The following is a 55786-nucleotide window of genomic DNA, read 5'->3' as shown; positions in this document are numbered from 1 at the left end:
ATCTGGATCCCCCCTTCGTGGTAAGCAGATGTTCGCTGATGTGATGGACCACTTTGGCGATCGGGTGAAGTCGATAGCGGGCTATTGGCGCTATGGCGACGACCTGGGAGCATTCAATGATGCTGTCGCTAATGGTAAGAGCCTGGGATCTGCCGCTCGTGGTACTTGGACTGGCCAAAGGGCAGCCGAGTACGGGTTCAATCGTGTGATGATACTGCAGGCCGACGAAGGGATCGACGGCTTCAACGTTGTGTCGGTGCTCTTTAGATAGGGATTGGGTATGGATGATCGCTTGGCCTTCCTGCGAGAGGCTAAAGAGCAAGGCGTTGCACCACTTACCGCAGTCCGGAAAATTAAGCATGACGGACTTTTTGAGATGGGGAAGGAGTTCAGCGTGGCAGTGGACTTAAAGTCCACGTTCGGATTGGCGACGCATCAACTCCATGATGTTGTCGGCTGGCTTAAAGGAGTCGTTTCTGATGAAATATTGGAGGATTCCTTAAGGGTTCGCGACTAGGAAATATTGGCTTGTAAGGTCTACTTGTTGTGTTGGGTCGTTGCGGACTCCGCAGGCCTGGCCGTTGAGAGGTCAACTGAGTTTCACAGCTTTGCCCACCGCTTTTTGGCGTTGACGGCTGGTCGGCTCCCGGGTGCCCATCGGGCAGGTCGCTGTCAAATGCAAAGGTCGCGGACGCTGTCTGGGCGCCTAGCTCTTGGTGTCGGCGGTATGATAGGTGGCAAATACGCAGCGGCAATTCTTCGCGCTGCTCGCAAGAAACGGATGCGCGATGGAACATGGATGGATAACCCGAACTATGCTCCCCTGGGGAAATGATGGAAACGCTACACCTGGCAGCTGCCAGCGAAGATGGCCGCAGGGAGTCCCTTGTCCTTGAAGTTGACGATTCGGGGGAGCCAAAACATCAGGCTAGTGCGAGATAATCGGGTTGCCAGTTTCCATGCTGGCGATGATCTATTTGAGTGCCTCAAGGATGTGCGCCGCATCCTTGAAGAAGAGGGCCTCCTGGTTTGCTGCCAGGGATCTCGTCCGACCGTATTTCCTTCCGGGATGGGCAGGCAGATGTCAAATGGACGCCTCGCATATCCGTTGCGGAGGAAGCCGCCTTTGACTGATGCTGATCTGGTGGACATTTTTGCGCCAGCTCAGTTCGCTGAAGTTGGGACAGTAGAAAGCCAGCGTCAAGCAGTGCTCGATTTCTTTAGATCTCCCAAAGAATAAACTCCGGCGCGCTACGTGCGGGTGACCGTCTCCAGCAGCCCGACGGCCGTACTGCGGTCGTGCTAGCAGTACGCCCGTACCGGGACGCGCACAACATCACGTACGACCTCACCATCCCCGACCTCCACACGTACTATGTACTCGCGGGCGCAACAGCTATCTTGGTCCATAACTCTAATGGTGTTTGCGACATTGGTGCTGCGGCCAGGGCTGCAGCGAAGAGTGCGAGAGCTCCAGCTCTCCGACATCGAATTCTTGACAGTCCGGAGCTCCAGTGGATTGCCAGAAGCCGCGTGCCTCTCCTGTCAGAGTGCTCTTGTCAGACGCGGCGCCACTGACCTTGCTGGGGGACGGGTGAGGTATGAACTTATCGTTCAGTGATACGACCCGAGCGTTGCTCGAAAAGGCAGGTTGGAACCCTGGGCGGAGAGCTGATGTCTCTGTCCTGGTCGGCGACATGAGGTCAATGGGATTCGACGTTTCGGATGCTGCCGTGGATTTCTTGGGGGAGAGTTCTCGCAACTGCGGATTCTGCATGCGCCGAGTATCGTCATGGGCGAACGAGAAGTAATTTTGTTGGACTGAGTTTGACCCTGATCGGGTTTGTACCGAACGTGACGCCAGGATCGCCTGGCGCTGCTCTGGGTTGGTTGGAGAGCTGCTCTGTCCTGTTGGTACGGATGGGTTCCATTTCACGGTCTATATTTCCGTCGACGGGAGGTTCTACGCTGGCATGGATGCGGCGGTGTATAGCTATTCAAGGAATGCTGACGAGCTGTTCTCTCTGATGGTCGGTGGAGTCAGGCCGCGACACCTGGCGGACTGGAACGTGTCACGCGAGTAACGAGCCAGAATTACCTGCTGTCGTCTATCAGATCAATGGTGCCGCTACGCTTGTAGTCGTGGGTCATGCGGCCACAAAACGTCCGAGCCGGATCCGAACGGTGTCACCACGGCTTACACCATTGACGCCAACGGCCGCTCCTGACCCGGGTGCTCAAGGGATTCACAGGTGATCCAACAACCCCTCGTCGGCGGCGGACTTGGTGGAGTCTTCCAGAGCGTACGACCCGGCCGGACGTCTGGCCACGCTCACCGACTCCATGGGCGGGACGACCGTTACCAAACGGGACTCGGCTGGGAACAATCCGTTTGTCGAGCAGCCGAACGCCTATCACGCGGCTGGGGAACCGGTCCTCCAACTGACCAACAACTGACCAACAACTGACCAACAACGGAGCCACCACTGCGGTGTCCACAGTGGATACCGCCGATCGGACCACGTCGACGACAGTCGATCCGTCCGGTGTCAATCGCACCACGACCACGACCTTCAGTCCGGACGACCAGCCGCTGACCACCGTGGCCAGTGACGGGACCGGGGCGACAAACATCACGGCGTTGATGTACGACCCGCTGGGCAGAGTGACCAGCCGAAGCTTCAGCGACGCCGCGGGGCATCAGTCAAAAGTCAGCTGGACGCTGGACAAACGTGGCCTGCCGACCTCCATGACCGACGCTGACAACAACGCCACCGCGTACTCGTACGACGAAGCTGGCCAGTTGGCGGTCACCACCGCTCCGGCCGTCAATGTCGAGACTGGTGGCGGCTCGCTCGTTCTCGCCCATCCGGTGATGATGACGGGCTACGACGCTTTGGCGCGGCGCGACCCCGTGTGACTTGGCGGCAGATCTGGATATAGGACACGAATCCCGCCCAGAAGGCACCCTTCGACTCCCATGGTCAGGAAGTGTTCTCAAACGGCAAGAACTACTCCTGACGTCGATGGCACAATGTCGCGGGGATGGAAGATGTTCAGCCGTCGAGGGGTGCGTATTGGGACCTATGATGGTGACCTGAACTATCTCAAGGAGTGACGTGTTCGCGATTGAACTGGAATCGCAGGAGGCTTCCGGTGATAGGACCGGAAGCCTTGGGGAGGCGGTGGGGCGAATCGTGATTGGCGAATTCGTGGAGACCTTCAGGGCTCCCCTGGGCTTCTGGAGCGAGTCTGACTATCGTCGGAGTTGGCGTCAGGCTTTTGATGCACTCAAGGATGACCCGAACTCTCGGTCGTGCTTGCTGGTCTCCATGACGGATCCTGAGAGCACTAATTTTCTGACATGCTGGCCGATGTATCGTGACGGCGATAATGTCTATATCCAGAATGCCATAATTTTCCTAGATGAGCTTGAATCTGGCTTCGATACCGGAGAGCCGTGGGCTTCTATCGGGCCTCGTTGTGCCATTGACGAAGACGGAAATAGGATTTTCTGAATGGGTGGCATCTATGGATTCTGTGAGAGACTTCTTCGAATGAATCTGTAGTTCTCTCCATGGGCTTGCATCGCACGGGATTCGAAAGTCTGCCCTCGTCCACTCCTTAGAAATGGCGGGCCTGAGAGCGATTCCGAGTCCGCCCCCGGCGTCTGTCATCGACATGCGGGCTCTTCAGCACTGCCTGCCTCCCGTAACGCGGGAGTTGTCCACCTGTAAGAATATGTGACGGTACACAACGGGAGGTGTGGAGTGATTGAGGTTCCGGGTGGGATGTTGGAGTGCGAGCCGGCCGGGTCAGGGCCGACGGCGGCGCTTTTTCATCAGTACAACGCTGTTTTGGCGGAGGGTGCCGTGGCGGCGGCGCTGGCCGGCCGCAGGCGGGTGTACGCGATCAATCCGCGGGGGATCGGGGCGTCTGGGCCGGTACGGGATAGTCGCGACCTGACGATGGCGGCGTTCGTCGATGACCTCGTCGAGGCGCGGAAGGCGTTGGATGTTGAGAAATGGCTGCTCTGCGGGGCGTCCACCGGTGGGATGGTCGCGCTGTTGACGGTGTTGGCTGATCCGGACGGGGTCAGCGGGCTGATTCTCATTGGTACGGCCGGAAGTCACCGGTTCGTGCAGGGCAGCATGTACGACCCGAACAACACTGAGGCCGCACAGATGCGCCAGGAAATGCAGAAACTCATGGTCGGCGGTGACAAGGAAGGCTACCGGGAGGCGATTTTCCGGTCCAGCGTGGCCGACCCGGAGCGTACGCCGATTCCTGCCGAGTTCAGCGCACGTCCGGACGCGTTTTCGATGCCACGGATGATGGCTTTCGGGCAGGCCGTCAGCTCGTACGACATCGAGGACCGGCTTGGTGAGATCCGGTGCCCCACGCTGGTGTTGGTGGGGCGGCAGGATCCGCAGTGCCCGCTGCCGAACAGTGAGCGGCTCGCGGCCGGGATTCCGGGGGCGGAGTTGCACGTTTTCGAGAACTGTGGGCATTTCCCGCAGTGGGAACAGCCGGCGGAGTTCCAGGGAGTCGTTGACGACTGGCTGTCACGCCACTGAGACTCTGAGGCCCTTCCATGCCTCGGTGATCGCGGCGGCGAGGCGCGGGCCGTCCGGGAGTGTGCCGGCGACTCGTTCGGTCACCGAGGCGAAGGTGGCGAAGTCGAGGGTGCCGTCCATCTGGTCGTCGAGCGGTGCGGCATGCCGTTTGATGATGGAGGATATTCGGCGGTGTCCGCTGAATTCAGGAGGCCGTAATGGAAGATGAAGGCTGGATCGCCGAGTTGCGCGGGCTCGCCGCCCAGAATCTGGACATTGTTGAGATTGTGGATTCGATGCGAATGAGGCACGTCGGGGTTGGGTGGCTCTGGGCGCGGCGGTCGGTGCGGTGTCGGGTGGTCGTAAGTCGTTCAGGGATGCCCGCGCCGGGCCGTCGGCTCCGTCTGAGGAGTCTGCACCTTCTGGCGGTGATGAAGAGTCGCCTTCGTGTACTTTGCACAGTTTCGTTGGTAGCACTTTGGTGTTGATGGCGGACGGGTCCAGCAAGCCCATCGGCAAGATGCACGTCGGCGACAAGATCGCGAACTCTGTTCCAGGTGGCGACAGGAAGACGCAGGCGCACGCAGTCGGCACGGTCATTGTCACCAAGACCGACTACGACTTCGTCAACCTCACCATCGGCTCTCTCGATCACGCGGGTCACCCGGCATCTGTCGGCTCGGTCACGACTACGACTCATCACCCGTTCTACGACCTCACGCAGGCCGCGTTCGTCGAAGCCGGCGCCCTCCACGTTGGTGACCGCCTCCAGCGACCCGACGGTCGTACCGCGGTGGTGCTATCAGTACGGCCGTACCGCGACACGCATACAACGACGTACGACCTCACCATCCCCGACCTCCACACGTACTATGTATCGGCCGGCTTGCTCCCTGTGCTTGTCCATAATGTCGACGAAGACAATCTTTGTAAGCTAACGCTTGGGCCTCCCCTGACCGGGCAAGTAGCAGAAGGTGTCGCGGCGGAACGTGGCGACAAGGTCCTGCCGCATGAACAACAAATGATTAACGAGTTTGGCGACCGAAACGGCTGTACCGCGTGCCGCTCTGACAATTCAGGGTACAAGGATGGACATTGGACGGGCGATCACAACCCTGCCAACAAGCTTAACCCGAATGGACCATGGACTCTTTACCCGCACTGTAGCGTATGCTCGCGCAAACAAGGTGGCATTGTTAACGCAATTCTTCGAGGATGGTATGCTGAGTTTCCAGTCTCTAAGTTCAGTGGCGGAGGATAGAGTTTATGGCGGTGGGCTTGCGCGGTTCGCTCATGGACTGCTGGTCGTCGCTTCTTCGGACAGTGTAGATTCTCATGATTCGTGGGATCCAGGGCAGGAGTCAGTCCACGCCGGCACTGACTCGCTGTACGTATCGGTCGTCCCTGCGGCCACTGGATATGTGACCGTTATTTGTATCAGTGGGCCGTACGTCCCTGAAGGTGCGAATTTGCTTTTCTCGGGAACGATGCGGCTCTCGACGGAAAACATCGCAATCTATGATCCTAATGGCGAGATTCGACTTGAGCTTCCAGTCAATGGGAACGTCCACAAGGTCGACCTCTACGGGGATGACCCTGACGAGCCTGCTGAAATAATCATCGTATTGAATCCGGTCTCGCCTGCACCATAGTTTGGTTGGTGACAAGCAATCCGGCGATAAGGTGGCGCTGTAGAAGCCCTCGTATGGACTCCATGTGGGCCGGTTGAAGGCGGTCAATTCCGAACTTTTGGAGGTTGCTCCATTCGGACGTTGGCTGGAGGACGAGGTGTAGCCTCGCCTTTCTGACCTGCAGCCCTCGCTGCGGATCGCTGTAGCAAATTCGAAGCCCATCACCTGTGTCCTGGGCGGGGCTCTGCGGTGGTTCACGGCAGTAGTTGACGGCAACGTGAGTGGATGGTGGCGCCGCAAGGTTCGAAAATCTGCCTTGTCCGCTCTTTAGAAATGGCGGGGCCGAGAGCGATTCCGGGTCCGGCTGCGGCTCTGGCTGGAGTCGGCAAGGCGTTCATGTCCCGCGGTGGCCGCGGCGGTTCCGCCGAGGCGGCACCCCCTTGCCACAGTTTCGTCGGCACGACCCTCGTATTGATGGCCGATGGCTCCCATAAGCCGATCAGCAAGGTGGCAGTCGGCGACAAGATCGCGGACGCCGTGCCTGGTGGTGACGGGAAGACGCAAGCGCACGCGGTCGGGACGGTCATCGTCACCAAGACCGACTACGACTTCGTCAACCTCACGATCGGGTCTCTTGACCGCTCGGGTCACCGGGCGTCTGTCGGCACGGTCACGACGACGGCCCATCACCCGTTCTACGACATCACCCAGTCTGCCTTCGTCGAAGCCGGCGCCCTCCACGCTGGTGACCGCCTCCAGCAGCCCGACGGCCGTACGGCGGTCGTGCTAGCAGCACGCCTGTACCGCGACACGCACACCACCACCTACGACCTCACCATCCCCGACCTTCATACGTACTATGTCCTTGCCGGACCTGCGGCGGTCCTCGTCCATAACTGTGGAGTAACGGACAGTCGTGGCCCCGGTGATGCCTGGGAGGAACTTCAGGATGCCGACGGCATTGATCATGCAACAGAGCGGCATACAGTTGACGGGCCTCGGTACAATCCCAAAAGGACTCGGTATGGAACGAAGGCACAGATATCGGTGCGATGGCCGATCAAACGAGAGGCTTGACTGGTCGAATCCAAGATGAACGCGGAGGTGGAACTGTTGAGTTCATCATCAACGCCGGAACCGATGTAGGACGTCATCCAAACGGCGATTCCACACAGGTTTACACTGTCATTCGGAACAGATGGAATGGAGATCTCATTACGACGCATCCAGGCCTGCCGGAGCGTGGCTAATGGCAATGCTTGTTAGCCTTCGTGACGAACGCGAGAACCTGATTGAGATGGTTGCTTCGGATCCCGCACTTGGTTGGGTGGTGCCATATCTTCCTCCTGGCGAATTTCCAATGATCGGGCATATTGACCCTTATGGAAATACGATATTCAACAGATCGCAAATGCGAGCACTGCGGGCCGAGATTGATGTATGTCGGACAGATGAACGCGTTAAACCTGGGGCAGTGGAGTTCCTCTTGGAGATCTCAAGACTTTGCGAGCTGGGTGACAAGCGACCGCATAAGTTCCTCTGGTTTCTCGGTGACTGACCGAAGTCTAGAATAACGGCCGTCTGCGCTCGGTGTCGGTTTCAGATGACTTGCAGTAAGAAATGTGGGAAAGCGCGCGCCTTGGTGGGCTCTGGTGCCGCCCCGCCTTTCGCGGACACCCGACTTTGGTGCGGGCGAGTGCCGAAATTTGCACCCGGTGAGCCGGGTCATTTCTCTCCGCAGCTGACGCGATAGCCTTTTTGATTTGGGCCGCCTTGAGGGATCTACCGACCTCAGGATGCCGGTAGCCAAAAGACAACTGGTCAGGTGGATTTTGGCAGCCAAGGTCTGCCTTCGGCGAGTTGGATGATGGCATCGATGTAGTGCTAGCTGTGTGTCGTTGCGGTCGCAAGGTAGCTGCGGATGGTGCAGAATTGCTGGCGCCCTCAATGATCCGTAGTACTCACTCGTGGCCACCAGTTACGACCTCCTTGGTGATCCGCTGCAGGTCAATCAGCTGGATACCGACGGCCGCACGGTGCTCGCGTCGACTTCGGCTGCCTACGATCCGGCCGGGCGGCTGCAGTCGTCGACGGACGCTCGAAATCACACGTCGACATTCACCCGCGACGCGAGTGGCGTGGTGACCCAAGAAGTCCAGCTGGTCACCGACTCTTCGTCAACCACCACGTCATTTGGTTATGACGCTGACCTGCTCTGGGATCTTCGCCGCTTAACTGCTGGGCAAGTTGAGCTCGTCGCGGAGCAAGCGAAGTCTACGGCGGGTCAGTATTGATCACGCCACTGAGACTCCGACGCCCTTCCATGCCTCGGTGATCGCGGCAGTGAGGCGTGGGCCGTCGGGGAGGGTGCCGGCGATTCGTACGGTCACGGCGGCGAAGGTGGCGAAGTCGAGGGTGCCGTCCATCTGGTCGTCGAGCAGTGCGGCATACCAGACCTTGCCGGCGGTTTCCCAGGCATTGCCGCCAAGTGCGACCGCGGCGTCGTGGAATGCCTTGTTGGGGATACCCGAGTTGATGTGTACGCCACCGTTGTCGTTCTGGGTCTGGACATACTGCGCCATGGTCGCCGGCTGCGGGTCTTTGCCGAGCTGTGGGTCGTCGTACGCGGTGCCGGGTGCGGCCATCGAGCGCAGTGCGACGCCGTGAAAGTCCGGGCCGAGGATGTCGTTGCCGATCAACCAGTCGGCCTGTGTCGCGTCCTGACCGAGGGCGTATTGCTTCACCATGGAGCCGAAAACATCGGAGATCGACTCGTTCAGCGCACCCGGTTGATCGTGGTATTCCAGGCCCTTCGCTTCCTCGGCGGAAACGCCGTGGGTGAGCTCGTGGCCGATCACGTCCAGGGATTTGGTGAAGCCGACGAAAATGCTGCCGTCGCCGTCGCCGAACACCATCTGGGTGCCATCCCAGAACGCGTTGTCGTATTTTTGGCTGTAATGCACGGTAGCCAGCAGTGGGCCGCCGGCGCCGTCGATAGCGTTTCGGCTGTGTACGTCCAGGTAGTACTTGAAAACCGACCCGAGTTTGTCGTACGCGTCGTTGACGGCCTCATCGGTGGCCGGCGGGTCGCCCTCGGAGCGGATTTTGGTGCCGGGCAGGTCTTCGGTGCCGGCGGCGTCGCTGATCTGGCGTTGCAGGTGGGGCTGCTCGGGAAGCGCGCCACGCAGCTGCGGTCGGCGGTTCTCCTCGCGCATCCGCAGGTCGATGGCGGCCGTCGCGGTGGCGATGTCGCGCATGGTGGAGTCGCCGTGCTGGCGTAGCCGCTCGACGATGTGCGGGGGGAGGATGCAGTTAACTGTACGCATAGATAACGGTGACACACTGTGACGGTCGTTTGCAATCAACCGAACGGCTTGGTGCCCTCTGGGGCACCCGTTGGCGCCCGTCGATGCCACTTCTCGCACTGGATGCCCGCTTTCCTAGCATTGTCGAAGGCCCAATCTTAAAGAGCGCCACGACACCCAAGGTCGCCGACCGTGTGGGCGGAAGTGGCAGGATTGGCGGGTGCCCCTTTATCGAGACGACGCGGTGGTCCTGCGCCTGCACAAGCTGGGCGAGGCCGACCGCATCGTCACGCTGCTGACCAAGCGCAACGGTCGCGTAAGAGCCGTCGCCAAGGGCATCCGCAAGACCACCAGCCGGTTCGGCGCCCGGCTGGAGCCGTTCAACCACGTCGACGTGCAGCTGGCGACCGGCCGGTCGTTGCACGTGGTCAGTCAGGTCGAGACCATCTCGCCGTACGGGCGGGACATGGCGTCGGACTACCCGCGCTACACGGCGGCCAGTGCGATCGTGGAGGCCGCCGAGCGCCTCACCGAGGACCACGAGCCGTCGCTGCGGCAATACCTGCTGGCCGTCGGCGCGCTCCGGACGATGTCCACCGGCGAGCACTCGTCGTCGCTCGTTTTGGACGCATACTTGCTGCGTGCGATGGCGGTGGCCGGCTGGGCGCCGGCGCTGCACGAGTGCGCGGTCTGCGGACTGCCGGGTGAGCATCGCGCCTTCTCGGTGCCGGCCGGCGGCGCGGTCTGCGGTACGTGCAAGCCGGCCGGCTCGGCCAGCCCGGCGCCGGCGAGCATGATGCTGATGCGCGCGTTGCTGTCCGGGGACTGGGAAAGCGCGGACGGCAGTGACCCGGCGCCGCGGCGGGAGGCCTCCGGGCTGACCGCGGCACATTTGCAATGGCACCTGGAGCGGGGACTGAGATCGTTGAAACTGGTCGAGCGGTGAAGACGGCGCGAGTTTTGCAAGCACCACAACCACATCCCACTGGCGTACGCCCGCCCACTATTCCGGCGGATTTGGTGCCCAAGCACATCGCCCTGGTGATGGATGGCAACGGCCGGTGGGCCAAGGCCCGCGGGTTGCCTCGGATCGAGGGTCACAAGCAGGGCGAGTTCTCGCTGTTCGACATCGTCGACGGCTGCTTGGAACTGGGCGTCGGCTGCCTGTCGGTGTACGCGTTTTCCACCGAGAACTGGAAACGTTCGCCGGACGAGGTGCGTTTCCTGATGGGCTTCAACCGCAACGTGCTGCGTCGCCGCCGCGATGAGCTCAATGCCCGGGGCGTACGCATGCGCTGGTCCGGTCGCCGGCCGCGGCTGTGGCGAAGCGTGATCGGCGAGCTGGAGACCGCCGAGGAGATGACTCGGCACAACACCAAAATGACGCTGAACATGTGCGTGAATTACGGCGGTCGCGCGGAAATCGTGGATGCCGCGGCGGCGCTGGCCCGGGACGTCAGGGACGGTCGGGTGAATCCGGACCGGATCACCGAGGCGGTTTTCGCGCGCTATCTGGATGAACCAGATCTGCCGGACGTGGATTTGTTCGTACGCTCATCAGGAGAGCAGCGGACGTCCAATTTCCTGCCCTGGCAGTCGGTCTACGCCGAGATGGTCTTCCTGGACACGCTGTTCCCGGACTTCGACCGGCGGCATCTTTGGTACGCCTGCGAGCTTTACGCGACCCGGGACCGGAGATACGGCGGTGCCGTACCAAATCCGGTCCCGGAGCCGTAACTTTAGGCGGCGCTGGCGGTGTTGTAGGCGCCCTGGATCTGCGATCCCCAGTAGGGGCCCCACATCACGTTCGCGATGTTGTTGTAGCCGAAGCTGTTGATCGAGTTCTGCTGGCCGTTGGCGCCGCTGCCGAGGAACCACGGGCCGCCGGACGAGCCGCCGGTCATGGTGCAGCTGACGCCCTGGTCCGTGCTGCCCTGGCTGTCCTGCCGCGCGGTGCCGCTGCAGGTTTGCAGGGTTTCACCGTTGAAAGGCGGCGCGGCCGGGTAGCCGTAGAGCGTGTACGCGCGGCCGCGGGACTGGTTGAAGGCCACGCCGGAAGCGCCGACACCGTTGTTCACGTGCTCGCTGCCGTTCGCGGCCATGACCGCGAATCCGGTGTCGTAGTTGAGATCCCCGGAATTCGCCCAGCCAGACGTGGTGACGACCGTACGTGCGGAATACTCGCCGTAGATCTCGCTGCCGTTGTTGTAGTCCGGCACGAAGACGAAGTTCGACACCCACGAGCCACTGCCGTCTTTCACGCAGTGGCCGGCGGTGGCGACCACGTCGTGGTTGCCACTGGTGACCGAGTTGCCGGAGCAGACGTAGTCAGTTCCGTCCAGGGTCATGAAAACCTTGCCGATGTGGGCGATCGGTGCGATGTTCGGAGCGGCCGCGATTGCCTGGGCGCTCTGCGGCTGTCCGCGCTCAACCAAGTGGCTCAGCGAGCCGTTTTGCCGCGCCTTGCGGACATCGTCGGCGACCAGCCGATCGCCGGGCAGCGCATGGCGCATGCGGTCGGGCGTCCAGTACGCGGCGGCCTTGCCCTGGTTGGCCATGACTCGTACGACGGCCGAACCGGTGGGAGCCGCCGCAGCCGCGGCCGAGACACCGGCCGACGCCAGCGCGGTCACGGCGAGGACAACGGCGATTCTGCTGAATCTCAGCATGGAAAGCGCCTCCTGATGGAGATGGGAATGACCCCAAATGCCTGGGGTGGGGCGAGAAACGGGGTTCGGCCAGAATTATGCAGGACTGCGGGCATCCTGCCAGACCCGGAAAACAGAAACCCCAAATCTTTTGGGAGCCACCCGAAGTTGGGTGGCATTTGTCCGGCTTTGCTGGGGTGTTCTGCGAAAGATGTCCGGCCATTTGAGGAAGAATTATGGTTTCCGCCCGCCCACGGTTTTTAAGTGGGCCTTAAGCGCTAGGAGCAGATGAGGGCGGGGCAGTGCAGGGCGAGGACGAGGCGGTCGCCGGGGTACGCCTTGGGCGGATTCACGTATGTGTCGGTGGAGCCGCGGAATTCGTTGAGCAGCCAGAGCTCGCCGCTCGATGGCCAGTAGCTGACATTTTCCGAATTCAGGGGCGCCGTCGTCCAATAGTGCACGTCGAGGGTTCCGTCCGCGGAGATAGTCGCCTTATGTAGGCAGGCCTTGGCGAAACCGTGGTAGACGGCCTCGTTGTTGGGGCCGGCCGGCATGTTGCTGACTGGTGGCTCGCCGTTGGGGCACAGGCCTGAGATAATGCCGTGGCCGCCGGTGAAAACGGCTCCCTGCATACGGAAGACGGGCGAAGTCCAGCCTTGACTGGGGCGTACGAGCCCGTCCGCTCCGGGTTTGAGCTGTGCTGTGCTGGCGTCCAGGGGCCAGCGCAGGATGCGGCCCTGTGGACCCTGGTCGTCGTATTCGCTGGTGACCAGCGAGTCGGGGACGGTGGACCGGTCGAGCGAGACGCTGGTGAAGCAGGGATGGGTGGGCGCGGAGGGATCGTTGGTACGCAACGGTTCGCAGCCCGCCGCGTCCGGGAACTGGTAGTAGCCGATTTCCGGCAGCGCGAAGCCGGAATACGCCGCCGAGCAGATCGTCGCGGTACAACCGACCGCGCCGGACGTGGTGCTGCTCATCTGCCAGAAATGTGTCAGGTCGAAGACGCGTACGACCCGGGTTCCGCCGCTGACCAGGAAAAGCTTGTTTCCGTACCACATGATGCCGTCGGCATGGCTTTCTACGGCGTGAAAACGCGTCGAGGCGCTGTCCGGTTCGACGAGAAGCACATGCCGGTACGTGCCATTGGCGACATCGACGAAAGTGACCCGGGCCAGCGCGTCATTGGTGCCGTGCCAGCTCACCGCGACGATTTTCCGTCCAGCGCAGCCATCGCAGGGCGGGTAGAGCACCGAGCCGTTGACGCCGTCGCCGCTGCCGGTGATGCCCTGCGGATACCAGGTCGTGGTGCTGTCGTCGGTGGTGGTCCAACAGAAACCGGCCACGCTCGCGGTGACCCGCAGGTCGGTCGGATGGCAGATCGCCCGGGTGTCGTAGCCGCCGGCGATGATCGTGTTCAGCCGCACCACCGTAAGCGGCGCGCCCGCTGCCTCCACGGCGTTGCGTTGTCCAGTCACCACGGGGAAACTGCCGTTGTCTGTCAAGGTCATCGCGGACAGTGTCGAAGCGGACAGTGCCGGCCCGGTGGCCGCCTGGGCGGGAGTGGCGATCAACAAGCCGGCCACCAGCAGTGCGGCCGCGATTAGTGGGAGCGAACGCCTGCGCATGTCGACCTCCGGCTCAGGTGCACGGACTCATCACCATATAGACCGGACATATAGCCGAGATATAGCCGAAATGTGCTCGCGTGGACCGGTCGGAACCAAAGTGGCCGTGGCGGAGTTAGGGGGAAGTGGATGTGATGACAGCGGCCGCTTTGGTGATCCCGGCCCTGGTGCTGTTGCTTCTCGTGGCGGCAGCCTTCGAGAAGCTGGTGGTGAAGCGGCTCGGCTGGCTGCCGTGGCGCAAGCGCCGCGACCCGGAGATGTTCGGCGCGATGTCGATCACCGGCGCCGGCCTCGACGAGTTCGAGTTGGCTTTTCGTGGCACCAAACCATATCGCCGTGACTTCAAGCAGTCGTCGCTGATGCAGCGCGAGGAAGAAAGCGACGGTGCCCCGCCGCGGACCAGGATCGACCTCGACAACAACGTTGCCAACCTCGTTCTTCGGCCAGACAAGAACCTTCCCTCAGCTGACTAACGGCTGCCAGCTGCCCACAGCAATGCTCACCGCGGTGGCGGCCACCGCGAGCGATACCGCTACCAGCAACAGAAGTACGTCCGTGCCGCCGACGGTTTGCTGGCGCGCGTATGTACGAGGCAGCCGCGAGTCGAAGCCGCGCGAGTCCATTGCCGCCGCGATTCTGCTGGCGCGCCGGATCGCGCCGACCAGCAGCGTGAAAACCCGGCCGAAGAGCAGTCTTACGGCAATTACCGGATTTCCGCCGGAAGACACGCCGCGAGCCCGCCGGGCCAGCCCGATTGTCTGCCATTCGGTTGCCAGCAACGGAAGCAGCCGGAGCGCGGCAAGTGACCCGTACGCGAACCGGGCCGGTGCGCGCAGTTGCTGGACGAGCGAGTCGGCCAGGTCGGTGGGGTCGGTGGTGGACAACATGAGCACGCCGGGAAGCGCGATCGCGAGCACCCGCATCGCGAGCGCGCCGCCGACTGCCCATCCGCCTGGGCTGCCGAAAAGCGCGTTCGCGAGGCCAACCGAGAGCGCCCCGAGCAGGACGCCCGCGGTGCGGCGGGCCAGTGCGGCCGGTCCGAGGCCAGTCAGCGGCAGCGCGACCAGGCAGCCGACGAGCAGCAGAGCCGGGGTGACCGGGTCGCGGGCGGCCAGCGCGGCGGCCGCGACGACCAGGCCGGCGGCCAGTTTGGCGACCGGGTTGCGGCGGTGCAGAAAAGCCGGTGCGGTACGGGCGAAAGTCGTCATTCGGCGGGCTCCAGGTGACCGGCGGACATCCAGAGCACCCGGTCGGCCAGCGCCTCGGTGAAGGCGGTGTCGTGGGTGACGACCGCGATGCCGACGCCCTCGGCGCGCAGGGCGTCCAGCATTTCGACCAACTCGGTCCAGGTGTTCCGGTCCTGGCCGAAGGTTGGCTCGTCCAGAATCAGCAAAGCCGGCGCGGCCACCAAAGCCGTCGCGACCGAGAGCCGGCGCTGTTCTCCGCCGGACAGGGTGAACGGGTTCGCAGCGGCCAATTTTTCCAACCGCAGCCTGGCCAACAGCTCATCGGCTCGACGAACATCCTTCGTACGCAACAACAACTCGTCGCAGACTCGGCCGGTGAGGAACTGGTGTTCGGGGTCCTGGAAAACCGCGCCGATCCGGCCGGCGAGGTCACTTGCCCGCCATTTCCACGGCGGTCTGCGGTCGGTGCCGGACAATTCAGGGGTGCCCTCGACATGGCCGCCGGACGGGCGTACGAGCCCGCCCAGCACTCGCGCGAGGGTCGTCTTGCCGGCGCCGTTCGGGCCGGTGATCGCGGTGACCTCGGCGGTCCGCAGGCTGACCGAGACGTCGTCCACAATGGACGGATCGACTCGTACGGAAGCGGCCGACAGCAACGAAACGCGATCGCTGGTGGGGGAGCGGCGCGCTCGTACGGGCGCACCGGGCACCCACACACCAGCAGCCGTCAGCGCGTCGCCCTGAGTCGACAGCACGTCGTCCGGACGACCGTCAGCCAGTACGCCCGAAGGGGACAGCACCACCACCCGGTCGACCAGCGCGAGCGACTCGGCGACGCGGTGCTCGATCAGGACGAGCGTGGCGCCGGTGTCGTCCAACACCGCGTCGATGGCCTTGCGTACCGAGGTGGCGCCTTCCGGGTCGACGTTCGCGGTCGGCTCGTCCAACAGCAGCAAACCCGGCCGCTGAGCCAAAACCCCGGCCAGTGCGAGCCGCTGCTGCTCACCGCCGGAAAGAGCGGCGGTCGGCCAGTCGCGCGGATAGCCGAAGCCGACCGTCGACAGCGCGGCGTCCACTCGCGGCCAGATCTCCCGCGCTGGTACGGCGAGGTTTTCCAGCCCAAAGGCCACATCGTCGCCGCAGCGGGCCATCACCAGCTGACTTTCTGGATCCTGCTGAAGATAGCCGACCGGCTCGGCCGCCGCTCGCGGGTGTTCTCCAGCGATCTGAAGGACACCGTCCTCGTCTCCGACCTCTGGATCCAGCAATCCGGCCAGCCCACGCAACAACGTGCTCTTGCCGGCACCGGAAGCGCCCAGCAGCAGCACTCGTTCGCCCGGCTGGATGCTGAGGTCGACACCCCGGACCGCCCACGCCTTGCGGCCCGGATGCCGCCATCCCCAGCCAGCCAGCCGAATGTCCTTGCCAGGCACCTAAACCCGGGTCTGTTTGCGGCCGCCGGCGAGCGCCGACAGCACGCCGGTCGCGCTCAGCCCACGGGCGATCAGCCACGAGACCAGCCCGGCCAACACCAACCCGCCGACCATGCAGGCCACCGTGTAGGTCGCCTTCCAGCCGAGGTCGAAGCCCGCGTACGACACGATCACGTCGACGATCGCGCAGCCCAGGCCACTCGCGGCGCCGGCCAGCAGCGCGGTCGGCAGCGAGTACGAGCGATAGCGGAAGGCGAAGAAGACGAGCTCGGCGCCGAGGCCCTGCGCGAGTCCGGACAGCAGGGTGGCGAAGCCGTACTGGCCGCCCATCACCATCTCGACGACCGCGCCCAGCAGCTCCGCGAACAGCGCGGCGCCCGGCCGGCGGACCAGCAGCGGGGCCAGCACGGCCGGGATGAACCACACCCCGGACAGCAGCCCGGTAAGGGGTGCGACGCCCTTGAGCGGCACGGACAGCAGGCTGTAGACGGGTCCCCAGCCGAAGAAAACGGCACCGAAGACGACGCCGACGATCGCGGTCACCACGATGTCGACGGTTCGCCATCGGCGGCTGGGTGGGAGGGTGGTGCTGGCCATGGGTGGGCCTCCTTCTGGCTCGAAGGAGGAGTGCTTCGACGCTCATCCGGCATCCACTACGGAACCGCGCATGCGGCATCGCAGCGGAAGCGGATGAATCGACTTCCTGCGCTGGCATTACCCAGATCAGGTCTGAGGGTCTGCGGTTGTCCCGCACTCTCAGCGCGTCCGGCGCTCCCCTGTCGTACTGACCCGGCGACCGTAACACGCCAGCATTGGTTCATCGAGGGAAAAGGGCCGGTAAAGCCTGTGGACAACCGCCAGGGCGAGAAAACCGGCCGGCTACGCTGGCGAGGTGCCGTCCCCTGAGGTTCGTACGCTCGAGCCGACTACCGACGAGCCCTCTCCGGAAAAGTCGCCACGGCCCTGGTCTTTGTACGCGCTGATCCTCGTTTGTGTGGGCATCGTCGCCTTCCGTGGTCTGGTGGTTGGCGCGTTCACCGCCCCGATCATGCAGACCTGGGCGACGGTCTTTGTCTCGATCGTGGTCCAGGCGACGCCGTTCCTGGTGCTGGGTGTGCTGATCAGCGCTGGCCTGGCGGTGCTGGTTCCACCGGACTTCTTCGCTCGCGTACTGCCGTCCCGGGCCGTGCTCGCGGTGCCGGTGGCGGGCGTGGCCGGGATGGTGCTGCCGGGCTGCGAGTGCGGCTCGGTGCCGATTGCCGGCGGCCTGATGCGCCGGGGGGTGGCACCGGCCGCGGCGCTCGCTTTCTTGCTGTCCGCCCCGGCGATCAACCCGATCGTGCTGGTCGCCACCGCGGTCGCCTTCCCGGGCCAGCCGATGATGGTGGTGGCCCGGTTCACCGCGTCGGTGCTGACCTCGGTGGCGATGGGCTGGCTGTGGCTGCGGATCGGCAGGCCGGAGTGGATCCGGCTGCCGCGCCGGGCTGCGCTGACCGGGATGCCGCGTTGGCAGGCGTTTCTGGAGACCGCCCGCGCCGACTTCCTGCCCGCTGGCGGCTTCCTGGTGGTGGGCGGGCTGACCGCGGCGACACTCAATGTGCTCGTACCGGCCTCGGTGCTCGCGACCATCGCGCACAACCCGGTGTTGGCCGTGGTCGGCCTCGCGGTGCTCGCGGTGGTGCTGTCCATCTGCTCGGAGGCGGACGCCTTTGTGGCCGCGTCGCTGACTCAGTTCTCGCTCACCGCGCGGCTGGTGTTCCTGGTGGTCGGGCCGATGATCGACCTGAAACTCTTCGCGATGCAGGCCGGCGCCTTCTCCCGCGCCTTCGCGGTGCGGTTCGCGCCGGCGACCTTCGTGGTGGCCATCATCATCGGTACGGGTGTGGGGTTGGTGCTGCTGTGATCTCCGAAGCCCGCAGTGTCCTGCTGCTGCTGTTTGGCGGGGCCTTGCTGCGGATCAGCCTCAGCGATGTCTACCTGCGATATGTGAAGGCAGGCGTACGCCCGCTGCTGATCGCGGCCGGCGCGATCCTGGTGGTGATCGCGCTGGTCACGCTCTTCCGTGAGTTGTTCCAGCCGCGTACGCACGACCACGACCACGATGAGGGTGACGCGCACGGCCACAAGCACGGGGGAGGGGTCGTCGCGTGGCTGCTGGTGTTGCCGGTGCTCGCGATCTTCCTGATCGGGCCGCCCGCCCTCGGCTCGTACGCGGCCGGCCGGACCGGCACCGCGGTGGCCGCGAAGTCCCAGTATCCGCCGTTGCCGGCCGGCAATCCGGTGCCGGTGACGCTGCTGGACTATGCGTCCCGGGCGATCTGGGACCAGGGGCTGTCGCTGAACAGCCGCCATCTGCTGCTCACCGGCTTCGCGAGTCCGCGCCCCGGCGGCGGTTTCTACCTGACCCGGATGGTCATCACGTGCTGCGCGGCCGACGCGCTGCCGATCAAGATCGAGATGCGCGGGAACGTGCCCGACGGGCTGTCCGCGAACACCTGGCTGAACGTCGTCGGCACGTACGTCCCGGGCACTGACGTCGACCCGCTCAACCGGCAGCCGATCCCGTTCGTGTCGGTCGCTTCCGCTAAGCGGATCGCGGCGCCCGAAGAGGTCTACGAATAGCGTTCTACTTGCAGGAGCAGTCGGCGCAGAGGCCGAAGATGTCGAAGGTGTGGCTGAGGTCGGTGAAGCCGTTGTCCTCAGCGACCTTGTCCACCCAACGCTCGGCCGGCGGGCCGTCCACCTCGACGGCCTTGCCACAGCGCCGGCAGACCAGGTGATGGTGGTGGTGCTGGTTCTGCCCGCAGTGCCGGTAGAGGTGCTCGCCGCCGGGCGGCCGCATCACGTCGATGTCGCCGGCGTCGGCCATTGATTGCAGGGTGCGATAAACGGTGGTCAGGCCGACCGCCTCGCCGCGTTCGGACAGCAGCCGGTGCAGGTCCTGCGCGCTGCGGAACTCGTCGGTCTCGGACAGCAGGACGGCCACCGCCCGGCGCTGCCGGGTGGCCCGACCCGGTACGGCGTGGGCCGTGTTGCCCGTCATCAGCGAACCTCTCCAGCGTGTGAGACCGCGTCCGCCACGATCTGGGCGACGTGCTGGTCTGTCAGTGCGTACGCGATTTCCCGGCCGCGCCGCTCGGTGGTCACCAGCTTGGCGACCCGCAGCACCCGCAGGTGTTGCGACACCAGCGGCTGCGGTGCGCCGAGCGCGGCGACCAGCTCGTGAACGCACAGCGGACCGGCGGACAGCTCGGTGACGATCGCGATCCGGATCGGCGCGGCGAGTGACCGGAGCAGCTCGCCGGCCGCCGCGAAGTGGTGGTACGTCCCGGTTTCGCCGCTGCTCTTGGTGGGGGTGCTCTGAGCCTGGACCGACATGCGCCCCACCGTAACGCATGTTCATATGCAATGTTACGCATGAATGGTGGAGTGGCGGACATCACAGCAAATGCTGGCTGTACTCGAATTATCACAGAGTACATAAGAATGCCTGGGGTTTTTGGAATGCTTTGTCGTTTTCTCGACGCGCGGTGACGGCCTTTGTTCACAAAGTTATCCGGACACTGTCCACCAATGCGACACTGGGGTCGGTTGCCCTCTTGTCGGATTTCATCCGATTGGGCAAGGTAAATACCGCAGTGACCAGATGGACGCGAGTCCGCCGCGGGACGAAGGAGAAGCGCCAGATGCAGTACGGACTGTGCTCTCAGTTGCCGGCCCTGTCGATCACCGGGGTCTCCCTGGGCTGACCAGCCAAAACCCCTCCGAGTGGCCAGCCTGATCGGCGGCCAGGTCTGGGTCCGCCGCCTCTGCGGGACCCAGACCTGGCCGCCGATTCGTCGGTGGGAGGGATGGCCGAATGTTGCGTTGAACACCCCGCCATTGGAAACGACATCGGTTATGGTTTTCAATAGAGTTGAAAATCAATGTCGTTAGGCCATGGAGGATCCGGGTGAAACGTACAGGGACAGCCGCACTCGCGGTCGGTCTGACCGCACTGGCGGTCGGGCTCGCCGGCTGCGGGGCCGCCACCGGCACGCAGCTCGCGGCCAGTGGCAAGCTGACCGTGGTGGCCACCACCACCCAGGTCGCCGACTTCGCCCGCCAGGTCGGCGGTTCGCGCGTACAGGTCACGCAGATCCTCAAACCGAACGTCGACCCGCACGACTACGACCCGTCGCCGGCCGACATCGCCACCATCGGCAAGGCCAAGCTCGTCGTCAAGAACGGTGTTGACCTGGAGAAATGGCTGGACCAAACGATCTCGTCGGCTGGTTTCAGCGGAACCGTGGTGGACACCAGCGCGGGCGTGAGCGTACGCAAGGGCAACGGCACCGACGAGGAGAAGGTCGGCGACCCGCACATCTGGCACAGCCCGTTGAACGCGATCATCATGTCGACCGACATCGAGAAGGCGTTCGCGAAGGCCGACCCGGCCGGCGCGTCGGCGTACCAGGCGAACCTCACCGCGTACGTGGCGAAGCTGCGCGCCCTCGACACGGACATCGCGAAGAAGATCGACACGCTGCCGGCGGACGACCGCAAGCTGGTCACCAACCACGACGCCTTCGGCTACTACATCGACCGCTACCACCTGCAGTTCGTTGGTTCGGTGATCCCGAGCTTCGACACCTCCGCCGAGTTGTCCGGCAAGGACATCCAGAACCTGGTCGCCCAGATCAAGGCCACCCACACCAAGGCGATCTTCTCGGAGAGCTCGCTGCCGCCCAAGACCGCGGCCACGATCGCGCAGGAAGCCGGGGTGAAGGTCGAGGCCGGGGAGGACTCTTTGTACGGTGACACTCTCGGCCCAGCAGGTTCGGCCGGCGCCACTTACCTCCAGATGGAAGAGCACAACACCGACGTGATCGTCAATGCCCTCAAATAACGAACCCACCCTCGTCTTCGACCGGGTCACCGTCGCGTACGGATCCGTGCTCGCCCTTCAGGACGTGCACGGGGAAGTGCGGGCCGGCGAGGCGGTCGCGCTGGTCGGCCCGAACGGCGCCGGCAAGTCAACGCTGATCAAGGCCATCCTCGGCCTGGTGCCGGTGGCCCGTGGCGCGATCACCGTGCTCGGCGGGTCGCCGGCGGCGTCCCGGTCCAAGGTCGCGTACGTGCCGCAGGCCGACACCCTCGACGAGGACTTCCCGATCTCCGCCGCCGGCGTTGTCCTTATGGGCCGCTATCGCAGCGTCGGCTGGCTGCGGCGGCCCGGTCGTACGGACAAGGCCATCGCCGCCGACGCGCTCGATCAGGTCGGTTTGGCCGACCGGGCGAAAGACCGGTTCGGGACCTTGTCCGGCGGCCAGCGCCAGCGCGTACTGCTGGCCCGCGCGATCGCCCAGCAGCCCAAGTTGCTGCTGCTCGACGAGCCGTTCAACGGCGTTGACGCGGTCAGCCAGGACGCGCTGCTGGCCGCGGTCGCGAAACTCAAGGCCGATGGCGCCGCTGTCGTGGTGAGTACGCACGACCTCGCGCTCGCGCATGTCTCCTGCGAAGAGGTCTGCCTGCTCAACAAGCACCAGTTCGGTTTCGGTCCGCCGGACGCGACGCTGACGCCCGAGCTGCTGCAGGCCGCGTACGGCGGGCAGGCGTTGGAACTGCACGGCGACCACGTGATCGTGTCCCGTCCGTGAGCGCCTACCTCATCGACCCGTTCTCGCTGCCGTTCATGGCCCGCGCGCTCCTTGAGCTGTGCATCCTGGGCGTGCTCGGTGGGGTGGTCAGCGCATTCGTGCTGCTGCGCAAGCTCGCCTTCGCCGCTGACACGCTGACGCACACGGTTTTCCCGGGCGTGGTGATCGGGTTTGTGGCTGCCGGCGAGGGCGGCATCTTCGTCGGCGCGTTGATCGCCGGCGTACTGACCGCCGTCGCGCTGACCGTCCTCACTGCCGCTCGCCGGGTCAGCTCCGACGCGGCTCTGGCGGTCCTGCTGACGGCGATGTTCTCCGTCGGAGTCGTCGTCGTCTCACGGCAGACCGAATACACGTCCGATCTGACGACATTCCTGTTTGGCCACGTGCTGACCGTTTCGGGGTCGCAACTCGTACAGACCGCCGTACTGGCCGCGATCGTCGTACTCACCCTGGTGGTGATCGGCAAGGAACTGGTCCTTCGCGCCTTCGACGGCGTCGGGGCGCGGGCCGCCGGCTATCCGGTCGCCGCTCTTGACCTGGTGCTGAACGTGCTGGTCGCGCTGGTCGTGGTGGCCGCTGTGCAGGCGGTTGGCACGGTGCTGGTGATCGCGCTGTTGATCGTGCCGGCGGCGACCGGCCGGCTGCTGGTCGACCGGCTGGGGCTGGTGGTCGGGATCGGCTGCGTGGTCGGGGTGCTCGGTGGCTATGCCGGTCTGGTGATCAGTTTCGGCGCATCCGTGTACGGAGGCGTGCGCCTATCGTCCGGCGCCACCGTGGTGTTGGCGCTGGTCGCCGCGTACGTGCTGGCTCTTGCTTACGCAGGTGTCCGGAGAGTGGTGGTCGCGCGATGAGCTCTTACCTCGTACGAGCGGTCCTGGAGGTCGCCATGGTCGGCGGGCTCGCCGGCGTGGTCGGCGTGCACGTGGTGCTCCGGCGGCTGTCCTTCTTCACGATGGCGATGACGCACGCGACCTTCCCGGGAGTGGTACTGGCCGCGCTGATCGGCGCCAACCTCTACCTCGGCGGCGCGGTCGTCGGACTGCTGGTCGCTTTCGCCGTCTCCGCCCTGTCTCGCCGCCAAGACACCACCGCCGCCACCGGCGTGGTGCTGTCCGCCGGTTTCGCGCTCGGCGTGGCGCTGCTGTCGGCGCAGGCCGGCTTCACCAAAGACCTCTCCGCGTACCTGGTCGGCTCTGTTTTGACCGTCCAAGTCTCGGATCTGGTCACCACCGGGGCCATCGCACTGGTGGTGCTGGTGGTTCTTTTCGCTCTGCACAAGGAACTCGTCTTCGGCGCTTTCGACTCCGGCGGCATGCGCGCGGCCGGCTACCGCGTCGGCGCTCTCGACCTGCTGGTGCTGGTCCTCGTCGAAGCTGTCGTCGTCACCGCCGTACCGGCCGTCGGCACGATCCTTTCCGTCGCCCTCATCGTCGCTCCGGCTGCCGCCGCTCGGCTGTGGACCGATCGCATCGGCGTGACGACAGTGATCGCTGTGGTGATCGGTGTCGGCTCCGGGCTCGGCGGCCTGCTGATTTCCAGCGAGGCCAACGTGGCCGCCGGCGGTGCCATCACTTTGCTCGCCGCGCTGGCTTTCGTTGTTTCCCTGCTGCTGTCGCCGCGCTATGGCGCGTTGGCGCGCCTCCTGCCGTCGGCCCGGGTGTCGTTGTAGCCTCGCGGTCATTTCTGCACAATCGGATTCCGATTGTGCAGGTCTACCTAGGGTGCGGCGCGAAACTGTCGTACCGTCGTGACATTTTGAGCCCCGCCCTTTCAGAAGGGTGGGGGGTGGGTGGCGGGTTTTCATTACGTAAGTTGACGCGCGCGCGAGATAAGCGCGCGTTCAACCCGGCGGCGCCGCGTTGGTCGGGTTAGCGATTCGGAGTTCATGCCTTGCTCCGCTCCGCTCCCTGAATAGCCGCCACCGGATCGGCCGCGTGGGTGATCGACCGGCCGATGACCAGGTGATCGGCGCCGGCCCGGATCGCCTCGGCGGGAGTGGCCGATCTCGCGTGTTCGGTTGTCGGGTCCAACGTGATGCCGGGCGTGACGATCAGGGTTTCCTTGTTGATGACCGTACGCAGCAGGTGGATTTCCCGCGGTGACGCCACCATGGCCGGGCAGCCGGCTTTTTCGGCGAGTTGTGCCAGTCGTACGACCTGGGATTCGACCGACGACCGGACGCCGACCTGTGCCAGGTCGGCGTCGGTGAGGCTGGTGACGACGGTCAGTGCCGCGATTTTCAGGCCCGGGTAGTCTTTTGCCGCTTCGACCGCGGCTTCCATGATCGTTGCCCCGGCCATCGCGTGGACCGTCACCATGGTCACGCCAAGCGCGCCAGCGGCTCGTACGGCGTGGGCGACCGAGGTCGGGATCTCGAACAGTTTGAGATCGAGGAAGACCTCTTTGCCTGCTCCGATCAGTTCGCGGATCACCTCCGGCCCGACGGCGGTGAGCAACTCCAGCCCGACCTTGTAGAACCCGCAGGCGTCACCCAGCTTCTCGACGATGTCGTCAGCGGCCTGCCGGTTGTCAAAATCCAGCGCCACGATGATGCTCATGTCCGCAGATTCTGCCCGCTGTTCCTGTCGTACGCGCCTGGAAGTCTCGAGTTCGGGGGCACCATTTTGCGGCGCCCCCGAAATCGCTGCTAGCAGATGACGTTGACCGCGCTGGTGAGATCCGCGGTGTTCGCGTCCAGGTTGGTCTCCACCCACTGACCCACGTAGCCGCTCTGCAGCCAGTCGCCGCCCTGGCCGTCCTGGTCCAGCCAGAGGAGCTGGACCGCGTTGCCGTAGGTGCGGACTGAGTGGGTGTGGAACGCGATTCCCGCGGGCAGTTGGGTAAAGCCGCAGTGCGGCGCTTCCCACCTGGCGCCGTTCCCGAACGTGCCGGTGTAAAGGCAGACCTTGCCGTACGTGCATTCGTAGCTTGCCGCCGCCGGGCTGCTGGTGACCAGCACCGAAGCGGCGACGCTCGCCAGCATCGCGGCGGCGATGGCTATCTTGCCTAACTTGCGTGTCATGTGACCTCCGGGTAGGTGTGGATCGCCGGTCACTGTAGCGCTAAAAGTCTAGCCGCGATGGGCGCCTGGGCGGCGCAGTGCGGACGTGGAGCGTACGACGGCGGCCGCGACGGCCGTGGTGATCGGTACGGACAACACCAGGGCGATCGCTCCCACCAGACTGCGGATCAGCTCCACCGCCACCTGGTCACTGGTCAGTACGGTGCCCAGCGACTGCTGCGAGAGCGTGAAAAGCAGCATGATCGGCAGCGCGGATCCGGCGTACGCGAGCACCAGCGTATAAACCGCGGACGCGATATGGTCGCGGCCGATTCGCATGCCCAGCGCGAAAAGTTGCCGCGGGGTCGCGGTCGGGTCGGTCTCCGCCATCGTCCACACCGCGGAGGCCTGCGTGACGGTCACGTCGTTCAGCACGCCCAGCGCGCCGATCAGGAAGCCACACAACAACAATCCGGAGACTGGTACGGATTTGGTCGCCACCTGCAAAGCGGCGGCGTCTTCGCCGGACAGCCCGGAGATATGGGTTGCGGCGACCGCGATCGCCGACAGTGCGGCGCTGATGCCGAGCCCGAGCAGCGTGCCCAGCAGAGCCGTCGAGGTCTGGGCCGTACGACCGTGGGCCAAATACAGCACCGCGAAAAGAATCGCCGACGAGGCCACCAGGCCGACCAGAACGGGGGAGCGGCCGGCAAGCAGTGCTGGGATAAGGAAAAGCAGCACGATCGCGACCGCCACCGCGATGCCGACCAACGCGGCCAAGCCTTTCCAACGGGCGACCGCGATCACGACGGCCGCGAAGAGCAAAGCGAAAACAATCAGGGCCGGGCCGCGGGCCACGTCGTTGAAGGAATAGACAACGCCGTCGGCGGTCGTACGGGCCAGGGTGATCCGCTCGCCGGTCGCCAGTAGGGGTGTGCCGGTGACACCGCCGACATCGATGGTCACCTGCTTGCCGGTGTCCGGGCCGCTGGTGACGGACACCGCGGCTCGCTGGCATTGGCCGGCTGCGCCGCCCTGGTTGGCCGTGCCGCTGTCCGGGCAGGCCTGCGTGGTGATCGAAGTGACGGTCCCGTCCACGATCTGGGCCTGGCCGGTGACAAAGGGCTGATACTGCGGAGGCACGCCGACATGCGTGCCGCCGTACGGATAGAGGAAAAGCAAACCGATCAGGGTCGCCAGCCCCATCGGCAGCAGGGTGGCGAGCAGCACCAGGCGGGCCTGCCGACTGGCTGGCGCGGGCGGTCCATGTCCGTGTCCGTGCCCCGCCCCCACCGATGCCTCAAATCAGCTTGTAGACCGCGAGGGCCACGATCGCGAGCACCACCAGCAACCGCAGCAGCCGCTCGATCCCGCTGCGCTGCTCCCAGCCAAGCAGCAACAGCCACCCGCCGATGGCCGCGATGAGCAGCAACGGGATGGCGCCAAGCAAGCCCGGGCCGGCCAGCCCGAGCACCACCAGCCCACCGAACAGCCCGATCAGCAGGAACCGCGGCACCCGCGACAGCCGTACGGCGACGCCAGCCGTGCGCTCCTGCAGGACTCCCCGCCACTCCGCCACAACCAGCTCCACCCGTCTCCCGTAGCCTGAACAGCTGCTCACCATCCTCGCAGGAGGCATTTCCTTGATCGTCGTCAGCCGGTTCCAGACCGCCGAAACGGGGTTCCCCGAGCGGGCCCGTGCCGCTTTGGACGCCTTCGCGGCGTGCGCCGGTTTCGAGCGCGGCCGGCTCGGTCGGGCCGCCGACGATCCGACGCTGTGGACGGTCGTCACCGAGTGGAAGTCCGTCGGCGCGTTCCGCCGCGCCCTCTCGTCGTACGACGTGAAGCTGTACGCCTCGCCGCTGCTGTCCGAGGCGATCCCGGAGTCCGGCGCGTACGAGGTGCTGCTGTCGTTGAACCCAAACGACTCCGGCGGCGTGGACGTCATTGAGGCGGCCAGCGGGCTGGCTCCGGACGCTGGGTCGGTACGCGTCGGGGAAGCGTCCGGTCCGGTGCCGGGCGACCGGGACTGACCGTGGCTTGCGTCCCGATGTGCCCGGGTCACCGGGCGCCTTACGCAATTCGCTAGCCTTGAAAGCAGCAATAACGAACACTTGAACTGTTGTGGACTTGAGTGTTCCGCCGACCGCCAGCCGGATGGAGAGAGAATTATGGCCGATCTCGTGGAAACCGTTGTCAGCCTCTGCAAACGTAGGGGATTCGTGTTCGCCTCCGGGGAGATCTACGGCGGCACCCGATCGGCTTGGGACTACGGCCCACTTGGCGTCGAGCTGAAGGAAAACATCCGGCGCCAGTGGTGGAAGTCGATGGTCACCGGCCGGGACGACATCGTCGGTCTGGACTCGGCCGTCATCCTGCCCAAAGACGTGTGGGTCGCGTCCGGTCACGTCGAGGTCTTCACCGACCCGCTGACCGAATGCCAGTCCTGCCACAAGCGGTTCCGGGCGGACCACCTCGAAGAGGAGTACGCGGAGCGCAAGGGCCGTCAGCCGGCCAACGGCCTGCAGGACATCCCCTGTCCGAACTGTGGCACCAAAGGCGCGTGGACCGAGCCGCGCAATTTCAACGGCCTGCTGCGTACGTTCCTCGGTGCGGTCGACGATGATTCGGGCCTGCACTACCTGCGGCCGGAAACCGCGCAGGGCATTTTCGTCAACTTCTCCAACGTGATGACCGCGGCCCGGAAAAAGCCGCCGTTCGGCATCGCGCAGACCGGCAAGAGCTTCCGGAACGAGATCACCCCGGGAAACTTCATCTTCCGGACTCGCGAGTTCGAACAAATGGAGATGGAGTTCTTCGTCGAGCCGGGCACCGACGAGAAATGGCACCAGTATTGGATCGACACTCGTACGGACTGGTATGCCGACCTTGGCATCTCCCGCGACAACCTCCGGCTTTATGAGCACCCGAAGGAAAAACTGTCGCACTATTCGACCCGTACGGTGGACATCGAATACCGCTTCCGGCTGGCCGGCTCGGAGTGGGGCGAGCTGGAGGGCGTCGCCAACCGGACCGACTACGACCTGTCCACCCACTCGAAGGCGTCCGGCTCCGACCTTTCCTATTTCGACCAGGAAAAGAAGGTCCGCTGGACGCCGTACGTGATCGAGCCGGCGGCCGGCATCGGCCGGTCGATGATGGCGTTCCTGCTCGACGCGTACACCGAGGACAAGGCGCCCAACGCCAAGGGCGGCGAGGACACCCGGGTGTCGCTGCGGCTGGACCCGCGGCTGGCCCCGGTCAAGGCCGCGGTGCTGCCGCTCTCGCGCAACTCCGACCTGTCGCCCAAGGCCCGCGATCTTGCCGCTGAGCTGCGCAAACACTGGAACGTCGATTTCGATGACGCGGGTGCGATCGGGCGCCGCTATCGCCGCCAGGACGAGATTGGTACGCCGTACTGCATCACGATCGACTTCGACACGCTGGAGGACAACGCGGTCACCATCCGGGAACGCGACGAGATGACCCAGGAGCGGATCTCCCTGGATCAGGTCGTCGGCTACCTCGGTGCCCGCCTGATCGGCTGCTGACTTCGGTCCGCAACGCCCCGCTATCCGCGTGAGCCGCAGGTAGCGGGGCGTTGCGGATTTTCAGTTGTCGCCGAAGTAGTCGCCGGCCATCTGGAGCGACGACTCGACGGTGTCGAATCCGCGCGGGACCATCACACTCTCGTACGATGCGACCGCCTCGATCAGCGACTTTTCGCCGCGACCGGCACAAAGCAGCTCCTCCGCCAGCGTCTGCGCGTCCCGCAGGGCGGTGTTCGCACCCGCCCCACCAGTGGGCGGCATGGTGTGGATCGCGTCGCCCAGCAGCGTGACCGGACCCGACTCCCACGGTTGCACGCGATCGGCGGCCCGGATGGTGACCGGGAAGAACGTCTCCGGGTCGGCGTGCCCGAAAAGCTCCCGTACGGTCGGGTGCCAGCCGGTGGTGGCCTGGAGCGTGATCTTCCACAGCTCTTCCGGCGAGAGCTGGAAAAGCTCCTGATCCGTGAGGCCCATCCGCTCGGGTGTCGCGGTCAGCACGGTCATCAGGTAGTCGGCGGTGCCCTCGACCGGGGTACGCAGGCGTACCGACCCGAAAGCGGCGCCATAGCCGGTTTGGTCCGCGATCCAGGAAAACCCGCGGTCGAAGTCTTCCGACAGCAGCTTGTCGGTCTCCTCGTTGAGCCACATCCGGCCGTAAATGCACCGGATGCCGAGGTCCTTCAAGGTGGCGTGCGGAAGCAGCTGCTGGCGAACCGTGGAACCGACGCCGTCGGCCCCAATCAGCAGGTCGGCCTCGTCGCTGCTGCCGTCGCTGAACTCGACTCGTACGCGCCCGGCCTCATCGACCTGGTAGCCGGCCAGCGTCCGGCCGAACTGAATGGTGTCGTCCAGCCCGGTCAGCAGGCTCTGCCGGAACGCGAACCGGTCGACCGCGAAGATGAACGAGTCCCGGTCTTCCTGGGTCGAGGGGAACTCCTGGGCCATGATTTGCTGCAGCTGGTCCGTGTAGCCGGCCACCAGGCCGGCCGCATAGCGGCTGCCCGCGCTGGTCCGTAGCGCCAGGTCGAACACCTCCGGCGGCAGACAGGCAGCCAGCGCCGCGTTGCCGTTCATGTCGATGTGGATGCGGTAGCCCTGGTTGCGGGCCCGCGCAGAGCCGGTGGCGATGCCACGGGTCGTCATCGCCGGGTCGCGTTCGTAGACGACCACGTCCAAGCCGCCGCCGCGCAGCGCGTGGGCCAGCGCCAGACCACCGATGCCGGCGCCGGCGATGATGATGCGCGGTTTATTCGTTGCCATTTGCTCAATCCTCTCGTTTGACCCCGTCAGTATTACCTTTATGGATAACTTAGTCAACCATCTGTCTAATTAGTCGGGAAGCGGCTAAGGTCGTACCTGTGAGCAACGAAACTCGCCGCAGCCCGACCGGGCCGGCCCGGCAGCGGGACGCCGAGCGCACCAAGCGGGCGATCCTGGAGTCGGCGAGAGTGGAGTTCGCGCAGTTCGGGTATGCCGGCGCGCGGGTCGGCCGAATCGCCGACCGGGCGGGCGTCAACAAGCAGCTGATCTCGTACTACTTCGGCGGCAAGCAGGGGCTCCGCGATGCCGTTGACCAGGCCTGGTGGGACAGCCAGCCGGCGTTGTATCCGCAAGGCGTGCCGTTGGCCGAGGTGGCCGCGAACTACGCCAGGGCGGCCGCCGCCAACCCAGACGGGATCCGGCTGCTGATCTGGGAGGCCATGGGCGACACCGGCCCGGGTGATGGTGGCTCAGGTGACGCCGGCTCTGATCCTGCCGGCTCTGATCCTGCCGACGCGGAGGAGACCAGCACCCTGCGGACCGAGTGGATGGGGCAGTTCGTCGAGGACATCCGGGCCAGGCAGCGGACCGGCGAGATGCCGCCCGGCGTCGACCCCCGAGTGCTCGGCCTGATGATGTTCGCCGCGGCGGCGGCGCCGGTCGCCTTCGCGCCGGTCGCCGCCGCCATGGGGATCGAGAAGTCGCAAACCGCCGACTGGTACGCCGATCAGCTCACCCTGCTCGTACGCGCGCTGTCTCCCTGACCACGACAGGACGACAAAGTCACTGGTGCGGGCCTGACATCCGTCATGGGGCAGGGGTGATGCATGCGCTGCGAAACTGTCGGCCCGAGCGGGCAGGCTCAGGGGCATGGCAATCACATCGCAGATCCGCCCGGCGGACTCGGCCGATTCAGCGGCTGGGCAGGTCACGCCGGCGGTCCGGCTGACCGGGTTGACGAAGAAATACAAGGCGGTCACCGCGGTCGACGCGCTCGACCTCACCCTCGAACCCGGCCAGGTCGTCGCTCTGCTGGGGCCGAACGGCGCCGGCAAGTCCACCACCGTGGACATGATGCTCGGACTGACCCGTCCGACCAGCGGCCAGATCGCGCTGTTCGGCCAGTCCGTGCGGCAAGCCGCCGACGCCGGCATGGTCGGCGCGATGTTGCAGAACAGCCAGCTGCCGGACGACGTGACGGTCGCCGAGTTGGTCAACCTCTATGCGGGGCTGCATCGCAAGCCGCTCCCACTGGACCTGGTGCTGGACCGCGCCGGCATCGCTGACCTGGCCAAACGTCGTACGGCCAAGCTGTCTGGCGGGCAGAAGCAGCGGGTCCGGTTCGCGCTCGCCATCGTCGCCGACCCGCGGCTGTTGGTGCTGGACGAGCCGACCGCGGCGATGGACGTGCAGAGCCGCCGCGACTTCTGGGCCGCGATGCGCCGGCTGACCGGCGGTGGCCGGACGATCATCTTCGCCACCCACTACCTGGAAGAGGCTGACGAGTTCGCCGACCGGATCGTGCTGCTGCGAGCCGGGAAGGTGGTCGCCGACGGCAGTGGGGCGCAGATCAAGTCGGCGGTCTCCGGCCGGCAGGTGGCGGCCACCGTGCCGGGCGCGACATTGCAGTCGCTGGCCGGCTTGCCCGGGGTCGAGGAGGCCACTCTCGTCGGCGACCGGGCGACGATGCGCTGCTCGGACTCCGACGCGGCGATTCGGGCGCTGCTGCCGGCCTACCCGCAGGCCACCGACATCGAGATTCGCAGCCTGGGCCTGGAAGAGGCGTTCCTGGCTCTCACCACGGAGGAAGCGAAATGAACGCGCGCTACACCATGCTGGAAATCCGCCGGATCCTGCGGCAACCAAGGTTCTTCCTGTTCGGCGTCGGGATCCCGGCGGTGATGTTCACCCTGCTGGCCAGCCTGTACGGGTCAGCCAACATGGGCGGCATCGCGGCGGTGAAAAGCACGATGGCGAGCATGGCCGCCTTCGGTGCGATGACCGCGGCGATCAACGTTGGCGGCCGGGTCGCCAACGAGCGCGCCACCGGGTGGAACCGGCTGCTTCGCCTGACGCCGCTGAAACCGTATGCGTATGTGGCGACAAAACTGCTGGTCGCGCTCATGATCGCGTTGCCAGCGATCCTGGTGGTGTATGGGCTGGGTGCCTTCGTCTTCGGCGTGCACCTGCCGCTGACGGTCTGGCTGCAGAGCAGCATCGGGCTCTGGCTCGGCACCATCCCGTTCGGGGTGCTCGGCCTGTTCGTCGGCTACCTGGCCACCGCGGACACCTCGGCGATGATCTCCAGCGCGGTCTTCCTCTGCCTGAGCATGTTCGGCGGCCTCTGGTTCCCAGTGCAGTACATGCCGTCTTTCATGGCCGTTATCGCGAAGCTGACCCCGTCGTACTGGCTGGGTGAGCTGGCTCGGGACCCGCTGGCTGCGGCTGGCGTCAACCTGCAGGCGGTCGGCACCATGCTGGTGTGGACCGTGGTGATCGGCGTGTTCGCGATGTGGGCGTACAGGCGGGATACTTCTCGGGCATGACTGCCACCACGGTCGACAAGGACCCCGGCGACCGCGACCAGCGGCCAGCCGGGCCTTCCGGCTGCGAGCCGGCGAGCATTCCGGTCGTCACCGGCCGCGACCGGCCCGGTTGGTGGCCGGTACGCGCGAAGCCGGGTGGCGGCTTGGGCAACGGCCGGTTCGGCTGGGTCTACGGCGCCATCTGGCAGGCATACCTGGCGATCCCGATGTTCTTCCTCTGGTTCCGGCCAAACGGACCGTGGAAGTGGATCGGCATCGTCGCGCTGACCCTGTTCGCGGTGGTCTACACCGCGACTTTCGCGTTGAACCGGCGCTGGCGGAACCGCAAACCGTTTATCAAGGGGGAGCGCTGGCTTTCGCTGCTGGTGCTGGCCGGGCTGGCCGCCCTGGTGGTGCCGGGCGGTGAGGTCGCCGGGCTCTACACCTACCTTTATGTGGCGGTCGCCGGCGTGGCGATGCTGTCCACCATCGAGGCGGTCATCGTCGCGGTCATCTGCATCGGCAGCGCCTCGCTGGTCGGCTATCTGAACCATTGGGACGGCTGGGAGTTTCTGGCGCTCACCTCGTTGTCGGCCACTTTCGGCATGTGGGGAGTCGGCAAGATCATCCAGCAGTCGATCGCGCTCCGGCAGGCCAACGAGCAGATCCGCGACCTCGCCATCGCCGACGAGCGCGCCCGGGTGGCCCGCGACCTGCATGACGTCCTTGGCCACTCGCTGACGGTCATCTCGGTCAAGGCCGAGCTGGCCAGCCGGCTCGCCGAGATCGACCCGCGACGTGCCGGCGCCGAGATCGCCGATGTGCACCAGCTCGCCCGGGACGCGCTGGCCGAGGTGCGTACGACCGTGGCCGGCTTCCGGGAAGGCTCGCTGGCCGGGGAGCTGGCCGGCGCCCGGGCGGCGCTGACCGCGGCCGGCATCGAGCCCGACCTGCCGTCCAGCGCCGACCAGGTGACCGGCGCCCGCCGCCAGTTGTTCGGGTGGGCGCTGCGCGAGGGGGTCACCAACGTCGTCCGGCACAGCGGGGCGAGACTTTGCCGGGTGACCCTGACGAGCAAGAGCATCGAGATCGCCGACGACGGCGCCGGGCCGGTGACCACCGACGGCTCGCTGGCCGGCGGCCATGGGTTGGTGGGGCTGGGGGAGCGAGTGGCCGCGGCCGACGCCGAGCTCACCATCGGCCGTTCGCCGGAGGGCGGTTTTCTGTTGCGGGTCACCACCTCATGACCACGATCAAGGTCCTGCTGGCCGACGACCAGCAGCTCGTACGGGGAGCGTTGGCCGCGCTGCTGGCACTGGAGCCGGACATCGACGTGGTCGCCGAGGTCGGCCGCGGCGACGAGGTGGTCGCGGCGGCCCGCGAACACCGGCCGGACGTGGCGCTGCTGGACGTGGAGATGCCCGGCATGGACGGCATCGCGGCCAGCAAGGCACTGCGGGCCGCGGTGCCGTCTTGCCGAGTGCTGATCGTGACGACCTTCGGCCGCCCCGGCTACCTGCGCCGCGCGATGGAGTCCGGCGCGAGCGGCTTCGTGGTGAAGGACACGCCCGCTCGCGAGCTGGCCGATGCGGTCCGCCGGGTGCGCAATGGCCTCCGGGTCGTCGACCCGTCGCTGGCCGCCGAGAGCCTCGCCACCGGCCAGAGCCCGCTCACCGCCCGCGAGGCGGATGTCCTCAAGGCCGCCCGCGACGGCGGCACCGTCGCGGATTTGGCGTACCAACTGGGCCTCAGCGAGGGCACGGTCCGCAACCACCTGTCGTCCGCGATCGGCAAGACCGGCGCCCGTACGCGCGCCGAAGCCGTCCGCCTCGCCGAGGAGAACGGCTGGCTGCTGGGCGCCGGCGCTTAGAGCCGGCCGCCCGCTTCCTGTTTCCTATACTCGGCGGTGACCGGTATGCGGACTGGAGAAGGAGAAACGCCGTGCAGTTGCTTCGCCTGGGCGAACCCGGGGCCGAGCGTCCCGCCGTGCGCTCTGACGGCACCACGTACGACCTGACCAGCGTCACGCCGGACATCACCGGTGACTTCCTGGCCGCCGACGGCATCGCGTCGGTACGGGACGCGCTCGCCGACGGCCGGCTGGACATCATCGACAACCCGGACGCGCTGCGGACCGGGGCGCCGATCGCGAAGCCGTCCGCGGTGCTGTGCATTGGGCAGAACTACGCGGCGCACGCGGCCGAGTCCGGCGCCCAGCCGCCGAAGCAGCCGATCCTGTTTTTCAAGCACCCCAACACCGTCGTCGGCCCGAAGGACCAGGTGCTGCTGCCGCGCGGATCATCCAAAGTGGACTGGGAGGTGGAGCTGGGAGTGGTGATCGGCAAGCGTGCTCGCTACTTGTCGTCGCCCGACCAGGCCCTGGACCATGTGGCTGGCTATGTGCTGAGCAACGACGTTTCCGAGCGGTCCTTCCAGATCGAGCAGTCCGGCGGGCAGTGGTCCAAGGGCAAGTGCTGCGAGACCTTCAACCCGCTGGGGCCGTATTTGTTGACGGCGGACGAGCTCGTCGACCCGCAGAAACTTGGGCTGCGGTCCTGGGTGAACGGCGAGCTGCGGCAGGACTCCTCCACCGCGGACATGATCTTCTCGGTCGCGCACCTGGTCTACGACCTCTCGCAGTATTTGGTGCTGGAGCCCGGTGACCTGCTCAACACCGGGACGCCGGAAGGCGTCGCACTGTCCGGGCGGTTCCCGTTCCTGGCCGCCGGCGACGTGATGGAGGTTGAGATCGACGGCCTCGGCCGGCAGCGTCAGGAACTCGTCGCGAGCTGAGTCTGTCAAGGCCCGGAACCAATCTGTCGATTCCGGGCCTTGGCTGTTGATCACCGCCTTTCGCTGCTGTACGAGCAGAGGCATGTGGGTGAACAAGCTGCGAGTCATCGTGTTGGTCGGCGCGTTACTGGCCGCTGGGTTGGTCGCCGGGGTCGCACCCGGCCCGGCGGCCGCCGCCGACCGGCGGTCCGCCACAGCACTGCCTTACCCGAACCGGGACGCGTACCGGATCAAGTCCCTGCAACCGGATTTCTGGCCGAACAAACAGGAAATCGCCGGCAACAACACCGGTGGCGTGGCGATGAACCTGATCTGGGCCACCTGGCAGGCGACCCAGACAGCGGCCCCCTGCGGCAGCGGCCAGCAGGAGTACGACGGGCAGTGCTTCACCGTGCCGGCCGACACCGACGCGGCGATCCAGCAGTGGACCGCGCTTGGCCTGGTCGTCACGGGTGTCCTCTACGGGACACCGGCGTGGGCCCGGCAGGGCAAGGTGTGCTCGCCGGTGGCGGCCGGCTTCGACATCTTCTGTACGCCGAACAACGCGGCCGACTTCGGGCGGTTCGCCGGGATGTTGGCGCAGCGGTACGACGGTCAGCACGGGCACGGCCGGGTAGCGGACTTCGTGCTGGACAACGAGGTCAACACCAACGCGTGGTTCGACATCGGCTGCGGCCAGGGCGTCGCGTGCGACCAGACGCAGTGGCTGAACGAGATCGCCAACAACTACAACGCCGGCTACGACAAAATCACCCTCGAGCAGTCGACGGCGAAGGTGCTGGTGTCGTTGGACCAACAGTTCGGCTCCCAACTGGACGCCCCCGCGTCGTACGACGGCACCCTCTCCGGCGAGACCGTCATCCGCGGCCTGGCGGCCCGGGCTGGCGACCGGCAGTGGCGGGTCGCCATCCACCCGTACGCGCATCCGTTGAGCAGCACGGTCTTCGGACCGGACGACTTCCCGTACGTCACCTATGGCGATGTCGGAGTGGTCGAGGGTTGGCTGCGGGCCACCTTCCCGGACCGTCCGACCAGCTGGGATGTTGAGCTGACCGAGAGTGGGGTGAACTCGACGCCGTCGACCCTGCAGCAGCAGGCGACGGCGATTTGTACGGGCTTTCGGAACATCCTCGGCACGCCCGGAATCAGCAACTACGTCTACCACCGGATGACCGACCAGCCCAACGAGGGCGTCTCGCTCGGCCTGCACAACAGCGACGGCAGCGCGAAGCCGTCGTGGGCGGTGTGGGCGCTGGCGAACCGCAACGATCTGAACCCGCCGCAGCTGTCCTGCGGCTTCGAGCAGCTGCCCTACACCAAGCTGGTCCGCGGCTACAACGCCAGCCGCGGCCACTGGGCGTCCACCCGGCAGCTGCCCAGCGGCTTCGGCGCCGAGCAGAGCTGGCACTTGTTCCGCGACCAGCAGCCCGGCTCGATCCTGCTGTACGAGTGCATGGTCGGCGCGCCAGGTCAGGGCCACAACCTGCTGAGCCAGGACTCGAACTGCGAGAACCTGCAGCCGCTCGGGCCGGTGGGCTACGCGTACACCTCGCAAGTCAGCGGCAGCGTTCCGCTCTATCGCTGCTATGTCCCCGGCAATGGTGACCACTTCGTCTCCGGTGACGCGCACTGTGAGGGGCAGCGCACCGAGTCATTGCTCGGGTACGTGATGCCGTAGATATCCTGGGCGTATGACGATCGCGGCAGGGGTAGGCGTACGGCCGTTGCGGCTGGGGCCGATCCAGGCGTGGCCGCCGGTGGTGCTGGCGCCGATGGCGGGCATCACCAACCCGCCGTTTCGGCGGCTCTGTCGCGAGCACGGCGCCGGCCTGTACGTGTGCGAGATGATCACCACGCGAGCGCTGGTCGAGCGCAACGAGAAGACCCTGAAGATGGTCCGGTTCGACCCGGACGAGCGGCCCCGTTCGGTCCAGCTCTACGGCGTCGACCCTGGGGTGGTTGGCGCGGCCGTACGGATGATCGTCGACGAGGACCTCGCCGACCACATCGACCTGAATTTCGGCTGCCCGGTACCAAAGGTCACCCGGCGCGGTGGCGGGTCGGCGCTGCCGTGGCGGTGGCGGCTGTTCGAGCGGATCGTCACCACCGCGGTCCGCGAGGCCGGTCCGGACATCCCGGTCACCGTGAAGATGCGCAAGGGCATCGACCCCGACCACCTCACGTTCGTACGAGCCGGCCGGATCGCCCAGGAGGCCGGCGTGGCCGCGGTCGCGCTGCATGGGCGTACGGCAGCGGACATGTATTCGGGCACCGCGGACTGGTCCGCGATCGGCGAGCTGGCGGCCGCGCTGGACGTGCCGGTGCTGGGTAACGGCGACATCTGGGAAGCCGACGACGCCTTGCGGATGGTCGAGCAGACCGGTTGCGCGGGCGTGGTCGTCGGCCGCGGCTGCCTCGGCCGGCCCTGGCTGTTCGCCGACCTCGCGGCCGCCTTCGACGGCCGGTCCGAGCGGGCCCTGCCGGGCCTGCGCGCGGTCGCTGGGGTGATGCGCCGGCACGCCGAGCTGTTGTCCGAGCACCTCGGCGAGCAGCGCGGGGTGACCGACTTCCGCAAGCACGTTTCCTGGTATTTGAAGGGATTCCGGGTCGGTGGCGACACTCGCCGGGCGCTCGGGATGGCCGCCGGGCTGGCCGAGCTGGACGACCTGCTCGGCACTCTCGACCTCGACCAGCCGTATCCACGTTCGGAGCTCGGGGTGCCCCGCGGGCGCAGCACCGGCATCCGCAAGGTGAGCCTGCCGGACGGCTGGTTGGCCTCCGCCGACTGCGCGGACGCGCCCTTCGGCGCCGAGCTCGACACCTCGGGAGGCTGACCGTGCGCCCGATTGACCTTGATTTGATCGTCGAGCTGTACGAGAAGTATGCGGAGCCGCTCGCGGACGCCCGGAACGCGCAGCGTGAGCTGCTGGCGAGGTTCCGCGGCCCGATCAAGGCGCAACTGGACGACATCGAGGCGGAAATCACGTACTTGCTCGTACGGGACACCCGCCCGGAGACGGTCGTCGAGATCGGCGCGCTGCACGGCTGGTCGGCCAGTTGGATCCTGCGGGCGCTGGTCGACAACGGGACCGGGCACCTGTTCTCGTACGACCTGATCGACAGCTCCGAGCGGACCGTGCCGGCCGAGTTGGCGGCGGGGCGGCGGACGTTCCTCCACGGCGATGTCAAGGACCGCTGGCGGGAGCTGGAGTCCTCGCCCGACTACGTCTTCATCGACGCGGCTCACAGTGGGCGCTTCGCCCGCTGGTATCTGGAGCACCTGTTCCCCGGGCTGCGCAGCGGCGTCCGGGTCAGCGTGCACGACGTGTTCCACTTTCGCCGGCCGGTGCCGCTGAGCGAGGGCGCGGTGCTGATGCGCCACCTCGGTCGCCACGGCATGCCGTATTTCACCGCCGCTCCGGCCCGGGCCCGGCAGACGTACCAGCGGCTGCTGGAGCTACGCCGGGACCTGAAGCTGGATCAACCGGTGCGTAAGAGCACGGACAACCCGATGGTCTACTTCACCCTTGGGTAGTGGTGATATCAAACTCTGCTTTATCGGTCCCGTACGGCTGAATCGGTGTGGCTGCTCACAGCTGAGCTGCGGCGGGGGCCGCTGATAACTAACCTCATGGCACACCCCCATGTGTGGCCCGGTGTGTTGGAGGCACCCCTTCGACGCGGCCGGGCCGTTGCCGTTGACGGTGAGGAGCAAGGTCCGTGACCAAATATGTTTACGCGTTCGCCGAGGGAAACAAGGACCAGAAGGACCTGCTCGGTGGCAAAGGCGCGAACCTCGCCGAGATGACGAACCTGGGACTGCCGGTGCCGCCCGGATTCACCATCACTACCCGCGCCTGCCAGGCCTTTCTGGAGACTGGCGCGAATCCGCCGGAGCTCGCCGGTCAGGTCGGCGAACACCTGGCAGCGCTGGAAAAGACGATGGGTAAGACGCTCGGCGACGCGGCCGATCCACTGCTGGTGTCGGTACGTTCCGGGGCCAAGTTCTCGATGCCGGGAATGATGGAAACTGTTCTGAACGTCGGTCTAAACGACGAATCCGTGCACGGCTTGGCAAACCAGTCCGGCGATGAACGGTTCGCGCAGGACTCGTACCGGCGACTTCTGCAGATGTTTGGCAAAACCGTCCTGGACATTGACGGCGAGCACTTCGAGTCCGCCATCGACGCGGCCAAAAAGGCCAAAGGCGCCAAGAACGACATCGACCTGGACGCGGACGATCTGCGGGATCTGGTCAAGACCTTCAAAAAGATCATCGTCGACGAGACCGGCCAGGACTTCCCGCAGGATCCGCGTGCGCAGATGGACCTCGCCACCCAGGCGGTTTTCGAGTCGTGGAACGCACCGCGGGCGATTCTCTACCGCCGGCAGGAACGCATTCCGTCGGACCTCGGCACGGCCGTGAACATCGTTGCGATGGTGTTCGGCAACCTAGGCCCGGACTCTGGCACGGGTGTCGCTTTCACCCGCGACCCGGCGACCGGCAGGACCGGAATTTACGGCGACTACCTGCAGAACGCGCAGGGCGAGGACGTGGTCGCCGGGGTCCGCAACACGGTCGCGCTGGCCGAGCTGGAAAACATCGACAAGAAGTCGTTCGACCAACTGCTGGGCATCATGTCCACATTGGAGCACCACTACCTCGACCTGTGTGACATCGAGTTCACCATTGAGCGCGGGAACCTGTGGATGCTGCAGACGCGGGTGGGCAAGCGTACCGCCGCGGCCGCTTTCCGGATCGCGGTGGCGCTGGTCGAGGAGGGTTTGATCGACCAGGACGAAGCGCTCCGGCGGGTCACCGGCGATCAGTTGGCGAACTTGATGTTCCCGCGGTTTGGCTCCACCGCGGACGCGAAGAAGCTGACCAAGGGCATGAATGCCTCGCCCGGCGCGGCCGTCGGCAAGGTCGTCTTCGACTCCGCGACCGCTGTTCGCGAGGCGGCGGCCGGGGAGAAGGTGATTCTGGTTCGCCGGGAGACCAACCCCGACGACCTGAACGGCATGATCGCGGCGGTCGGGGTGTTGACCAGCCGGGGCGGGAAAACCTCGCACGCTGCCGTGGTTGCCCGCGGAATGGGCAAAACCTGCGTGTGTGGCGCGGAAGAACTGGAAGTCGACCAGAAGAGCCGCACGATCACCGCGGCCGACGGCACTGTCGTGTCCGAAGGCGACCTGATTTCCATCGACGGCTCGACTGGCGACGTCTTCCTTGGCGAGGTGCCGGTCACCGACTCGCCGGTCGTTGAGTATTTCGAGGGAACCCTTGAACCAGGCGAAAACGACGACCTCGTGCAGGCCGTCGACCGGCTGATCAAACACGCCGACTCGGTCCGCCGGCTGGGCGTGCGTACGAACGCGGACAACGGCGAGGACTCCGCGCGGGCCCGCCGGTTCGGCGCCGAGGGCATCGGGCTGTGCCGTACCGAGCACATGTTCCTGGGGGAGCGCCGGCACCAGGTGGAGCGGCTGATTCTGGCCGAGGGCAAGGAAGAACGCGACGCGGCGCTGGCCGCGTTGCTGCCGCTGCAACGCGGCGACTTCATCGAGATCTTCGAGGCGATGGACGGCAAGGAGGTGACCGTACGGCTGCTGGACCCGCCGCTACACGAGTTCCTGCCGGACCTGACCGATCTTTCGGTCCGGGTCGCGGTCGCCCAAGAGCGTGGCGAGGCCACCGAGGAAGATCACCGGTTGCTGGACGCGGTCCGCCGGCTGCACGAACAGAACCCGATGCTGGGGCTTCGGGGCGTACGGCTGGGCATTGTCATCCCCGGCCTTTTCGCCATGCAGGTCAGGGCTATCGCGGAGGCCGCGGCGCAGCGGAAGAAGGCCGGCGGCGACCCGCGAGCGGAGATCATGATCCCGCTGGTCGGGGCCGTACAGGAGCTGGAGCTGGTACGGGACGAGACCGAGCGCGTGCTGGCCGAGGTCGGCGCGGCCACTGGCGTCGAGTTGCACATGCTGATCGGCACCATGATCGAGTTGCCGCGGGCCGCGCTGACCGCCGGCCAGATCGCCGTGGCCGCCGACTTCTTCTCCTTCGGCACCAACGACCTGACCCAGATGGTGTGGGGATTTTCCCGCGACGACGTGGAAGCCGCGTTCTTCTCCCGCTATCTCGACCGAGGCATTTTCGGTGTCTCGCCGTTCGAGTCGCTCGATGTCGAGGGCGTCGGACGGATGATCCGGATCGCGTCCGAGGAAGGCCGCGGCACCCGGCCGGACCTCAAACTGGGCGTCTGCGGCGAGCATGGCGGAGACCCGGCCTCGGTGCACTTCTTCCACCAGGTGGGCCTGGACTACGTGTCCTGCTCGCCGTTCCGGGTGCCGGTGGCCCGGCTGGAGGCTGGCCGCGCCGCTATTTTGTGACAGGCTTGGCGATGTGCCCGGATATGACGACCACGCGGAGCAGCGGTGGGTGGTGGAGTCGCCGACCAGCGACCGTACGGCGTATCAGCGCGACCGCGCGCGGGTCCTGCACAGCGCCGGTTTTCGCCGGCTGGCGGCCAAAACGCAGGTCGTCACGGCCGGCGTCGACGACTTCCCGCGGACCCGGCTGACGCATTCGTTGGAGGTCGCCCAGATCGCCCGCGAGCTGGGCGCCGCGCTCGGCTGTGACCCGGACATCGTCGACACCGCCGGGCTCGCGCACGACCTCGGCCACCCGCCGTTCGGGCACAACGGCGAGGACGCGCTGGCCGCGGTCGCCGGCGGGTGCGGTGGTTTCGAGGGCAATGCGCAGACTTTGCGCGTCCTGACCCGGCTGGAGGCGAAGGTCGTCGAGCCGGACGGTCGCAGCGTCGGCCTCAACCTGACCCGGGCGAGCCTCGACGCGACCTGCAAATATCCGTGGCCGCGGACCGACGGGCAGCGGAAATTCGGTTATTACGCCGACGACAGCGCGGGTTTCCAGTGGTTGCGCGAAGGCGTACCGGATCGGGCCCGTTGCCTGGAAGCCCAGGTGATGGACTGGGCGGACGACGTGGCGTATTCCGTCCACGACGTGGAAGACGGCGTGCACGCCGGCCATATCAAACTGTCCACATTGGATGATCGGGACGAGCGGGCGGAGTTGTGCAAGCTGGCCGCCCGGATGTATTCCGACGAGTCAGCCGGCGAGCTTTCGCAGGTGTTGGACGACATCCGGGGCCATTCGGTGATCACCGCGGTGGCCCGTTACGACGGTGGGCACCGGTCGCAGGTCGCGCTGAAAGCGCTGACCAGCGCGCTGACCGGCCGGTTCAGCGAGGCGGCGCTGGAGGCGACCCAGGCCGCCCACGGCCCCGGCCCGCTCCGCCGCTATGCCGCCGACCTGATCGTGCCGCGCCGGGCCCGGGCCGAATGTGCGCTGTTGAAGGCGATCGCCTGGCGCTGGGTGATGCAGCGGCGAGATGCCCAGTGGGCGTACGCCCGGCAGCGCGAACTCGTCACCGGTGTCGTGACGGCCCTGACCGTACGAGCCCCGGACGCCCTCGACCCGGTCTTTCGTCCGTTGTGGACGCAGGCCCCGAACGACGCGGCCCGGCTGCGCGTCATCATCGACCAGGTCGCCAGCCTCACCGACGCCTCCATCCAACGCTGGGCCAACCGGCTCGGCGCCCGCTGAACGCGCGCTTATCTCGCGCGCGCGTCTACTTACGTAATGAAAACCCGCCCCCCGCCCCCCACCCTTCTGAAAGGGCGGGGGCTCAAAATGTCACCCGGGTACGACAGTTTCGCGCCGCACCCCCTGGAGAACCGCGGCCACGACCGCGACCGCGGCGAGAGTAAGGACGGTGACTGGGACGCTGCCGGAGGTGGCTGTGTAGACGGCGCCGGTGAGGGCCACGCCGGCGGAGGTGCCGAGACCTCGGGTCAGGTTGAGGACGCCGCTGGTCATGCCGGGTTGGCCCGGCGGCGCGAGGGCCATGATGCCGGCGTTGTTGGCGGGGGTGAACGCGCCGATGCCGATGCCGACGACCCCCAGAGCCGCGGCGGTCAACCACGCGCCGGATGCCAGCGATAAGAAGACCAGCCCCAGCGCGGACAGAAGCATGCCGGCAGTGGTCAGGGCACGGCCGCCGACGCGTACGACCAGGGAGCCGGCGACGGGTGCGGTGATCGCGATCAGAGCCGGCAGGGCGGTCAAGACCAGTCCCGTGTTGGCGCCGTGGTAGCTGAACGGGATGACGAAAAGTACGCCAAAGAGCACCAGATAGGAACCAAGTCCGGCCAGTAATCCTGGCAGTGCGGGCAAAAAGTCGAGCCAGCGAATCGCGCTGCGGCAGAGACCGCGGCTGCGGGGCAGGAATACCAGTCCCAGCGCGATGCCGAGAGCGCCGACCGGCACGTTCAGCAGGAAAATCGCCTGCCAGCCCCAGTGCGCGACCACCAGCGCGCCGACTGCCGGACCCAGCGTCAACCCGACGGCCTGGGCGGCGCCCTGAATGCCGATGCCGCGGCCGAGCTGATGGCGGGGCAGGCTGGTGGCGATCAGGGCGACGCTGTTGGCCTGCAGCATGGCCGCGCCAATTCCCTGTACGACACGGAAAAGCACCAGCATCTCCAGCGAGCCGGAGAGGCCGGCGCCGAGCGAGGCCAGCGCGAAGAGCCCGAACCCGTACACGTAGAAGAGCTTGCGTCCATATCGGTCGGCGAGCCGCCCGACGGCGATGATGGTGGCGATCAGCGTCAGCAGATACGCGAGTGACACCCACTCGACCGCGCCGACTGAGACGCCGAGGTCGGCTTGGATGCGGGGGAGTGCGACCGTCGCGATGCTGGCGTCGAGCTGCCCCATGAAGGCGCCGATGGTGACCGCCGCGACGGCGAGCCACGGCGCGTACGAACGATCGCGGACGATCGCCGGTCGTGCCGGTTCCACCAAGAGTCGACTCAGCACGTACCCAATTATATCGGAGACCGAGATAATCGGGATCCGAGGCATTGTGCCGTCCACCACACCGCGAGGGCCGGCTGGATAAGCTCTGCCGATGAGCGGGGACAGCGGTGACGAGGTCGCGGCGCTGACGGACGTGGTCGCCCGGCTGCGGCGGGCGCTGCGGGCCAGCATCCGGACCGACTACCCGGCCGAGTCACTGCCGATCGCGCAGGTCGAGCTGCTGCAGGCGCTCGGTGACGTGCCGTCCGAGCGGATCGGCGACCTGGCCGCGCAGCTCCGGTTGGCCGCGAACACGGTGAGTGGTCTCGCCAGCCAGCTGATCGAGGCCGGCCTGGTGGACCGGCAGGCGGACCCGGCCGATCGCCGGGCCGGCCGGTTGACGCTGACCGCCGCCGGCCGGCAGAAGCTGACCGACTGGCAGCAGGCACACGAGCGCCGGATCGGCAGTGCGCTCGGCACTCTCTCGACCGCGGACCGGGACGCGATCACCGCCGCCGTGCCGGCTTTGGCCCGACTGGTCGCCACCCTGACTCCGGCGACTGTCCGTCGGTCGGCGCCGGACTAGACTCTCGGCCGTGGCAGGCCGCATCCGGGACACCGACGTCGCGCTCGTACGCGAGCGGTCGCCCATCGCCGACGTGGTGTCCGGTCGAGTGACCCTGCGATCGGCCGGCGGCGGCAGCCTCAAGGGACTTTGCCCTTTCCACGACGAGAAATCACCTTCTTTCACGGTCAGTCCAGCGCGCGGCTTCTACCACTGCTTCGGCTGTGGTGTCGGCGGGGACGTCTTCACCTTCGTGATGGAGTCGGAGATGCTCGGCTTCTCCGAGGCGGTGGAGTGGCTCGCGTCCCGCGCCGGCGTCGCGGTGACGTACGAGCAGACCGCCGGCGGCGGCCCGGTGCAACCCAAGCGGTCCGGCCAGCGGCAGCGGCTGGTCGAGGTGAACGTGGCCGCGCTGGAGTTCTACAACGAGCAGTTGGGCACCGCCGGCGCCCGTCCGGCCCGGCAGTTCCTGGCCGAGCGCGGCTTCGACCAGACCGTCGCCGCGGACTTCGGCTGCGGGTTCGCGCCGAGCGAGTGGGACGCGCTGACCAAGCACCTGCGCGGCCGCAAGTTCACCGAGGACGAGCTGGTCACCGCCGGCCTCGCGAAACAGTCCCGGCGCGGCACCCTGATCGACCGGTTCCGCGGCCGGCTGCTGTGGCCGATCCGGGAGGTGTCCGGTGACGTGGTCGGCTTCGGCGCGCGCCGGCTGCTGGAAGACGACGACGGCCCGAAATACCTGAACACCCCGGAGACCCCGATCTACAAGAAGGGGGCGCTGCTGTACGGGTTGGACCGGGCCAAGCGGGAGATCGCCAAGCGGCACCGCGCGGTGGTGGTCGAGGGCTACACCGACGTGATGGCCTGTCACGTGGCAGGCGTGCCGACCGCGGTGGCGACCTGCGGCACGGCCTTTGGCAACGAGCACATTTCGGTGCTGCGCCGGCTGTTGATGGATCAGGACGAGTTCCGCGGCGAGGTGGTCTTCACCTTCGACGGCGACGAGGCCGGCATGAAGGCGGCCCGCCGCGCCTTCGAGGACGACCAGCGGTTCGTCGCGCAGACGTTCATCGCGATCAGCCCGGACGGGATGGACCCATGCGAGCTCCGGCTGGCGAACGGCGACCTGGCCGTACGGGACCTGATCGAGCGTCGCGCCCCGCTGGTCCGGTTCGTCCTGCAGTCCACCATGGACAGATATGACCTGGACACCGTCGAGGGCAGAGTCGCCGCGATGCGGGCCTGCGCGCCGCACGTCGCCCGGCTGAAGGACCGCGCCCAGCGACCGGAATACGCGCGATGGCTGGCCGGCCGGCTCGGCATGGAGATCGAGCCGGTCAACCGGGCCGTCGCCGAGGCCGCCAACACCGCCCCCAAGGGCCAGCGCCGGCCCGGCCCCGCGGCCGTGGAGGCCGCGCCCGAGGTGCCCCGGCAGCAGCGCCCGCAGGCCGATGACCAGGCACTTGGCGTCGAACGCGAGGCACTCAAGCTCGCGGTGCAGACCCCCGTGCTGGCCGGCCCGATGTTCGACGCGATCGAGGCAGCCGCGTACACGCATCCCGTCTATATCTGCATCCGCGAGGCGCTGGAGGCCGTCGGTGGCGTGGTCACAGGCACCGCCGGGCCGGAGTGGGTGCAGCGCATCCAGGAGGCGTGCGACGACCTGGTCACCCAGAGCGTGGTCGCCGAGCTGGCGGTGGAGCCGGCCCACAGCTCGACCGAGCCCGACCCGAGATACGCGGGCATCGTGCTCGCCCGTCTGCAGGAACTCGCCGTTGTGCGGCAGATCATGCCGCTGAAGTCGCGGCTGCAGCGGCTGAACCCGGTGGAGAACCCGGACGAGTCGGCCCGGTTGGCTGGCGAGCTGTTCGCGCTGGAACAGCATCGGCGCGGCCTGCGTGAGCAGGCGATAGGCGGTTTGTAGAACAAGATGGGCATCTTCGACCGGTTGCGGGCCCGCCGCATCCCCGCGCAGGCGCAGACCCTGGTCGACCCGCATGAGCGGGTGGTCGCCTGGGGGCGTACGGAGGAAGGCACGCTGGTCGTGGCCACCACGCAGGGTCTGTGGCCACCGGCCGAGCCGCGCCGCCGGCTCGGCTGGCACGAGATCCACAAGGCCGGTTGGGCCGAGGGCGTGCTGACCGTTATCCCGTCCGACGAGATCGACCCGGGGGTGGTCGCGGACGGCCCGCCGCTGCACATCCGGCTGACCGACCCCGGCGACCTGCCGCCGGAAGTGCGCACCCGAGTCACCCGCAGCGTCGCGTACTCAGCCCACCACCAGCTGGCAACCGGCGGTGTCTGGGTGGTCGGCCGCCGGGTGCCCATGGTCGACGGCCTGGCCTGGGCGGCCCGCTACGACGCGGGCACGGATTATAAGGACCCGGCCGTACGAGCGCAGGTCGCGGATCTGATCGACGCTGCCGCTCGATCGGCCGCTCCACCCCAACCCTGACGCTTACGCCGGGCCGGCGCCGTTCACGTGCCCGCTCGGGGCGTTGCTGAAGACAGCGGCGAAGCGCTCGCCGACCGGAGTCTGTGCGAGCCGGTCAGCGACGATGTCGCGAGCGCCGACGACCGCATTGGTGGCCTGCGCCTGGACGATGCCGGCGGTCTCCTGGACCGTCGGATTCTCCCTGACCGCCCGAGCCAGCCGGCGAATCTGGTCGTACCGCTCCCGGCCGGCTCGGGTCCCCAGCACATACCCGACGGCGAGTCCGGCGACGAACGCGACCTTGGTCATGGTGCTCATGGGTCATCCCTCCTAGCAACCGGGCTACCTACCGTGCACCTCCATCCTGCCCCGGACCACCCTGTCGGGGCGACCCACTGCCTGGTGTAGTCTTTCAATCGCGCGAGACGGAAACGTCAGCGTCGGTCCCCGGTAGCTCAATTGGCAGAGCATTCGGCTGTTAACCGAAGGGTTACTGGTTCGAGTCCAGTCCGGGGAGCAAGTTGCGAGGTCAGGGGCCAAAACCCCTGGCCAGCACCACATCTTCCCGCGCCTGACTTCGAGGTCGTACGTGGACAATGTCCAGATCGACGAGGATGTGGTGCGCTCCCTGCTGAAAGAGCAGCATCCAGATCTTGCGGGCCTGCCTGTCGTCGAGGTGGTGGGCGGCTGGGGCAATCAGCAGTGGCGCCTCGGCGACGACCTGGTCGTACGGATGCCGCGCACCGGCAATGCCCCGGATCTTCTCCTCAGGGAACGCCAGTGGCTGCCCGTCCTGGCCCCGCGGCTACCGCTGCCCGTCCCGATCCCGGTGCGGATCGGTGAACCGTCCGTGCGGTTTCCATGGCCCTGGACGGTGATGATGTGGGTTCCTGGCGAGCCCCTGGACCGCGCCTCGATCAGCCGTGCCGACCACGCCGCCGACACTCTGGCGAGCTTCCTGAGGGCGCTCCACGTCGAGGCACCCGCCGAAGCGCCGGACAGTACGGACCGCGGCGCTCACCCCAAGAACTGCACGGGCGGCTTTGAGAATTTCATGCGAGCTGTTGACCTCGGCGACATTGCCGGCAAGGCGCGGGCTGTCTGGGACGATGCCGCCGCGGCTCCCGAATGGGAGGGCCCGCGGTTGTGGCTGCACGGCGACCTCCACCCCGCGAACGTCGTCGTCTCGGATGGGACGCTCGCGGGCGTGATCGATTTCGGTGACCTGTTCGCCGGCGATCCGGCGTGGGACCTCGCGGCCGCGTGGTTGCTGCTTCCGGCGGGCGCGGCTTCACGGTTCTTCGACGCGTACGCGCGTGCCGACGAGGCGACAATCCGGCGCGCTCGCGGGTTGGCCGCGATGAAGAGCCTTTTTCTCATGCTCATGGGCCAAAACGGAGATCGCGGCCTTCCTGGCGGCAAGCCGAACTGGGGACCCGTGGGCCGAGCGGCGCTCGATCGTGTGCTGGCATTCGAGGGCCACTAGTAAGCAAAAGCCGGTTGACGGCGGCGCTGGCAGGTCATTGGGTGTGACCATGCGCATTGAGCCGGTGGATGAGCGAACGCTGCATGACTGGCGTGAGGTCCACAACGTGATCATTCCCAACGCGGCGCTGTCGGTCGAGGAGGTTCGGGAGCGGATCGGCCAGAACCACCTGACGGTGGCGTATGTCGACGACACGCTGGTGGGCTGCGCGACCGTACGGCCGCCAGCGGGCCCGGACAGGACGGCCACCGTGATCGTCCGGGTGCTGGCCGCGCACCGCCGGCGCGGGTACGGGCAGCGGTTTTACGAGTCGGAGCTGGCGCGGGCGTACGAGCTGGGTGCGGGCGCCATCGAGACGGTGGTGCTGGTGACCAATGTGGACGGTGTGCGGTTCGCCCAGTCCCGTGCTTTCGTGGAGGTGGACCGCTATTTCCCGGAGGACGGCAGTGCCGCGTTCCTGACGATGCGCCTGGACGGAGGGGATCGCAAGTGATCGTCACGTTGACGCCGACGCCGAGCATCGACCGTACGGTGACGCTCGACCGGCTGGTGCCGGGCGCGGTCAACCGGACCAGCACCGCGCGGGTCGAGGCCAGCGGGAAGGGCGTCAACGTCACCCGGGTGCTGGTCGCCCGCTCGTACGAGTCGGTGGCGATCGTGCCGGCCGGCGGCCCGGAGGGCACGCAGCTGGTGGACCTGTTGAAGGCCGACGGCATCGTCACGTACGCGATCCCGACCGCCCGGCCGGTGCGGGTGAACCTCTCGGTCGTGCTGCCCGGCGGCGAAACCACCAAGCTCAACGAGCCCGGTGCCGAGCTGACCGCCGGTGAGCGGGCGTCGTTGGTGAGTACGGCCCGCGAGGTTTGCGAGGGCGCCGGCTGGCTGGTCGTCTCCGGGTCGCTGCCGGCCGCCGCGGACGGGCTCGTCGAGGCGGCCATCGCCGCTGGTCACGCGGCTGGGACGAGGGTTGCCGTGGACACTTCCGGACCCGCGCTGCGGGCCGCGATCGACGCCGGCGCGGACCTGATCGCGCCCAATGCGCAGGAGCTGGCCGAGGTGAGCGGTCGGGACGTACGCTCGCCAGTCGACGCGGTTGCCGCCGCCCGGTCCCTTGCGCCGACGGCATTTGTGCTGGTCAGCATGGGTGCGCAGGGTGCCGTGCTGGTCAGCCCGGCCGGCTGGTGGCAGGCCGTGCCGCCGACGATCGAGGTCGTCAACACCGTCGGCGCCGGCGACTCGCTGCTGGCCGGGTTCCTGGCGGTCGAGGGTCCGGAGCCGGAGCGGTTGGCCCGTGCGGTCGCCTGGGGGACGTCCGCGTGCCTGGTGGCCGGCACCGCCCAGGTGCCGGACCGGCCGGTGCCGCCGGAAGCGGTCACCGTCACGGCGCACTCGGGCGCGACCAGCGTCGACTGATTTGATTGGGTAGTGCAGTAGGTCTTACGCGCCAGAGGGAGTGATCAGATGAGAGCCGCGGTCATCCACGAGCCGGGCAAGGTCTCGGTCGAGACTGTGCCGGATCCGACCCCAGGGCCGCGTGACGTCGTCGTCGGCGTCGCGGCCTGCGGGATCTGCGGCACCGACCTGCACATCGCGGACGGGGAGTTCGCACCGTCGCTGCCGATCATCCCCGGTCACGAGTTCGCCGGTGAGGTGGTTGAGATCGGGTCGGACGTGACCGAGGTCCGGGTCGGCGACAAGGTCGCGGTGGACCCATCGCTGTTCTGCGGCGAGTGCCATTTCTGCAAGCTGGGCCGCGGAAACCTGTGCGACAACTGGGCCGCCATCGGCGTCTCCAAGGCCGGCGGCGCGGCCGAGTTCGCGCTCGCACCAGTGAAAAACCTGTCCGTACTGCCCGAGGGTGTACGACTGGAAGACGCCGCCCTGATCGAGCCGCTGTCGTGTGTCGTGCGGGGCTTCGACGTCCTGTCCGCGCGGGTCGGCCAGCACATCCTGATCTACGGCGCCGGCACGATGGGGCTGCTGAACTTGCAGATGGCCGTACGCACCGGGGCCGCGTCGGTGTCCGTCGTGGACACCAACGCCGGCCGACTGGCCACCGCGACCAAGCTCGGCGCCACCGCGGTGGCCACCAGCGCGGCCGAGCTGGATCGGCCGCTGGGCTGGGAAATCGTGATCGACTGCACCGGGGTGGTGGCGGCGATCGAGGACGGTTTCAGCCGTACCCGCAAGGGCGGCACCTTCCTGCAGTTCGGGGTGTCCAATGAGGACGCGGTGGCCAAGTTCTCGCCTTTCCGCATCTACAACCAGGAAATCACCATCGTCGGGTCGATGGCGGTGCTGCACAGCTATCCGCGGGCGGCCGAGCTTTTCGCGGCCGGGTTCGTCGACGCGGACACCATCATCACCGACCGGCTGCCGCTGGAACAGTATCCGGCCGCCCTCGACGCCTTCCGCGGTGGGAAAGGGCTCAAAACGCAGGTGCTGCCTCGTGGCTGACGTCCTTGCCGTCGGTGACGAGTTCATCCCGGCCGCCGAGTTCAGGGACGCACTGGTTCAGGCGGAACTGGGTGACGCGCGTACGTTCCAGCTGCCCGGCACCAAGGCGGAGCAGCACGAATCCCAGCAGCTGATGGAAAAGGGCGGTGCCGGCGCGGTCTCGGCGCCGGCCGAGCTGCTGGCCGCGGTGGCCGGCGCGGAGGTGCTCTGCGTGCATTTCGCGCCGGTGTCCGCGCCGGTGCTGGCCGCCAGCGAGGCGCTGAAGCTGGTCGCGGTTGCCCGTACTGGCCTGGAAAACGTCGACATCCCGGCGGCCACCGCCGGCGGGATCGGGGTAGTCCCGGTCTTCGGGCGGAATGCATCCGCGGTCGCCGAGCTGCAAATCGGACTGATGTTGTCCGAGGCCCGCAATATCGCCCGCGCGGACGCCTCGGTGAAGGCCGGCGAATGGCGAAAGGAATTCCCTGGCGCCCGCATCGAAATCGGTGGCCGGACGGTCGGGATGCTCGGGTTCGGTCAGGTCGGTCGCCGGTTCGCCGAGAAACTGGCCGGTTTCGCGCCGCGGCTGATCGCGTACGATCCGTATGTCGCCGACGAGGTCCTTTCAGCGTCCGGTGTCGAACGAGCGGCGAGCGCTGACCAGGTTTTCTCCGAATCGGATTTCGTGGTCGTCCAGTTGCGGCACGGACCGGAGACCGACCGGATGATTGACGCGAAACATTTCGCTCTGATGAAACCGGAAGCATATTTCATCAACGTCTCGCGCAGTCGGGTGGTGGACACCGAAGCGCTCTACGACGTGCTGTCCACCGGCCGGATTTCCGGTGCTGGACTGGATGTTTTCGACCACGAGCCGCTGCCGGCCGACAGTCCGTGGCGGGCGCTGGACAACGTCACGTTCACCACGCATTTTGGCGGCGACACCATTGACACGAACCGCACGTCGGTGCGACTGGTGGCCGCTGCGGTCCAGGAGTTTTTGGCCACTGGGCGGTGTGGTTCGGCGGCGAACGCGGCTGACCTGGGGTGGGTGTGAGCGATCCGCTGCTGCTCGGCATCGACGCCGGGCAGACGGTCACCAAGGCCGCGCTGTTCGATCTTTCCGGGCAACAGCGCGGCATGGGCTCGGCCCGGGTGCCCTCGTCGTCGCCGCGACCACGCTGGGTGGAGCGGGACATGGCGGCGGTCTGGGAAGCCACCGCGACAGCCATTCGTGCCGCGCTCGTCGGCGTCGATCCGTCCGACGTCGCCGCAATCGGCTTGGCTGGCCATAACGACGGCGCGTATTTGGTTGACAGAGCTGGTGATCCGGTCCGGCCGGGCATCACCGCGGTCGACTCCCGCGCGTACTCCATTGTGGACGGTTGGCAGGCAGACGGGGTAGCCCGCAAGGCGCTGCCGCTCACTGGCCAGTCGCCGTTCGCCGGCTCGCCGGCCGCGCTTTACCGCTGGCTGGCCGAAAACGAGCCGGCGCACTGGGAACGGACCCGGTGGGTGCTGTTCTGCAAGGACTGGCTGCGGCTGAGACTGACCGGCGAGGTGGCCACCGACCCGACCGAGGCCAGCGCTTCCTTCACCGATGTGCACACCCAGGCGTACAGCGATCAGGCCATCGGTTTGTACGCCGTACCAGGCATTTCTGACCGGTTGCCGCCGTTGCTCGCGAGTGCCGCACCCGCTGGGGCGGTGACCGAGGCGGCGGCCGCCGCGACCGGCCTGCGGGCCGGAACACCGGTGGTGACCGGTGCGCACGACGTGGACGCGGCGGCACTCGGGATGGGGGCGGTTGGCGCCGGTGACGTGTCGATCGTGATGGGCACCTTCAGCATCAACCAGGTCATCTCCGACCAGGTACGACTGGACCACCGCTGGCAGGCACGGGCGTTCCTGCGTCCAGGCCAGTGGCTGAACATGTCCACTTCGCCGGCGTCGTCGACCAACCTCGACTGGTTCGTCCGGACTCTTGGCAGCGGAATGTCGTACGACGAGGTGGGCCAGGAGGCAGTGGCGGCGCTGGCGGCCGGTGACGACGCCGATCCGCTGATTTTCCTGCCATTCCTCTATGGTTCGCCGCTCGACCTCGGCGCGCGGGCCGCCGGCGGCTTCCACGGAATGCGTGGCTGGCACACTCGCGGGCACCTGCTGCTGGCGCTGATGGAGGGGATAGTTTTCAACCACCGCTGGCATCTGGACGCCCTGCGGTCCGCTTTCCCGTTGGCGCCGACCGCCCGTTTGTGTGGTGGTGGTGCGAAAAGTCAGCTCTGGAGCCAGCTGCTCGCGGACGCCACCGGCCTGCGCCTGGAGGTCACTGACACCGACGAGCCGGGCGCTCGCGGTGCCGCGATGCTCGCCGGCATCGGCGCCGGTCTCTACGAGTCTCTGGCAGCCGCCGCCAACCAGGCTGTCCGGGTCGTCAGCGACGCCGTCCCCACCGCCGCCGGCACCGACCGGATGGCGCGTCGCTGGGACGCGTACACACAGCTCATCAGTACGCTCCAACCGCTCTGGAAGCCGAGCTGAAACGCCGAAGGCGTCCCCGTCCGGGGACGCCTTCGATCTATCTTCTCGCCGCGGAGCCGGCCGGCTCCGTCGGGGTCTCTACAGCTGAACGCCACGGGCGACCATGCTGCGGTCGCGTACGCGCTCCAGCTCACGGTCAGCACGCGCTGGGCTCTCGCGAGTCACGGTCTGCTTGCTTCGGGTCGGTAGGTTGAGGCGGAACATCTTCACCAACTCCATCTTCTTTGCGGCTTCGTGGTGTACAGCAAAAGCCGCCCCGACTTTGTTCCCGCCTGAATGTGATCCGGCTTACCCGAAATGCGGCACGACCTCGGCCGCGAGCCGCTCCATTTGTTCGTACTGATCGAAAAGCGGGTTGAGCAGGATCCGTTCGGCGCCGGCCGCGGCAACGGCGCGCAAGCCGTCGACACACTCCTGCGCGGAGCCATAAACGGACACCGGCGTGAGGTCAGGCATCCCCAACGGACCGTAGATTTCGTTAAGGGCGGCACCCATCCGCTCTTTCGCGCGGGCAGTGTCGTCATCGATCGTGAGGTAGACCCGTTTGGCGATGGGGAAAGTGGACGGATCGCGGTCCTGTTGGTCGAGCTCGGCGCGTACGATCCGCATCTGTTCGACGAACTGCGCTGTGCTGGTTGACCCCGCCCCGAAGAACCCGTCGCCGAGCCTTACGGCCCGTTTCAGCGCCGCTTCCGCGCTGGCCCCGAACCAGATCGGCGGGCCGCCCGCCTGCACCGGTTTGGGTTCCATCGACATGCCGTCCAGCTGCCAGAACCGGCCGTCGAAGGTGACCTTCTCCTGCGTCCACAGTGCTCGCATGAGCTGCAGGCCCTCGGTAAACCGAGTGATCAGACCTTCGCCGTCCATCCCGAACGCCGCGAACGGCCGTCGCTTCCCGCCCGTACCGACGCCGACCTCGAGTCGGCCCTGGCTCAGCTGGTCCAGCGTGCCGAGGCTTTTCGCCAGGTGAACCGGAGAATGCAACGGCGTGACGAACACCGAGCAGCCGATCCGCAACTGGTCCGTACACGCTGCCGCATACGTCATCGTCTCGATCGCACCGAGCGTCGGTTTGTGGCTCAGCACCTGTTCCTGCGTCCAGGCGCTCTCGAAGCCGAGCTCCTCGGCGCGGGTCAGAAAGGCGCGCAGCCCAGCCGGGTCGAAGCCGTCGGCGGGCACGTCCTGCGGAATGGAGATCCCGAATCTCATGGGCTCGACGATAGCCCGTCAGGCCGGCCGCACCGCTGGCGCGATTTCGGTGGCCAACGGGGTGGCGGTGATCGGCGCCCGCATGTTGTCGATCGTCGCGATGTCGGCGGGATCGCGACCGATCGCCTCGGCGGCCCGGTCGATGATGAGCCGTGACTGCGCGAACCGCTCGCTCAGCCAGTCCGCGACGTGCCCGGGAGTCCAGCCGTCGGCTACCCTCCCGGTCACCGCCACGATCGCGGACCCACCGAGCCAGTCCAGATCTTCGGAGTCGGGCCGTTGACCTGGTAGAACTCGCCGTCGAAAGCGACCGGCCCCGCCGCCGCCAGACAGTGCTCGTACGACCGTGATCCCTTCTTCCATCGCCCCGCACGGCCTCCGCAGCTCGCGCGAATAATCACTGGAGTCACAGAGGTAACGGTCGAGCCCGAAATACAGGACTCCCATCCCGAAATATGAGACGGAATCCGGTCAGCCACATTCCACTGTTCTTATCGGGACTGGTGGGATCAACGTTCACCGCCAGTGACCAATTTCCGCGAACATCGCCACCCACCATGTCCGTTTGTAACGTTGTTGCCCATCCATCAGCCCCGAATCGGCAACGACGTCACAATCGGACATACCCCCACCCAGTACCCGGTCACCGACAGTCAAAAGCCGCCCGCCCCACCCACCCGCTGCACAATCGGATTCCGATTGTGCAGCTCTACACAGGGTGCGGCGCGAAACTGTCGTACCCACCCCCAAAAATCACCCCCACCCAGTGACGGGTGGGGGGTGGGTTCGAGGACCGATGTTCAACTAAAAATTAAGGTCTACCTCTCGACCCACCCCCCGCCCGTTCAAAGGGAGGGGGAAAGGAAAACGGGAGGGTACGACAATTTCGCGCCGTAGCAGGTATTTCGAGGGAACCGGGGCCGCCGGAGTTCGCTCGAGCAAGCCCCTTCGGTGGCGCACATAATCTGACAACCTGCTAACCGAATAGCGGGATGCCTGGGTGGCGTCGATTTGAGTAGGTACCCCAACGAAATTCGTCTATTCGAACAGGTGTACGATGTTCGGTATGGGTTGGACGGT

General features: G+C 66.5%; 61 protein-coding genes, 1 tRNA gene and 1 riboswitch (1 of these 63 cut by a window edge). Of the genes, 43 read left to right on the top strand and 19 right to left on the bottom strand.

What is annotated here, in order from left to right; translation table 11 throughout:
- The 8 genes from ABD301_RS41620 to ABD301_RS41595 all read left to right on the top strand — a co-directional run.
- Nucleotides 1-271 carry the 3' portion of a hypothetical protein gene (locus tag ABD301_RS41620; RefSeq protein ID WP_344315512.1) on the top strand. It extends 119 nt beyond the left edge of the window, so only the last 271 of its 390 coding nucleotides appear in the window; the start codon falls outside the window, past its left edge; the stop codon is at nt 269-271.
- 9 nt (nt 272-280) lie between these two features.
- The gene (locus ABD301_RS41615; RefSeq protein WP_163572820.1) at nt 281-517 is read left to right on the top strand and encodes a hypothetical protein; all 237 of its coding nucleotides are present in this window, start codon (nt 281-283) and stop codon (nt 515-517) included.
- A 707-nt stretch (nt 518-1224) separates the two neighbouring features.
- Nucleotides 1225-1578 (top strand): polymorphic toxin-type HINT domain-containing protein, encoded by a 354-nt coding sequence (locus ABD301_RS42705; protein WP_163572826.1) that lies wholly within the window; start codon nt 1225-1227, stop codon nt 1576-1578.
- Nucleotides 1579-1601: 23 nt separating this feature from the next.
- A complete protein-coding gene (locus ABD301_RS42700; RefSeq protein ID WP_425552038.1) occupies nt 1602-1811 on the top strand; it encodes an SUKH-3 domain-containing protein in 210 nt (69 codons plus the stop codon).
- Between the two features lie 475 nt (nt 1812-2286).
- Nucleotides 2287-2457 carry a hypothetical protein gene (locus ABD301_RS41610; RefSeq protein WP_163572819.1) on the top strand — a complete coding sequence of 57 codons (171 nt, stop codon included), beginning with the start codon at nt 2287-2289 and terminating at the stop codon, nt 2455-2457.
- A 34-nt stretch (nt 2458-2491) separates the two neighbouring features.
- A complete protein-coding gene (locus tag ABD301_RS41605) occupies nt 2492-2920 on the top strand; it encodes an RHS repeat domain-containing protein (protein WP_344315511.1) in 429 nt (142 codons plus the stop codon).
- A gap of 199 nt (nt 2921-3119) precedes the next feature.
- Nucleotides 3120-3518, top strand: coding sequence for a hypothetical protein (locus ABD301_RS41600; protein ID WP_279582717.1), 399 nt, complete (start codon nt 3120-3122; stop codon nt 3516-3518).
- Between the two features lie 252 nt (nt 3519-3770).
- Nucleotides 3771-4577, top strand: coding sequence for an alpha/beta fold hydrolase (locus tag ABD301_RS41595; RefSeq protein ID WP_344315510.1), 807 nt, complete (start codon nt 3771-3773; stop codon nt 4575-4577).
- On the opposite strand, the gene ABD301_RS41590 is transcribed toward ABD301_RS41595, so the two are convergent.
- A complete protein-coding gene (locus tag ABD301_RS41590; RefSeq protein ID WP_344315509.1) occupies nt 4566-4697 on the bottom strand; it encodes a hypothetical protein in 132 nt (43 codons plus the stop codon). The genes ABD301_RS41595 and ABD301_RS41590 overlap by 12 nt on opposite strands.
- Before the next feature lie 346 nt (nt 4698-5043).
- On the opposite strand from ABD301_RS41590, the gene ABD301_RS41585 reads away from it, so the two are divergent.
- The 3 genes from ABD301_RS41585 to ABD301_RS41575 all read left to right on the top strand — a co-directional run bounded on the left by ABD301_RS41585 (nt 5044) and on the right by ABD301_RS41575 (nt 8481).
- On the top strand, nt 5044-5817 hold the full coding sequence (locus ABD301_RS41585; RefSeq protein ID WP_344315508.1) for a polymorphic toxin-type HINT domain-containing protein: 774 nt from the start codon (nt 5044-5046) through the stop codon (nt 5815-5817).
- Nucleotides 5818-6472: 655 nt separating this feature from the next.
- Nucleotides 6473-7264, top strand: a complete 792-nt coding sequence (locus ABD301_RS41580; protein ID WP_163572816.1) for a polymorphic toxin-type HINT domain-containing protein — start codon at nt 6473-6475, stop codon at nt 7262-7264.
- A gap of 890 nt (nt 7265-8154) precedes the next feature.
- Nucleotides 8155-8481: a hypothetical protein gene (locus ABD301_RS41575; RefSeq protein ID WP_163572815.1), complete on the top strand. Its 327-nt coding sequence runs from the start codon at nt 8155-8157 to the stop codon at nt 8479-8481.
- Here ABD301_RS41575 and ABD301_RS41570 read toward each other — a convergent pair whose 3' ends face one another.
- A complete protein-coding gene (locus ABD301_RS41570) occupies nt 8482-9513 on the bottom strand; it encodes a M4 family metallopeptidase (protein ID WP_344315507.1) in 1032 nt (343 codons plus the stop codon).
- A 199-nt stretch (nt 9514-9712) separates the two neighbouring features.
- Here ABD301_RS41570 and recO point away from each other — a divergent pair, with 199 nt between their 5' ends.
- Together recO and ABD301_RS41560 are read left to right on the top strand one after the other, a co-directional pair.
- Nucleotides 9713-10438 (top strand): DNA repair protein RecO, encoded by a 726-nt coding sequence (gene recO / locus ABD301_RS41565; protein WP_163572814.1) that lies wholly within the window; start codon nt 9713-9715, stop codon nt 10436-10438.
- Nucleotides 10390-11229, top strand: a complete 840-nt coding sequence (locus ABD301_RS41560; RefSeq protein WP_163572813.1) for an isoprenyl transferase — start codon at nt 10390-10392, stop codon at nt 11227-11229. The genes recO and ABD301_RS41560 overlap by 49 nt, the downstream gene beginning before the upstream one ends.
- A 2-nt stretch (nt 11230-11231) precedes the next feature.
- Here the strand turns inward: ABD301_RS41560 and ABD301_RS41555 are convergent, their stop codons facing one another.
- Together ABD301_RS41555 and ABD301_RS41550 are read right to left on the bottom strand one after the other, a co-directional pair.
- The gene (locus ABD301_RS41555; RefSeq protein ID WP_344315506.1) at nt 11232-12161 is read right to left on the bottom strand and encodes a trypsin-like serine peptidase; all 930 of its coding nucleotides are present in this window, start codon (nt 12159-12161) and stop codon (nt 11232-11234) included.
- Nucleotides 12162-12418: 257 nt separating this feature from the next.
- Nucleotides 12419-13765: a hypothetical protein gene (locus ABD301_RS41550; protein WP_344315504.1), complete on the bottom strand. Its 1347-nt coding sequence runs from the start codon at nt 13763-13765 to the stop codon at nt 12419-12421.
- Nucleotides 13766-13899: 134 nt separating this feature from the next.
- On the opposite strand from ABD301_RS41550, the gene ABD301_RS41545 reads away from it, so the two are divergent.
- Nucleotides 13900-14238: a DUF6191 domain-containing protein gene (locus tag ABD301_RS41545; protein ID WP_344315503.1), complete on the top strand. Its 339-nt coding sequence runs from the start codon at nt 13900-13902 to the stop codon at nt 14236-14238.
- On the opposite strand, the gene ABD301_RS41540 is transcribed toward ABD301_RS41545, so the two are convergent.
- From ABD301_RS41540 to ABD301_RS41530, 3 genes are read right to left on the bottom strand one after another with little or no spacing between them, the layout of a single operon-like run.
- Complete coding sequence (locus ABD301_RS41540; RefSeq protein WP_344315502.1) at nt 14227-14973, bottom strand: energy-coupling factor transporter transmembrane component T family protein; 747 nt, start codon at nt 14971-14973, stop codon at nt 14227-14229. The two genes, ABD301_RS41545 and ABD301_RS41540, sit on opposite strands and share 12 nt — an antisense overlap.
- Nucleotides 14970-16385 carry an ABC transporter ATP-binding protein gene (locus ABD301_RS41535; RefSeq protein WP_279582712.1) on the bottom strand — a complete coding sequence of 472 codons (1416 nt, stop codon included), beginning with the start codon at nt 16383-16385 and terminating at the stop codon, nt 14970-14972. Before ABD301_RS41535 ends, ABD301_RS41540 begins: the two co-directional genes overlap by 4 nt.
- Complete coding sequence (locus tag ABD301_RS41530; protein WP_344315501.1) at nt 16386-16982, bottom strand: ECF transporter S component; 597 nt, start codon at nt 16980-16982, stop codon at nt 16386-16388. It abuts the gene before it with no gap.
- Nucleotides 16983-17068: 86 nt separating this feature from the next.
- Nucleotides 17069-17173: riboswitch (TPP riboswitch) on the bottom strand.
- Between the two features lie 104 nt (nt 17174-17277).
- On the opposite strand from ABD301_RS41530, the gene ABD301_RS41525 reads away from it, so the two are divergent.
- Both ABD301_RS41525 and ABD301_RS41520 read left to right on the top strand, forming a co-directional pair.
- A complete protein-coding gene (locus ABD301_RS41525; protein ID WP_425552034.1) occupies nt 17278-18288 on the top strand; it encodes a permease in 1011 nt (336 codons plus the stop codon).
- Nucleotides 18285-19007, top strand: coding sequence for a TIGR03943 family putative permease subunit (locus tag ABD301_RS41520; RefSeq protein ID WP_344315500.1), 723 nt, complete (start codon nt 18285-18287; stop codon nt 19005-19007). Before ABD301_RS41525 ends, ABD301_RS41520 begins: the two co-directional genes overlap by 4 nt.
- Before the next feature lie 4 nt (nt 19008-19011).
- Here the strand turns inward: ABD301_RS41520 and ABD301_RS41515 are convergent, their stop codons facing one another.
- The gene (locus tag ABD301_RS41515) at nt 19012-19428 is read right to left on the bottom strand and encodes a Fur family transcriptional regulator (protein ID WP_163572809.1); all 417 of its coding nucleotides are present in this window, start codon (nt 19426-19428) and stop codon (nt 19012-19014) included.
- Nucleotides 19428-19763 (bottom strand): ArsR/SmtB family transcription factor, encoded by a 336-nt coding sequence (locus tag ABD301_RS41510; protein ID WP_163572808.1) that lies wholly within the window; start codon nt 19761-19763, stop codon nt 19428-19430. Before ABD301_RS41510 ends, ABD301_RS41515 begins: the two co-directional genes overlap by 1 nt.
- Before the next feature lie 574 nt (nt 19764-20337).
- On the opposite strand from ABD301_RS41510, the gene ABD301_RS41505 reads away from it, so the two are divergent.
- From ABD301_RS41505 to ABD301_RS41490, 4 genes are read left to right on the top strand one after another with little or no spacing between them, the layout of a single operon-like run.
- Nucleotides 20338-21273 carry a metal ABC transporter substrate-binding protein gene (locus ABD301_RS41505; protein WP_163572807.1) on the top strand — a complete coding sequence of 312 codons (936 nt, stop codon included), beginning with the start codon at nt 20338-20340 and terminating at the stop codon, nt 21271-21273.
- Nucleotides 21260-22024: a metal ABC transporter ATP-binding protein gene (locus tag ABD301_RS41500; RefSeq protein WP_163572806.1), complete on the top strand. Its 765-nt coding sequence runs from the start codon at nt 21260-21262 to the stop codon at nt 22022-22024. Before ABD301_RS41505 ends, ABD301_RS41500 begins: the two co-directional genes overlap by 14 nt.
- Nucleotides 22021-22875 (top strand): metal ABC transporter permease, encoded by an 855-nt coding sequence (locus tag ABD301_RS41495; protein WP_279582710.1) that lies wholly within the window; start codon nt 22021-22023, stop codon nt 22873-22875. The genes ABD301_RS41500 and ABD301_RS41495 overlap by 4 nt, the downstream gene beginning before the upstream one ends.
- The gene (locus ABD301_RS41490) at nt 22872-23693 is read left to right on the top strand and encodes a metal ABC transporter permease (RefSeq protein ID WP_163572805.1); all 822 of its coding nucleotides are present in this window, start codon (nt 22872-22874) and stop codon (nt 23691-23693) included. The genes ABD301_RS41495 and ABD301_RS41490 overlap by 4 nt, the downstream gene beginning before the upstream one ends.
- A gap of 214 nt (nt 23694-23907) precedes the next feature.
- On the opposite strand, the gene pyrF is transcribed toward ABD301_RS41490, so the two are convergent.
- From pyrF to ABD301_RS41470, 4 genes are all read right to left on the bottom strand, one after another.
- The gene (gene pyrF / locus ABD301_RS41485; RefSeq protein ID WP_344315499.1) at nt 23908-24582 is read right to left on the bottom strand and encodes an orotidine-5'-phosphate decarboxylase; all 675 of its coding nucleotides are present in this window, start codon (nt 24580-24582) and stop codon (nt 23908-23910) included.
- Nucleotides 24583-24671: 89 nt separating this feature from the next.
- Nucleotides 24672-25046, bottom strand: coding sequence for a hypothetical protein (locus tag ABD301_RS41480; RefSeq protein WP_163572804.1), 375 nt, complete (start codon nt 25044-25046; stop codon nt 24672-24674).
- Between the two features lie 48 nt (nt 25047-25094).
- Nucleotides 25095-26255 (bottom strand): YibE/F family protein, encoded by a 1161-nt coding sequence (locus tag ABD301_RS41475; RefSeq protein WP_344315497.1) that lies wholly within the window; start codon nt 26253-26255, stop codon nt 25095-25097.
- Nucleotides 26256-26325: 70 nt separating this feature from the next.
- Nucleotides 26326-26616 carry a DUF6703 family protein gene (locus tag ABD301_RS41470; RefSeq protein ID WP_344315496.1) on the bottom strand — a complete coding sequence of 97 codons (291 nt, stop codon included), beginning with the start codon at nt 26614-26616 and terminating at the stop codon, nt 26326-26328.
- 52 nt (nt 26617-26668) lie between these two features.
- Between ABD301_RS41470 and ABD301_RS41465 the strand changes: the two genes are divergently transcribed.
- Nucleotides 26669-27058: an antibiotic biosynthesis monooxygenase gene (locus ABD301_RS41465; protein WP_344315495.1), complete on the top strand. Its 390-nt coding sequence runs from the start codon at nt 26669-26671 to the stop codon at nt 27056-27058.
- A 138-nt stretch (nt 27059-27196) separates the two neighbouring features.
- Nucleotides 27197-28576 carry a glycine--tRNA ligase gene (locus ABD301_RS41460; RefSeq protein ID WP_163572802.1) on the top strand — a complete coding sequence of 460 codons (1380 nt, stop codon included), beginning with the start codon at nt 27197-27199 and terminating at the stop codon, nt 28574-28576.
- Nucleotides 28577-28636: 60 nt separating this feature from the next.
- Here the strand turns inward: ABD301_RS41460 and ABD301_RS41455 are convergent, their stop codons facing one another.
- Nucleotides 28637-29836 carry an FAD-dependent oxidoreductase gene (locus ABD301_RS41455; RefSeq protein ID WP_344315494.1) on the bottom strand — a complete coding sequence of 400 codons (1200 nt, stop codon included), beginning with the start codon at nt 29834-29836 and terminating at the stop codon, nt 28637-28639.
- Nucleotides 29837-29934: 98 nt separating this feature from the next.
- Here ABD301_RS41455 and ABD301_RS41450 point away from each other — a divergent pair, with 98 nt between their 5' ends.
- From ABD301_RS41450 to ABD301_RS41400, 11 genes are all read left to right on the top strand, one after another.
- Nucleotides 29935-30600: a TetR/AcrR family transcriptional regulator gene (locus ABD301_RS41450; protein WP_344315493.1), complete on the top strand. Its 666-nt coding sequence runs from the start codon at nt 29935-29937 to the stop codon at nt 30598-30600.
- Nucleotides 30601-30706: 106 nt separating this feature from the next.
- Entirely contained in the window at nt 30707-31654 is a 948-nt protein-coding gene (locus ABD301_RS41445; protein WP_344315492.1) for an ABC transporter ATP-binding protein, read from the top strand.
- Nucleotides 31651-32382 (top strand): ABC transporter permease, encoded by a 732-nt coding sequence (locus tag ABD301_RS41440; protein WP_163572799.1) that lies wholly within the window; start codon nt 31651-31653, stop codon nt 32380-32382. The genes ABD301_RS41445 and ABD301_RS41440 overlap by 4 nt, the downstream gene beginning before the upstream one ends.
- The gene (locus tag ABD301_RS41435) at nt 32379-33608 is read left to right on the top strand and encodes a sensor histidine kinase (protein ID WP_344315491.1); all 1230 of its coding nucleotides are present in this window, start codon (nt 32379-32381) and stop codon (nt 33606-33608) included. The genes ABD301_RS41440 and ABD301_RS41435 overlap by 4 nt, the downstream gene beginning before the upstream one ends.
- The gene (locus ABD301_RS41430; protein ID WP_344315489.1) at nt 33605-34231 is read left to right on the top strand and encodes a response regulator; all 627 of its coding nucleotides are present in this window, start codon (nt 33605-33607) and stop codon (nt 34229-34231) included. The genes ABD301_RS41435 and ABD301_RS41430 overlap by 4 nt, the downstream gene beginning before the upstream one ends.
- Before the next feature lie 71 nt (nt 34232-34302).
- On the top strand, nt 34303-35154 hold the full coding sequence (locus ABD301_RS41425; RefSeq protein WP_344315488.1) for a fumarylacetoacetate hydrolase family protein: 852 nt from the start codon (nt 34303-34305) through the stop codon (nt 35152-35154).
- 88 nt (nt 35155-35242) lie between these two features.
- The gene (locus ABD301_RS41420) at nt 35243-36832 is read left to right on the top strand and encodes a DUF5722 domain-containing protein (protein WP_344315487.1); all 1590 of its coding nucleotides are present in this window, start codon (nt 35243-35245) and stop codon (nt 36830-36832) included.
- 13 nt (nt 36833-36845) lie between these two features.
- Nucleotides 36846-37988, top strand: coding sequence for a tRNA dihydrouridine synthase DusB (dusB, locus tag ABD301_RS41415; protein ID WP_344315486.1), 1143 nt, complete (start codon nt 36846-36848; stop codon nt 37986-37988).
- Between the two features lie 2 nt (nt 37989-37990).
- Nucleotides 37991-38689, top strand: coding sequence for a class I SAM-dependent methyltransferase (locus ABD301_RS41410; protein ID WP_163572798.1), 699 nt, complete (start codon nt 37991-37993; stop codon nt 38687-38689).
- Between the two features lie 185 nt (nt 38690-38874).
- On the top strand, nt 38875-41544 hold the full coding sequence (ppdK, locus tag ABD301_RS41405) for a pyruvate, phosphate dikinase (RefSeq protein WP_344315485.1): 2670 nt from the start codon (nt 38875-38877) through the stop codon (nt 41542-41544).
- A gap of 13 nt (nt 41545-41557) precedes the next feature.
- A complete protein-coding gene (locus ABD301_RS41400) occupies nt 41558-42781 on the top strand; it encodes a deoxyguanosinetriphosphate triphosphohydrolase (RefSeq protein WP_344315484.1) in 1224 nt (407 codons plus the stop codon).
- A 90-nt stretch (nt 42782-42871) separates the two neighbouring features.
- Here ABD301_RS41400 and ABD301_RS41395 read toward each other — a convergent pair whose 3' ends face one another.
- Nucleotides 42872-44056, bottom strand: coding sequence for an MFS transporter (locus ABD301_RS41395; protein WP_279582696.1), 1185 nt, complete (start codon nt 44054-44056; stop codon nt 42872-42874).
- A 91-nt stretch (nt 44057-44147) separates the two neighbouring features.
- Here ABD301_RS41395 and ABD301_RS41390 point away from each other — a divergent pair, with 91 nt between their 5' ends.
- The 3 genes from ABD301_RS41390 to ABD301_RS41380 are packed head-to-tail and all read left to right on the top strand — an operon-like array spanning nt 44148 to nt 47055.
- On the top strand, nt 44148-44621 hold the full coding sequence (locus ABD301_RS41390; RefSeq protein WP_163572794.1) for a MarR family winged helix-turn-helix transcriptional regulator: 474 nt from the start codon (nt 44148-44150) through the stop codon (nt 44619-44621).
- A 10-nt stretch (nt 44622-44631) separates the two neighbouring features.
- Nucleotides 44632-46524 (top strand): DNA primase, encoded by a 1893-nt coding sequence (gene dnaG / locus ABD301_RS41385; protein WP_163572793.1) that lies wholly within the window; start codon nt 44632-44634, stop codon nt 46522-46524.
- 6 nt (nt 46525-46530) lie between these two features.
- The gene (locus ABD301_RS41380; RefSeq protein ID WP_163572792.1) at nt 46531-47055 is read left to right on the top strand and encodes a hypothetical protein; all 525 of its coding nucleotides are present in this window, start codon (nt 46531-46533) and stop codon (nt 47053-47055) included.
- A 3-nt stretch (nt 47056-47058) separates the two neighbouring features.
- Here ABD301_RS41380 and ABD301_RS41375 read toward each other — a convergent pair whose 3' ends face one another.
- Complete coding sequence (locus ABD301_RS41375) at nt 47059-47352, bottom strand: hypothetical protein (RefSeq protein ID WP_163572791.1); 294 nt, start codon at nt 47350-47352, stop codon at nt 47059-47061.
- Nucleotides 47353-47478: 126 nt separating this feature from the next.
- Here ABD301_RS41375 and ABD301_RS41370 point away from each other — a divergent pair.
- From ABD301_RS41370 to ABD301_RS41340, 7 genes are all read left to right on the top strand, one after another.
- Nucleotides 47479-47551, top strand: a tRNA-Asn gene (locus tag ABD301_RS41370).
- Nucleotides 47552-47713: 162 nt separating this feature from the next.
- Entirely contained in the window at nt 47714-48520 is an 807-nt protein-coding gene (locus ABD301_RS41365) for an aminoglycoside phosphotransferase family protein (protein ID WP_425552039.1), read from the top strand.
- A 49-nt stretch (nt 48521-48569) separates the two neighbouring features.
- A complete protein-coding gene (locus tag ABD301_RS41360) occupies nt 48570-49013 on the top strand; it encodes a GNAT family N-acetyltransferase (protein ID WP_344315482.1) in 444 nt (147 codons plus the stop codon).
- Entirely contained in the window at nt 49010-49933 is a 924-nt protein-coding gene (locus tag ABD301_RS41355; RefSeq protein ID WP_344315481.1) for a 1-phosphofructokinase family hexose kinase, read from the top strand. The genes ABD301_RS41360 and ABD301_RS41355 overlap by 4 nt, the downstream gene beginning before the upstream one ends.
- A 48-nt stretch (nt 49934-49981) precedes the next feature.
- Complete coding sequence (locus tag ABD301_RS41350; protein ID WP_344315480.1) at nt 49982-50977, top strand: zinc-dependent alcohol dehydrogenase family protein; 996 nt, start codon at nt 49982-49984, stop codon at nt 50975-50977.
- Nucleotides 50970-52013 carry an NAD(P)-dependent oxidoreductase gene (locus tag ABD301_RS41345; RefSeq protein ID WP_344315479.1) on the top strand — a complete coding sequence of 348 codons (1044 nt, stop codon included), beginning with the start codon at nt 50970-50972 and terminating at the stop codon, nt 52011-52013. The genes ABD301_RS41350 and ABD301_RS41345 overlap by 8 nt, the downstream gene beginning before the upstream one ends.
- Nucleotides 52010-53497 (top strand): FGGY-family carbohydrate kinase, encoded by a 1488-nt coding sequence (locus ABD301_RS41340; RefSeq protein WP_344315478.1) that lies wholly within the window; start codon nt 52010-52012, stop codon nt 53495-53497. The genes ABD301_RS41345 and ABD301_RS41340 overlap by 4 nt, the downstream gene beginning before the upstream one ends.
- Before the next feature lie 78 nt (nt 53498-53575).
- Here the strand turns inward: ABD301_RS41340 and ABD301_RS41335 are convergent, their stop codons facing one another.
- From ABD301_RS41335 to ABD301_RS41325, 3 genes are all read right to left on the bottom strand, one after another.
- A complete protein-coding gene (locus tag ABD301_RS41335; protein WP_344315477.1) occupies nt 53576-53707 on the bottom strand; it encodes a hypothetical protein in 132 nt (43 codons plus the stop codon).
- Between the two features lie 78 nt (nt 53708-53785).
- Nucleotides 53786-54706: an LLM class flavin-dependent oxidoreductase gene (locus tag ABD301_RS41330; RefSeq protein WP_344315475.1), complete on the bottom strand. Its 921-nt coding sequence runs from the start codon at nt 54704-54706 to the stop codon at nt 53786-53788.
- Nucleotides 54707-54724: 18 nt separating this feature from the next.
- Nucleotides 54725-55069 (bottom strand): hypothetical protein, encoded by a 345-nt coding sequence (locus ABD301_RS41325; protein WP_344315474.1) that lies wholly within the window; start codon nt 55067-55069, stop codon nt 54725-54727.
- Nucleotides 55070-55786 lie beyond the last annotated feature (717 nt).

The organism is Fodinicola feengrottensis (genome assembly GCF_039530045.1).
Taxonomy (GTDB): domain Bacteria; phylum Actinomycetota; class Actinomycetes; order Mycobacteriales; family HKI-0501; genus Fodinicola; species Fodinicola feengrottensis.
This window is presented reverse-complemented; position numbering and strand designations above follow the sequence as displayed.

What these genes read in the sequence shown, in the direction of transcription:
- ABD301_RS41615 (WP_163572820.1), top strand. Translation starts at nt 281, where the DNA reads ATGGATGATCGCTTGGCCTTCCTGCGAGAGGCTAAAGAGCAAGGCGTT.
- ABD301_RS42700 (WP_425552038.1), top strand. Translation starts at nt 1,602, where the DNA reads ATGAACTTATCGTTCAGTGATACGACCCGAGCGTTGCTCGAAAAGGCA.
- ABD301_RS41590 (WP_344315509.1), bottom strand. Translation starts at nt 4,697, where the DNA reads ATGGACGGCACCCTCGACTTCGCCACCTTCGCCTCGGTGACCGAACGA.
- ABD301_RS41585 (WP_344315508.1), top strand. Translation starts at nt 5,044, where the DNA reads ATGGCGGACGGGTCCAGCAAGCCCATCGGCAAGATGCACGTCGGCGAC.
- ABD301_RS41580 (WP_163572816.1), top strand. Translation starts at nt 6,473, where the DNA reads ATGGTGGCGCCGCAAGGTTCGAAAATCTGCCTTGTCCGCTCTTTAGAA.
- ABD301_RS41570 (WP_344315507.1), bottom strand. Translation starts at nt 9,513, where the DNA reads ATGCGTACAGTTAACTGCATCCTCCCCCCGCACATCGTCGAGCGGCTA.
- ABD301_RS41560 (WP_163572813.1), top strand. Translation starts at nt 10,390, where the DNA reads ATGGCACCTGGAGCGGGGACTGAGATCGTTGAAACTGGTCGAGCGGTG.
- ABD301_RS41555 (WP_344315506.1), bottom strand. Translation starts at nt 12,161, where the DNA reads ATGCTGAGATTCAGCAGAATCGCCGTTGTCCTCGCCGTGACCGCGCTG.
- ABD301_RS41550 (WP_344315504.1), bottom strand. Translation starts at nt 13,765, where the DNA reads ATGCGCAGGCGTTCGCTCCCACTAATCGCGGCCGCACTGCTGGTGGCC.
- ABD301_RS41545 (WP_344315503.1), top strand. Translation starts at nt 13,900, where the DNA reads ATGACAGCGGCCGCTTTGGTGATCCCGGCCCTGGTGCTGTTGCTTCTC.
- ABD301_RS41540 (WP_344315502.1), bottom strand. Translation starts at nt 14,973, where the DNA reads ATGACGACTTTCGCCCGTACCGCACCGGCTTTTCTGCACCGCCGCAAC.
- ABD301_RS41530 (WP_344315501.1), bottom strand. Translation starts at nt 16,982, where the DNA reads ATGGCCAGCACCACCCTCCCACCCAGCCGCCGATGGCGAACCGTCGAC.
- ABD301_RS41515 (WP_163572809.1), bottom strand. Translation starts at nt 19,428, where the DNA reads ATGACGGGCAACACGGCCCACGCCGTACCGGGTCGGGCCACCCGGCAG.
- ABD301_RS41510 (WP_163572808.1), bottom strand. Translation starts at nt 19,763, where the DNA reads ATGTCGGTCCAGGCTCAGAGCACCCCCACCAAGAGCAGCGGCGAAACC.
- ABD301_RS41500 (WP_163572806.1), top strand. Translation starts at nt 21,260, where the DNA reads ATGCCCTCAAATAACGAACCCACCCTCGTCTTCGACCGGGTCACCGTC.
- ABD301_RS41490 (WP_163572805.1), top strand. Translation starts at nt 22,872, where the DNA reads ATGAGCTCTTACCTCGTACGAGCGGTCCTGGAGGTCGCCATGGTCGGC.
- pyrF (WP_344315499.1), bottom strand. Translation starts at nt 24,582, where the DNA reads ATGAGCATCATCGTGGCGCTGGATTTTGACAACCGGCAGGCCGCTGAC.
- ABD301_RS41480 (WP_163572804.1), bottom strand. Translation starts at nt 25,046, where the DNA reads ATGACACGCAAGTTAGGCAAGATAGCCATCGCCGCCGCGATGCTGGCG.
- ABD301_RS41460 (WP_163572802.1), top strand. Translation starts at nt 27,197, where the DNA reads ATGGCCGATCTCGTGGAAACCGTTGTCAGCCTCTGCAAACGTAGGGGA.
- ABD301_RS41455 (WP_344315494.1), bottom strand. Translation starts at nt 29,836, where the DNA reads ATGGCAACGAATAAACCGCGCATCATCATCGCCGGCGCCGGCATCGGT.
- ABD301_RS41445 (WP_344315492.1), top strand. Translation starts at nt 30,707, where the DNA reads ATGGCAATCACATCGCAGATCCGCCCGGCGGACTCGGCCGATTCAGCG.
- ABD301_RS41440 (WP_163572799.1), top strand. Translation starts at nt 31,651, where the DNA reads ATGAACGCGCGCTACACCATGCTGGAAATCCGCCGGATCCTGCGGCAA.
- ABD301_RS41435 (WP_344315491.1), top strand. Translation starts at nt 32,379, where the DNA reads ATGACTGCCACCACGGTCGACAAGGACCCCGGCGACCGCGACCAGCGG.
- ABD301_RS41430 (WP_344315489.1), top strand. Translation starts at nt 33,605, where the DNA reads ATGACCACGATCAAGGTCCTGCTGGCCGACGACCAGCAGCTCGTACGG.
- dusB (WP_344315486.1), top strand. Translation starts at nt 36,846, where the DNA reads ATGACGATCGCGGCAGGGGTAGGCGTACGGCCGTTGCGGCTGGGGCCG.
- ABD301_RS41390 (WP_163572794.1), top strand. Translation starts at nt 44,148, where the DNA reads ATGAGCGGGGACAGCGGTGACGAGGTCGCGGCGCTGACGGACGTGGTC.
- ABD301_RS41380 (WP_163572792.1), top strand. Translation starts at nt 46,531, where the DNA reads ATGGGCATCTTCGACCGGTTGCGGGCCCGCCGCATCCCCGCGCAGGCG.
- ABD301_RS41375 (WP_163572791.1), bottom strand. Translation starts at nt 47,352, where the DNA reads ATGAGCACCATGACCAAGGTCGCGTTCGTCGCCGGACTCGCCGTCGGG.
- ABD301_RS41360 (WP_344315482.1), top strand. Translation starts at nt 48,570, where the DNA reads ATGCGCATTGAGCCGGTGGATGAGCGAACGCTGCATGACTGGCGTGAG.
- ABD301_RS41350 (WP_344315480.1), top strand. Translation starts at nt 49,982, where the DNA reads ATGAGAGCCGCGGTCATCCACGAGCCGGGCAAGGTCTCGGTCGAGACT.
- ABD301_RS41330 (WP_344315475.1), bottom strand. Translation starts at nt 54,706, where the DNA reads ATGAGATTCGGGATCTCCATTCCGCAGGACGTGCCCGCCGACGGCTTC.
- ABD301_RS41325 (WP_344315474.1), bottom strand. Translation starts at nt 55,069, where the DNA reads ATGGAAGAAGGGATCACGGTCGTACGAGCACTGTCTGGCGGCGGCGGG.